The sequence below is a fragment of the Alphaproteobacteria bacterium genome, assembly GCA_018662925.1.
GTDB lineage: Bacteria > Pseudomonadota > Alphaproteobacteria > 16-39-46 > JABJFC01 > JABJFC01.
In genome coordinates, this window is sequence record JABJFC010000057.1 from 57,672 (window position 1) to 102,813 (window position 45,142).

Below are 45,142 nucleotides of genomic sequence, written 5' to 3' on the forward strand. Positions count from 1 at the left end.
TCGGACCACTTAACGGTCACTGTAGATTCTGATGAGTAAGCTTGTAGTAATTCATAGACACATCTTTACTTGCGTAATGATGTGTCAGATAGCAACTTCTAGCGGTGCTTTACTTACATATTTATCCCATTTATCGCCATGCAACCCCACAAACCCCATTCCATGGACAATGATAGCCTGATATAGTGTTTTGGAGCTTATAGGGGGAGATATGGTGAAAACACGGCTATTTTATGAAATTATGTTGCTGGTTTTAGTGCTGGTGTGGCCTGTGGCAGGATTTGGAGCCGATTTTGGCCCTGTTTCTGGGGAAATTTGCCAGAATCTATATAATCAGCCCCCAGCGGATCCAAAGCTGGCTAATTTGGTTGAATATCGCGCCTCTTCTCAGAATCCAGTCTATGTTCTTGAACAAAATCAATATCTTATTATGTCATTCGGGGCTGTGCATGACCTTCAATCCATGTATAATCCCAAAGATGAATTGGAGGTTCCTCTTGTTTATCAAAGGATTATGAGCATTGGGGCTGCCTATCCAAAAAATTTGAAGAAGGTGCTTATGCTGGGCTTGGGGGGAGGCCGTCTGACCCAGTATCTGCGTCAGTATCTGAAAAGAGCTGAATTTACAGTTGTGGAACTAGATCCAGCTGTTATTAGCGTGGCCAAGGCGCATTTTGGGGTTCAGGAAAAGGATAAGCATCTTAAAATTGTCCAGGCTGATGCATGGGAGTATCTTAAAGATTCTAAAGACAAATTTGATCTCATTCTCGTGGATGTTTGTGTGAGTGACACAGTTCCTCCACAGGTCAAGTCGGCAGATTTCTATAAAGAGGTAAAAGCCCATTTGGCAAAAGGCGGGACCGCTGTTCAAAATGTTTCCCTAAAGCACTATTATTTGGGGGAAGCTGAGGCGGCTATGAGAGAAGCTTTTGGCGGCTTTGATTCCTTTGAAACCGATATGAACTTTATCCTTGTGGCTCCAGAAATGATCACGAAACATTCAGGTGTTCTTTCCTATCGTGCCAAGAGTCGTCAAAAGAAGTATTCTTTTCGATATCCTTTGGGCGAATTACTAGGGTGCTTTCATCGGAAAGAACCCATTTCCGACTAATGTAAAGTCTGACTTTACATTAGTCGGATTTCCATAAAGATTGACTGTGGAAATGGGCTCGGGGAGGGAGCCTGTTTTGCCAAAGTCTCCCCACCCCGTTACACCATTAAATTAAAAAACAAAATGAACAAATAATATTGTATAATAGAATTAAATATAAAATTTTACTGTGGTGGTCATGTTGAATAAATATTTAAGTATTATTACTTTATCTATTGTTTTATGTGCATTTTCTGAGGCGCAGGCGTCGGGGGTGAATGGCTCTTTTCAAGTATCTGCGACTGTTTCGGCTTCTTGTTCTGTATCAACTAATGATCTAAATTTTGGAAATTATAATAGCGGTCAAAATGGCGATTTGGATGCGACGGGACAGCTGGGAGTAGCCTGTACCAACGATACTTCCTATACAATTGATGTGGGAACGGGATTATATGGGAACGGATCTAGCAGGAAATTGAAGAGTGGCAATTCGGCGACGGCATCACTGAACTACCAAATTTATAAAGACGCAGGCAGAAATAGTGTCTGGGGCGAAGGATCAGGCGGAGCCAGTAAAGTAGCAACCGGAACGGGCGGACAACAAAGCCACGCTATGTATGGTCGGATTCCCGCGGGACAATCGGGAATGCCCACTGGTGCGTATTCAGATCATGTAATCGTCGAGGTAACATTTTGATTTATAATAGTTTTTTCAGAATGTTCTCAAATTATCTAAAATTTTAAAAAAATTTTGGTTTGTTAACCTTTTGTTAACCTTTTCACTCTAACATTAAAGATAGAGGCAAATTCTCTGACGAGAATATTGACGCATCTTACTGTTAACAAAGGAAATACAGGAGGACATTGGCAATGAAACTAAAAATGACAAGCATAGCCTTGATTCTTGTGGGAGCGCTCGTCATGGGGACTGCAAAGGCTGATTCTTCAAATGATTCTTTTCAGGTACTCGCAACTGTTGTGGCAAGCTGCACGGTGACGAGCAATGATTTGAACTTTGGCACCTATGAGGTATCGGGGATTCATGCCTCCAGTAACTTAAATGCAACCGGCAGCCTGGATGTGAATTGTACGCAAAATATTGCCTATGACATCGGTATGGATAATGGTTTGTATTATGGGGCTGGGGGTCGTCAGATGGAGAGTTTGACTGGAACAGATAAACTTTCTTATCAGATTTATAGAGATTCTTCTCGGTCTAGCCAGTGGGGGGCCGTTATTGGATCAAATACAGAGTCCGATATTGGTACGGGCATTATTCAGTCTCATACTCTATATGGTACTATTCCAGGTGGTCAAAGTGCTGCTGTTGATGATTATTCGGATACGATTGTGGTTTCTGTGACTTTTTAACTTTTTAACCGGCATACCTTCCAATTCCGCCTTCTTCCCCTGTGGACGAAGGCGGTTTTTTATACGATAATGCAAAAATAATGCTATAAAAACAGGGATGTTTGTCGTTGCCAGCCACTACACCAAAAATCTTTTTTAGACTCATTTTTGTTGTAAGTTTGCTTGTGCTTTGGGCAAAACCATCTTTTTCAAATCCCTCTCCAGCCGAAATGCAGGAGTTTTTACTTGAGACATCGGTTAACCACTCTAAACAGCCTGGTGTTGCTCTCTTTCTGATGGATAGCGAACAGCATCTCTGGGCGGATAAGGACGAGATACTGAAATGGCGACTAAAATTGCCAGAAGGCGTCTCCCCAGTTCAGTATCAGGGGAAAGAGTACTATGCCTTAGATTGGTATGAAGGCAGCAAATATGAGCTGGACTACGGTGCCATGCATGTATTTATTACGTTGCCGCCAAGGCATTTTCCTGAAACAGTTCTAAGCGATCTTCCCGAAAAGGTATTTGCCAAACTACCCGAAGATGTGGGTGGCTTTTTGAATTATGATTTTACAGGGACGCGCACGGGGACGCAGGCAAAAACCCGGGGTACGGGTGTAACAGAGCTGGGTGTCTTTCTTCCCTATGGCGTGGTGACCAATGATATTCTTTATAAAAATATTGGAGGCAATTTTAAACCCATAAGATTAGAGAGCACCTGGACCGTTGATAATCCAGAAACGCCCAGTCGGTGGCAATTTGGAGATGCGACTGCTCGGCCCTCACCGTGGGGGGGCTCAGTCCTTTTTGGCGGTGTTAAATGGGGGACGGAATATGACATTCGGCCGGATATTGTAAAATTTCCTGTCCCAAGCTATCGAGGAAAAGCAGCTCTTCCCAGCAATGTGGAAGTGTTCATAAACGAATCAACTCGATTACGAAAGGAAGTGGAAAGCGGCCCCTTTTTGATCGAAGATTTGCCCGTTATATCTGGGGAAGGGGACATAAAAATCGTAACGACGGATCTATTAGGGCGGCGGCAAGAGGTAATTATGCCCTACTATACATCCCAGGAACTTTTGAAGCCTGGTTTGGAAGATATGTCCGTCTCGGTGGGTGTGATCCGCAGTGATTTCGGCATTGCGAGCAACCAATATACAGAGCCCATGGCCTCAGGAGATTACAGGCTTGGGATTACGGATGATTTTACCTATGGTCTGCATACGGATATTTTAAAGAAGAGTCAGTCAGGGGGGCTTACCCTTGAGTATCTTCTCTTAAATTACGCTATTTTGTCCAGTTCCTATGCCGTTAGCCGAGATACACGAGGGCCAGGGAGGCTGCTTTCCTTTGAGTTTTTGAGGCAGGGTAAATTCACCTACGGTGGGAGAGGAACCTTTACGTCGCGTGATTTTTCCAGTGCAAGCACTCTTTTGACTTCTGTTGCCCCTAGTTTTACGGGGCAGGTTTCCACAGGCTATACATTCGAAGATTTTGGGTCGTTAAACTTATCCTATACGTTGCAAAACCGGCGCTTGGAAGACTCAACAAAGTTTTTGACGCTAAGCTATACGAAAAATATTACGAATGGTCTTAACTTTAGAACCAGTACGCTTATGAATCTTGTGGACAAAAAGCAAAATCAGATAACCTTTTCTCTCGTTTGGACACTGGACTCCGATCATGTCTTGGCATCAAGTTATATCCATCGTAAGAATCAAGAAGATCAAAAAGTGACTCGATTCCGGAAGCGTCTCCCCACAGGCACTGGCTTTGGATACAATATTTTGGCCCGGAAAGATGATAATAACTTTTATGAAGCAGGGCTAGATTACCAAAACAATTATGGGAAATATCGTTTTATTGGATCTCGCTTTAAGGCCAATGATAGTTATCAATTAGAGGCTTCTGGTGGGATAATCCATTATGGTGGAACAACGATTATGGCACGGCACGTGGATCAAGGATTTGCGCTTGTCGAAGTGCCAGACATGAAAGATGTGCGTGTCTATAGTAATAATCAGCTTGTTGGAACCACAAACTCTGATGGGAAGCTATTAATCCCCAATTTACGAGCCCATCAGAAAAACAAAGTATATTTAGAAACAAAAGACTTGCCTCTGGATGCTCAACTGCTAGATGAGCCAGAGCTTATCTTTGTTCCTTATTTCCGCAGTGGTGTTCGCGCTCGATTCGATGTGAAACGATCAAAGAGTGCAACGGCTCAGATCATGATGGATTCTGGCGAACCTGTTCCGACAGGGGCATCTGTTAAATTAGAGGATCATGCACAGTCGTACCCCGTGGCATATGACGGAGAAGTTTTCTTGACGGATCTGAAAGTGGGGACTTGGAAAGGTGAGGCACAGTGGAAAGGCAACCGTTGTTCGTTCACGATCCAACTGGATAAGACCGATGATCCCATGCCTTATTTGGGGGCAATAGGGTGTAAGCATCGCCTTACGAAGGAACAGAAAGCTATTCCAGTTTTAAAGAAAGACGATGAAGCCGAAGCTGAAAAAGCTTCCAAAGATGATTCTGTAGATGGATCTAAGGGAGCTCAATCCCAGTCAGGTGAGAGTAAATTGCCAGCAGTTCAAGAACAAAAGTTGACGGACGAAACGGGGCCTCAAGATGAGTAACTTTGTTTTTAGGTTGAAGAGGATGTTCAACTGGAGTGATTTCTATTATTATGGGTACAATGGGGGATGTGAGTGTGTTCATGAAGAATATAAATGAAAAAAAGAATCTGCATAAAACCTACATATGGTTGATCTGTATTTGTGCCATGTTTTTTGTCAGTCAAAATGCGCAGGCGAAATGTAATGGGGAGACTTGTACATGTGACGTGACAGCAGACTCCTTTTCTTTCGGAGAATATACCCCATTTGAAAATCATTCCGTGGATTCGACCAGCACCATAAAAGTGACTTGTAGTGCCTCTGACTCTTTTAGGGCTCGGTATGTTATTTCTCTTATGACGGGCAATTCTGGCTCCTATCGGGTTCGAAAAATGAGCAGTGGCAGATCCTTTCTCCAATACAACCTCTACACAGGGCCTTCTCATCGCGTTGTGTGGGGAAATGGGAGTCAGGGCTCCAAAAGGGTTACGGGCAGAAGTTCCGGGTCTCGGGCAGTGACCAAGGAATTTACCTTGTATGGTCGAATCCCTTCGAACCAGAATGTGCCGGTTGGGTTTTACTCTGATACCATCGTCGTGGGGATAGATTTCTAGTTTCTAGAGAGCGGGAAAGGCCAAATCTATTATCTTATGTTTGGCCTCTTGTTTTGCCTCTGGGCCCTTTGATCGCTAAAAACTCTATACTGTCATCTCACGTTCCGACATTCGATAAATCCGATGCAAAAAGTTCCCACTCCGGCATCAGTTATCCGTTCCTACGAAACCTTTCTCAAAGCCCGCTTCTCAAACACATGTACGATTTTTTCGCCATTCCAGTGATAAGACAGGTGGCGTTCTTGGCGGCAATTGCTTAGGACAGCAGCTTTAAAGGTTGCGGTACACAGGCCATCAGGTTGGCGAACGCTTTTGTACGTTAGGCCATTGGAATCTTCAGACTTTAGACGAAGGGCGAGTGCTTGGGAATTTCCATAGTTGGTAGGGTGGTAAACATCAGATACATCCTCATTCAGGGTCCTGAGATCATGAAAGTCCCCCACTAGGTCTGCAACCAAGACGCGCATATCAATGAACATGGCCCCTTCCCCGGTTGCTCGGAGAAAGTTTTCCCGATGATAAGTGGTCTCGGCAATGGCGGTTTGCAGGTCGAAGGCCGCATAATACACGCCCCAAGAGCCATCACTAAAGCGGCTGCCACGCCTATTCTTGTGGGTAAAAGCTGCGGAGATATAGTTTGACGCAGGCTTTGTTCCGGCCGCATCTTTCCAGGCGGGGGCGCCACTGCGCAGCCGATCGTTGGTCATGCTTTCAATTTCGGCGAGGGCTCGGTGATTTTGTGGCCCGGCAATGCGTTCGAAAGGATTTACCGGGGGATACCGGCTGGGAATAATGCGCCAACAGGGAAGCCAGCGTATGGCACTTTTGGGTATCTTCATGACCAGCCTCCGCGCTGGGCATCCAAATACTGGCGTACTTCAAATAGATCAACCACATTACCAGATAGCATCCGATCTAGGGCAGACTTCTCGTCAAAAGCCGTATTGCTTTTATGGATCCATTCATCGGCAATGCTAGGGTTGGGGAATAGAATCTGGAGGGCTTTGTAAATGCCTAAGATATAGGAAATCCGCTCTAGTGTATCTTTGGACAAAAGGCCATTTTTCTCTTTTTTCCATTTGAAAAAGGTGGAGCGGGATTCTAGGCCCAACAAATTCATTTGTTGCTCAGTATCAAGGTGCCAAAGATTTGCAATGTTGAAAAATGCATCCAAGGCAGGGCGCGCCAAATCGCGACGATTAATCTCTTGTGAGGTACTTGTATCAACCATTTCCCTGATCCCTTTGCGGTTGTTTATGGATAGTCTATATATAAAATTTATCTAAAATTTTATCCATATTTGGACTTTTGTCAAGGGGGAGGATAGAAGACGGTTGACGTCCTAATTTTTACATAATAAATCTATCCATAGAGTTAAACGGAAATATTATATATATGGAGAGTTTCCAGATGAGCAGAATATCCAGTTTTTTCAGCAAGCCTTTGTTGGTTTTGGCGTTTATATTTGTTGGTACGACAGTTACTGAGGCATCTAGTAAAGTATTTGGGATGGAGGGGGCTACCTATTCTATGGTAGATAATTCAGAGTTTGAAGAAGACGGGAAAATGTATGCAGTGGTGCGGGCAACAGTTCAGAGTCAGTCGGAAGAGGAAGATTTCACTCAAGAGAAAGAGTTTGAGGTACGAGGATCCCACTCAAAGTATGCGTATCATGATGGTGAATTATATGCGACTGATGTTTTCAGTGTGAGTAGATTTATGCTCAACGAGGAAAGAACTCCTTTAGCTTCCCATATATTTAACCGTACGGAACAATATGGCTATGAGGCTTTAGGAGAAACCACTCTTAGAACAGCCTTGGAAGATGGTTGGGAGGCCGTTTTTAAAGGAACGCGCTTCCAAAGGCCTTTTGAGGGTGGTGAGTTTGTTCTTGAAGATGAGCAGCAGAATGATGAGCGTGTGAGAGAACAAAGGACAAAGGAAGCGAGTCTGAATTTTTCAATTTGTGTGCGGGAGTGGGATGAATTTTCAGGTTTTAAGAAAAAAAAGCGCCATTCCCTGAAGCAGTATGATGGTTACAAAGTTTCAAAAGTGACGGAGCATCGGATCCCTGGAGAAACAGAAATTAGTCGGACTGAAACTAAGGAATTAGAGCCAGGGGGAATATATACCACGACGACAGAGGCCCCTGAGTGTGCATCGGGACAAAAATTACGAGAGCTTAATCCTCTGTAAGTCTTAAGCCGGTGGGATCTAGAGGCACTTGGTATATCCTTCAGGCTTCCGGAAACAAGTTCAAGAAACGGAGGGCAGCAATGGTCAAAGCCATTAATCTGACCTCCGATTTGAGGCTGTTCTCTGCCCCTTGAGATATCTTACTCAACCGTGATCGTTGTTGTGTATTCGTCCTCTTTAAGGAGCCCGGTCAGCTTGATTTCATTGCCTGTAAGGTCTTTATCTAGGCTTATTTTCCAGGTGTGACGTTGTTCTGGAAGCACGTAGCTGAACGTAGATTCCTTTTTGCTAATTGGCTTATCAGCGGTATCTTTTAGCTGTAAGTCTGCGACACGGATATGGTTTTCTCCTGCGTTGTGGAGATCCACTTGCACCGTTTTGCTATCTAGGCGCTTTGCTTTCCAAATAGGTTTCATCTCCGTTTCATTTTTCGGATGTACGAATACGGGAATACTCATAACCAATTGGACCTGGAGCTTTCCCTGTCGAGCCTTCGCCTGAGCCGCTGTTGTGACTTCGGGGATGATTTCCGTGATAAACAGGCGATATGCTTTTTCCCGTTTTTCATCGGGGGCATTTCTAAGGGCGACCCGAATGGTCTGGCTCTTTTTTCCTTTTACGGGAAAGATAGGAGGGCTTACGACCATGTCTCGGCTCAATTCATATAAATCTTCACCGTCCTTTTGGTCCCAAGATTTTAGTTGGACCTGAAGCTGTCCACTTTCATCATTTAAGTTCCTGAGAAGGAGCTTTGTCACCGTGTCTTGAGGGGACAAATGGAGGCGGATAGGATTTAAATGATAGCTTCCTGTCGCAAATACCTTTGATGGATTGGACAGAAGTAAGCAGCTAAAGAAAGCGAGTAGGATTTTGTTTTTATGTTTCATTTTAGTATGTCACCGTAACTGTTATTACATCACTATACGTATCGTTATCAATCACTTGCCCTGACAGGACGGCACCGTAGACTGTAATAGTCTCGTTGGTGCCCGAAGAGGTCCCTGATTTCGTATCGGAGCCGGGAGAATTTCCCCAGTTGATGCTTCGAGACGAATTTTGGAATAACTTATAATTTAAGGTATCCGACCCGTTGGCGGCTTTCATCTTTCGCGTCGTCGTTGTTCCACCAGAAGTCGTTCCTTGGTTCAAACCGACGTCATACGTTGTCCCAACGGTACAAGTGAGTTGAATATTTGAGCTAGAGTTCAGATTATTGGTAGCGTTGACGCCAATTGGGTCGTAACTGCCAAAGCTCAAATCGTTGGCGGTGACCTGACAGGACTCCGCAACAGAGGCTGAAACTTGGAATGTGGTTCTATCTGATTCTCCCGAGTCGCCGGCGTCTTCTCCCCCTGAAGAACCAGCGAATGCTCCTGTTGCATAAAAAAGGCCAAATGCTACAGCAGTCGCTTTAGAAATTGCTATTTTCATTGTTGATACTTTCTCATTTTTTTCTTTTCAGTATGTCATGATATAAAAATTAGGTATAGCAATTTTGAAATAAATACATTTTTTACTTTTAAATCAATGATAAAAGTTAATTTGGTCCCTGTATTTTTTTTAATAGCCAAAATGTCCTTGGCGGAGGACGTATTTAATAACTCGGACGGTATGGTCGTCTAACCCACTGTTAAAATCTAGATTAAGGTGTTGTAAGCTCCGATTAAAAACTATCCCATTTGTGTTTAGTTTTGTACTGGGGCCTTCCTCATCTGTTCTCGATTCATTTTTGCCCTCTTCTTTTTTACCCTCTTCGTTTTCGTCCTTAAAAGCTGAAACATCAACAAGTCCTAAGGTAAGCATGGTAAACCACCCCTGATTATTAATAGAATTATGAGAGAGGTCAACGTCCTTCAAAACAGAATTCTTTCTAAATAATCTGGCTAGGCAAGAACAATCTCGAACATCAATTCGATTATCTTTCAAATTCAAAATGGAGACAGTTTCATGATTTTCGAGTGAGTCGACAAGCGTTGTCAACAGTTGGCCATTAACGCTATTTGAGGAGAGGTCGAGTAGGCTAAGTTTACTACGTTTAACGGCGGGACTAAGTTTTTCAATGGCAGGTTGATTAAGTCTCGAGCTAGCAAGATAAAGCTTAGTCAAATTTCCATCACCCAAAACGAGCAATCTGGCTATGCTTTTTATACCTGCTTCTCCAAAAACGTTATCACTGGCGTCCAATGAAATAAGGTTATTGGCATCGTATAGAATAGTTTCAATTCTATCGTCGGAAATACCGCAGCGTGAAATACTCAAATGGGTTAAGTGAGAGTGTTTTCTAAGTTGTTGTCCAAGTGTTTCAGCCTCTGTATCTGATAATTGTCGTCCAGAAAGATTTAATTCAGTGATGAATTTGCTGCTTAAGACTCTTTCAAGTTGAACAGAAAAATCCCCATCGATTTCATAACTTGGATCGGCAAATTCGACGGGGAATCCATTCTCAAATGCGAACTTTCTGGCCAGGGCAAGAAGCTTATCCTGAGGAGTAGAGTCATCGGTAAGCCTAAGTTCCTTGGGGAGGTATATATGATTTTTTCCATCTAATTTTGGGTATTTTCTTTTTGTTTGTGGTTTTGAAGCCATTTCCCTCAGTTGTTCTAGTTCTTGGGCCTCATGAACAACTTGCACCAGATCTAAATCCTGGTCTGTAGGAGTGGCTCGTGAATTGGAGGTCGAGCTTTTTACTGGAGCTAAGGCACCTGGAAAACCAAGAATATAGTCTTTGAGGACTGGATCGAGAGTTTGAATGCCGGGTTCGGTAGCAAAGCGGGTTAAAAGTTTTTCAAGAATCAAAATTCCTAAACTAGCAGCATACGTGCCCTTCAATGCAGCAGCAAAAAAAACGTCGTTTGCCTCCTTAAAAGCGGAGATCAAGGCAATCGGACTACGCTTTCGGAGAGAAAGTTCTGTACTCAAAGTACACCTTACACGCATCTCAGGAACTTCTATTTCAATGCCTGGATATAAACCCTGTACATGATCTACTGTTTTTTGTGACCTTGTATCAAGTTCGTCCTTTGATGGTGTCATAAGAGCTGCAATGTTTCCTAGTAGATTGCTTCGGAAACAGGAGACTGTGTCAGAATCTAATCGGCACCCCTCATCTGTTGGACTGTAGATGGCTGCGAACTTCTCATTGACTGGGCACAACATAGCACCACCGCGTTCAGGTTGTCCGAAAAGCCCAGACCTATGTCCCTTGAAAATAGGGATTTGATTTTGATTTATTTTAGCAAGAACGATCCCGCGAACATAAATGTGTAATTCAGGATGTTTTACGAATCTACTGAGGTCTTTATAGGAATAGGGTGAATCAGGGGCGATAGAAAAAGAGCTACCTCGGCTGGTTGATGGAGTGTTGTCTCTTGTGACGTGCTGGGGTATGGCGTTTGCATCGGTAGGTGATGCACTGTTGGATTTTACTTTCTCTTCTTCTTTGGGCGGAGGGGGGGGCACTACGAAGGAAGAAACATTAGATAGCGATTCTTTGAGTGCCGATTCATCTGCAGCTTCATTCAGTTTATTTCGAAGATTCTGTGCGATAGTTAGCATTTCCTCGTCAGAGTGCTTAACAAAAATACTGCTATCTGTTGGACTACCTGTTGAATTAATCAGCTTATTTATGAGGGGGTAGGATCCCTCTGAACCTGCAATTACGACAAAATCAGCGTGAATTCTTTTGGTGGGCTCTCCTGCTAAGACCATGTATCCAGTTGGTGTTTCTCCATCAGGATAAGTAGCATATTTGATTATTCCAGTTACTTCATGATTGGTGTACGTCTCAATATTCTTTCTTTTCAGAAGGTTAAGTAGATATGACCCTACTAACATAGGGTTCATCCCCTTTTCCTTTGTCAAGATCCCTCCCAGGAATTGAGGAAATCTTTCGTCTTCTTCTAATTCTTCAAAAAGGGCACTAGGAAGTCCCAGGAATTGATTGCCTGTTTCTTCATCGCTGTCAAAATGTTTTCGAAGTTCAGCAAAAAGTTCTGAATACTGTTCTTGACGTCTCTCATAATTTTCTCTGACTTGTTCTAATGTTAGTTCTTCTTCTGACTCCAACTTTTCTTGTTTTAACTTTGAAACAAGAAAGGCTAGACGTGGTAAGTTTGCGAAAATGTATTCTGGAAGCATTTGTAAAAATAGCAAGCTTGAGTACATACAGGACTCGGAAGTGTGCTCATGGGTAGAGTATTCTCCTCCAGAGTGAAGTCTGATAGCGAGGATACTAGCACCAGAAAATAACCGCTCATTTTTCTCTACTATGATGACATTAAGTCCAAAACTACGGCACAATATTGCTGCGGGGAGAGACGAATATCCTGATCCAACAAACACAATAGTTGGCATGTTTTTGGCAAGAGAAGGAGTGACAGCTCTTGAGGCGGGATTTTCTAATTTAGTTTTACACGTGACGTACATCCCCTCCAAAAAGAGAGGGGCTCTTGTGTGGTTTTCGTTAGTGGCTTGAGTAAACCACTCCACTGCTTCCAAGTTATTGCCAGCATTCAGGGCTTTCACGCCGTTAAGGAAAAATTGATTTGCATTCCATTTTCTATCTTCAATACTACTAGTTGATGAGGGAGGTAGGGGGTGACCATGTGAATCAGTTTTGAAGCTCACCTCCCCCAGGCTACTGGTAGACACTCCTCTTTCTCTAGTAGTATTCCACTGATCCTCGTTTACAGGTTCGTCCGTTGTTGGATAGATCGAAATTTTTTTGGATGTGAATCGTTTAATACTAATAATAGGTGATCCGGGGGAAGTGTCTTCATCTCCCTCTACTGCCCACACAAGGCTAGGGGCGCTTACAAAACAAGCTATACAGAATATGGTTGCGAACTTTTTATAACTTAAGAAAATCGATTTCATTAAAGCACCAAGCTTCACATAAATACATTTTATTTGTATAATGATGATGTATATATGAAATTCAATGAAAAGAAAATGCATAAAATTCAATTGGTTTTTTGAATGTTGCTACAATATAATGTGAGTCTGGGCTTGGTTGTGCATAAATAAATTTAATGCATTGTTAAGTGTATGTCCAAGTGGCTAAAAAACTCACTTCCAACTTTCTGAAGCTTTAAATACATTCTTTCGAGGATTCGCGGCGATACTGCGATTCTTGTCTTTGTTCAGACTTTTCTGCGCGAGGATGTGAAGAATTTAGACGTTAAAGCGGAAGTGGAAGACATCGCCGTCTTGGACGAGATAGTCTTTTCCCTCTAGGCGGAGCTTGCCCGCTTCTTTGGCACCTTGCTCTCCTTTGAGAGATAAGAAATCGTTATAGGCGATGGTTTCTGCGCGAATAAACCCTTTTTCAAAGTCCGTGTGAATACAGCCAGCGGCTCCGGGTGCCTTTGAACCCTTTTGGACAGTCCAAGCCCTAGCTTCCTTGGGACCTATGGTAAAGAAGGTAATGAGACTTAGCAGAGAATAGCCCTCTCGGATGACTTGGGAAAGCCCTGTTTCTTTGAGATCAAGGGATTCAAGATATTCTTGTCGATCTTCCGTTGAAAGCTCAGCCGCTTCTGCCTCAATGGCGGCAGAGATAATGGCTGTTCTGGCTCCTACTTTTTTGGCATGTTCCGCAACCTTTTGGCTGTGTTCATTTCCAGTACTGGCTTCCTCTTCGTTCACATTACAAACGTAGAGAATGGGTTTTAATGTCAGCAAATTTAATTGATTCAAAAAGGGCTCTTCATCGGGTGATACATCCAATAGGCGAGCAGGTTTTCCATCCTTCAAAAGTTCGAGGGCTCTTAAAATTAGGGCATGGAGCGCTTTTGCTTCAATAGCTTCCTTTCCCTGGGAGCGGGTTTTCTTTAAAACAGAAGCTTCTTGGCGCTCTAGGCTTTCCATATCGGATAGCATAAGTTCCGTTTCTATAATTTCAATATCACGAACGGGGTCGAGGGATCCTTCCACGTGGGAGATATCATTGTTCTCAAAACATCTGACAATTTCAATCAGGGCGTCCACTTCTCGAATGTTAGCCAAAAACTGGTTGCCGAGACCTTCTCCTTTGCTGGCGCCCCGCACAAGGCCGGCAATATCCACAAATTCCAGTTGGGTTGGGATGGTTTTCGCTGATTTAGCTATGTCTGACAATGTGTTTAATCGAAGGTCGGGGACCCCGACGCGGCCCACATTAGGCTCAATGGTACAAAAAGGATAGTTCGCGGCTTCCGCTGATGCCGTGGATGTTAGAGCATTAAAGAGGGTCGATTTCCCAACATTAGGGAGCCCAACGATGCCACAATTAAATCCCATGTGAGTCTCCTATAGGGGAAGGGGTTGAGGACGGTTCTTTTGTTTTTTCTTTTGGGGGCGACATTTTAAGGGCTACATGGGTGCTCAGCCGGTCAGAATCTCCCTCCAGCCAGAATTTAATGCCCTCTGAAATGGCCAAACATAGGGTCCCAATCCAAGTGTTATCAGCTTTTGCAAAGTCTTTTAGGACGTATGAGTGGACAAGGGCTCGATCTCCGGGGTGCCCGATCCCCATTCGAAGTCGCCAATAATCGGGACCAAGATGAGCGGAAACGCTTTTAAGGCCGTTATGGCCGGCAGAGCCACCACCCTTTTTGAGGCGGATTTTACCGGGATCAAGATCCAACTCGTCGTGAATGACAAGGATGCGTTCGGGAGGAATTTTATAAAAGCTTGCCAAGGGCAGAACAGAGTCCCCAGATAGGTTCATAAATGTTTCTGGTTTAAGGAGGAGAACGTGCTTTCCATGGATGATTCCTTCCGAATAGAGGCCGTTAAACTTCTTTCGGAAAGGCGGAAAGTGATGAGCCTCTGCAATATGATCTACGCAAATAAATCCAATATTGTGCCTGTTGGCTACATACTTTGGCCCCGGATTCCCGAGGCCAACAATTAGAAAGATGGTTGCGGCTGTCAAAGCGGGGCCCACTGAGAAGGCTATTCGCCTTCTTTTTCTTTCTTGTCCTCAGCGTCTTTCTCGTCCTTACCTTCAGCAGCCTCAACACCTTCAGCGCCTTCTTCTGCAGCAGCTTCAGCGGCAGCTGCTTCTTCAGCTTCTTCTTCGGCGGTTGCAATGGTTGGAGCAACGATGGTGGCAAGGGTATTATCCCTTTCTGCATGGGTTGCTTTAACTTTAGGAGGCAGTTCAATGGCATCCAAATGGAAAGCATGTCCAATATCAAAGCCTTCCAGATCGATGGTGATGCCTTCTGGAATGGTATCGGCAGGACATGTAATTTCTAGCTCATGAAGGACGATATTAAGAACACCACCTCTTTTGAGGCCAGGGGACTTATCTTCATTCGTGAAATGCACAGGGATAAAGAGGCTAATTTCTTTATCTTTACTGACTTGGAGGAGATCCAAGTGAACAGGTTGATCCGTTACGGGATGTAACTGGAGTTCCTTAACAAGAGCACGGTGCTTTTTGTCGCCAACCGTGACTTCAAACAATCTAGAAAAGAAAGCAGGATCATGCATCTCTATTGATAGCTTTTTCTTGTCTAAACAAAAACTGATTGGGGTAATATCAGAACCGTACAAGACTCCGGGGATGAGCCCTTCTCGCCTTAAAGCACGGGCAGATCCTGTGCCACTCTCTGAACGCTCTTTTAATTTTAGAGCTGCCATTGCCGTCATTTGTCTATCTCCTCATCCACTAAATATCATTCAAACAAACAGGAAACCGATCGTTCCTCACTAATCCGTCCAATAGCATCTGCCATCAAAGGCGCAACTGTGAGCTGTCTCACCTTCGTTTCGGCGGTTACAGCTTCCGTTGCACGTATGCTGTCCGTAATGACCAATGACTCTAGAGGGGACTTGCGAACTTTCTCTAGAGCTCCGTCTGACAGCACTCCGTGTGTGGAGTAGGCAGAGACGCTACGCGCTCCTGAATCCGTCAACGCTTGTGCAGCTTTACACAAGGTTCCGGCAGAATCTACAATGTCATCAACAAGAATACAACGTTTATCTTTAATATTTCCGATAATATTCATAACGTCGGAAGTGCCCGGCTGCTCTCGCCTTTTATCAATAATGGCCAGATTGCAGTTTAGTCGTGTGGCAATCTCTCGAGCACGGGCAATACCGCCAATGTCAGGAGATACAATTGTGATGTCGTTGTCTGGGTATTGTTCTACTATATCGCGGTAGAAAACGGGGGCGGCATGTAAGTTGTCCACCTGAATGTCAAAAAAGCCTTGAATTTGATCCGTGTGAAGATCCAGAGTTAGAACACGGTTTGCTCCAGCCGTTGTGATGAGATTAGCGACAAGTTTTGCTGAAATGGGTGTTCGGGGGCCCGATTTTCGTCTTGGCGTGCGTATCCGAAATAGGGCATCACAGCGGTAATGCGGCGGGCAGAACCTCTTTTGAGAGCATCGATGATAATCAAAAGCTCCATCAAGTGATCGTTGGTGGGGTAGGAGGTAGATTGAATCAAGAAAACATCATCTCCTCGGACGCTTTCTTGTATTTCGACAAAAATTTCCTTATCGGCAAAACGTCGAATGATGGCCTTTGAAATTGGGACTGACAAATGGGTCGCGATGTCATTCGCGAGGGGGATATTACTATTTCCGGCAAGGAGCTTCATGGCATTTTTCTTGATCGTTACAACTTGCCTTCTTTAGCACTTCTGATGGAATTTGTAAAATAGTAACCATATTTATTAACTTTTTGTAAAATTGGGGAAGTTTCCTATTTTCAATTTTGTAAAAAGGGTGTATAAAGGAAATAATAAGTAATAAAAAAAACAACACGGGGTTGGTTATGGTTAACAAAATCGTAAAGCGATTTGTACCTGCGAAAGATGTTTTCAAAGCTTTTGGCTTTGTTAGTTTTTTCTTTGTGCTAGGTTTCTCTCCTTTGGTTATGTTGAATGCAGCACAGACTGGAGAAGTCGTGCCTGAATCTACAAGTATGATGATTTTTGATATGGCCAAGGCGAATGCGTTGGACTCATCGGGTGAAGGCAAAAATTCATTTCAGTTTTTTCTATTTCCTTAAACGGTCGTAGTTTCAAGTTACATGGGGAGTAAAGGGGGCAGTGTGCCCCCTTTTTTAGATTTCTGCTCCATGGATCCCACGATACCAACTCACTCTAAGTCTCACCGGCTTAAGACGCCGGTTCGCCTAGAGTTCATAGGTTCTGGGAAGACGGGAATTGAGAGGATGCTAGAATACATGCCCCAAGCCGTCTTCCCGGCCATTAGGAATTATGGGCAAGCCGGAGGCGCGCCCATAATTCCTTATGAGCGCGGGATCCATCTTTCATAAATCAGAGAAGGTTCAAAATCACGTCGTAGCGACCTGTCACGTCGTAGCGTAGCGCAGACGGATCACCTCTGACTTCCGTCAATCCTGCACCATTTCCTGCAGAGCTTTATTATTAATCGTTACAGGGAAATGCTGTTGCAGAGCGCCGAGGAACTGTATGAAAATTTCCTGATTCATCTCTTTTCCCAGATTTTGCCGGTAGGCTGTAAATTTAAAATGATCTTTTGCCAGCTTAGTTGGCGTGATTTTTGTAACCATAGCCACCAGATATCCCTTTGCGTTAGGAACAGCCGTTGCTTTTTTCACCGGAAGAGAAAATACCTGGGGTAAAAGGTTTTCAGGCAGGTCTTTAGGGGGAGATTGCATGGAGACACCTGAAACTTGCCTAGTTTTATAAAGGATTTTCCCCAGTTTTCCTGTGCCATTGATATTCTTGACCAAGGCAATAGCCTCTTTCTTCGCAAGATCAAATTTGTTTGCCGCCATATATTTCTCTGAAACTTTCTTTTGGATGGTATTAAGGGGCGGCACGCTTTTGGAAACACTTTCCTCGGGCATGACAATATAAAATTTACCATCCTCTGTTTCCTTGAGATCGCTCTCAAAGTTTTGAGAGAGTTCAAAGCCTGTTTTGAGGATCTCCTTCGTAAAGGCAGAGTCTTTAAGGGCGTTTCGTCCCGAAGCTGTTTTACCCCTGACATCTACTTTTTCAAGCAGATGGAAAGAGAGCTTTAGGGCATTCGCAGACTCTTTAAGGGTCGCGCCTGAGGCGAGGGAATCCTCCAGTTCGTTGGCTTGCTTATAAATACGACTGAGAGCTTCCTGGCGATGTTCGTCATCTGAAAGTTCTGGGTGCTCTTTTTTTATGGCGGGGATTAATTTTTTTGGATCTAAAATGACAGAAGAAAGTGTTCTGCGCTCAGGCTCTACAAAGAGGTTCTTGTTTTCCTCATAGAACTTTTTAAGGGTCTCTTCGGAGGGCTTTTTAGAATACTTAACGCTCGAAAGAGGGATCTCTACGATCGTTAGGTTTCGTGTTTCCTGTGATTGCTTGAAAAGAGGGGCGGCGATTGGAGAGGGCGCATCTCCACCGACGGCAATCGCTTTCGTCAAAAATTCTTTCTTGAGGGCATCTCGGAGAAGATAAAGGTACCCTGATTCCGTTAGACCGCTATTGTACATGGCTGCATTGAATTTTTCCCGGTCAAACGTACCTGATTTAGTGCGAAACTGTGCGTGGACAATTTCGCGAATAGTATCATCACTAATGACAAGTTTTAGCTTTTTGGCTTCTAAATCGAGGAGCTGGCCTTGGATTAGGTTCAGGAGAACCAATTGGGCAACTTCCATCTGAAGCATGGGGTCTGTGTCAATTCTGCTGCCAAGTTTTTTACGAAGTCTATTAATTTCTTCGCGCATGGCACGACTGACTTGCGCCTTGGAAATGACATTATCGCCTACTTGAGCCACATCGTCTCCCCCAAAGCGGCTCCGAAGTGAATCACCGACGCCCCACACTCCAAAACTGAGGATCAGGACGAAGAACAAGATTTTGGCAACCCATGAAGATGTATGTTTGCGAATATATTGGAGCATTTTTTTCCTTATCTCTATAGCGAATACGTTCCGGATGATAATAGCCTCTTACGGGAACGGCAAACAGAAAATTTGCAGAAAGGTGATTTTGTTGTGATTGAGGATTGGATATGGATCAGAAAATCATGCTTTTCAGGAAGGCTAGAGAATTCAATTGAGGTTTTCTCCACTGTTATCTCTGCACTTTGATATTGTTACATCACTGTTTTAACGCTTCATAGTATGGTCATTATAGTGACCATATAATAGCGTTACGGTCACTATAATGACCATTTACTCTTTGACAATCGGTATTCATTGGAAAAAAGTTTGTGATGAAGGAGATCTTAGCGAAATTGATAGATGGGGCCGGCAGTTCTTAAACCCGTTTGTATTTGACGACTTAAAGGGTAAGAGGGCATTTCTAAAAGAATTGGCACGGCAGTTAAGGAAGAGAATATCCTGATGTCAGGCTTCGGGAATCTGACATAATACCTCTGCCAACCCTACCGTTTTTTCAAAGGCACGTAGTCTCTTTGTGTCGGTCCGACATATAATTGGCGTGGCCGGCCGATGCGTTGATCGGGATCGGAAATCATTTCATTCCAATGGGCAACCCACCCCACGGTACGGGCAACGGCAAAAAGAACTGTGAACATGGATTTTGGGATTCCCATGGCGCGGAGAATAATGCCCGAATAAAAATCCACATTGGGGTAAAGCTTTTTCTCAATAAAGTAGGGATCCTCGAGGGCAATGCGCTCTAATTCAAGCGCTAGCTCCATAAGTGGGTCGTTTTCTTTTCCGAGTTCTTTGAGGACTTCATGGCATGTTTTTTGGAGGACTTTTGCGCGTGGATCATAATTTTTATAGACACGGTGTCCAAAACCCATAAGGCGAATGCCGCTTTTTTTGTCTTTTGCCTTTTCTATATAGGCGGGAATGTGTTTTTTTGTTCCAATTTCCTCTAGCATGTTGAGGACTGCTTCATTGGCACCGCCGTGGGCTGGTCCCCAAAGTGCTGTGATGCCAGAGGCAATGCAAGCAAAGGGATTGGCGCCACTGGATCCAGCCAGACGAACTGTGGAGGTTGAGGCATTTTGTTCGTGATCCGCATGAAGAATCAGGATGCGATCAAGTGCCCTTGCTAGAATAGGATTGACCTCGTATGGAGCGCTGGGCACTGCAAACATCATATGTAAAAGATTGGCAGCATATGAAAGATGATTTTGGGGAAAGACAAAGGGCTGTCCTTCTGAATATTTGTAAGCCATGGCTGCAATGGTAGGCATTTTGGCTATAAGCCGGTATGAGGCAATCATTCGTTGATGAGGGTCATGAATATCCAGGCTGTCGTGATAGAAGGCTGAGAGGGCTCCTACGACTCCTACCATAATAGCCATGGGATGGGCATCTCTCCGAAATCCTCTGTAGAGATAGGTCATTTGATCGTGGAGCATTGTATGGAGCGTGATATCTTTCTCAAAGGCAGCCAACGTCTTTTCATTGGGGAGCTCTTTATTAAGGAGGAGACAGGCTATCTCCATGAAAGAACTTTTCTCGGCCAATTGATCGATGGGATATCCTCTGTAAAGAAGGGTGCCCTTTTCTCCATCAATATAGGTGATGGCAGACCGACAGCTCGCCGTGGACATAAATCCTGGATCAAAGGTAAATTTGCCCGTTTCGCTGAATAACTTTCGAACATCCATGACTTGCGGACCGACAGTTCCGTCTAACACGGAAAATTCTGCGAGAATATCTCCACTTTCATTTACAAGTTTTAGAGAAGATTTTTTGTCCGAAGACCCCATTTTTTTGCTTTCTTAGTTATGCAGTAATATCACGGCTACCCTATCATCCCCAGTTTGCCTGATTTCCTTAGGAGACGCAAGAGATGCACAGGCTTTTTCTGAAAGATTAGACTAGCATCCGAGAGCAGGATCTCGTATAAGGAGATATCAATTCACGATAGGAGCGCAATTTGCTATGTCCGGAAGCATAAATAAGGTAATTCTTGTCGGCAATTTAGGCCGAGATCCTGAAACTAGAATGACACAAGATGGTGGAAAAATTGTTAATCTTTCCATTGCCACATCTGAAAATTGGAAAGATCGCACGACGGGCGAACGTCGAGATCGCACTGAATGGCATCGCGTCGTTATTTTCAATGAACGGTTGTCGGAAGTTGCAGAGCGGTATTTAAAGAAGGGGTCCAAAGTTTACTTGGAAGGACAACTTCAAACACGCAAGTGGACGGATCAGAGCGGTGTTGAAAAATATACCACCGAAGTCGTTCTATCTAAATTTAGAGGCGAACTCACAATGTTAGATAGTCGTGGGGGTGGCGAAGGTTTTGCTCCGGGTCCTGATAGTGGTTCTTTTGCTGGTTCGGGTAAAGCTGCGACTGATGTTTCAGGGTCTCCTGCAAACTTTGGTGGATCGGGTAGTTCAGGCCCTGTGGCGGCAGCTGCGAGCCAGAGCAGTGGAACATCTGCACCCAGTTCGACCAACGATTTTGACGACGACATTCCCTTTTGATTCATAAAACTAAGAGACAATAGTGACAACAGATTCATCAACGGCACTCGATATTGAACCCATTACCATAGAAGAGGAAATGAAGAAGTCCTACTTGGATTACGCCATGAGCGTGATCGTCAGTAGGGCTATTCCCGATGTACGAGACGGATTAAAACCCGTGCATCGTCGGATTCTCTTTGCCATGGGTGAAGTGGGGCTGGATTACAATAGGCCCTATAAAAAATCAGCCAGAACGGTTGGTGATGTGATGGCCAAATACCATCCTCATGGGGAAATGGCCATCTATGATGCTTTGGTTCGAATGGCCCAGGATTTCTCTATGGGACTTATGTTGGTTGATGGACAAGGGAACTTTGGGTCCGTGGATGGTGATCCCGCCGCGGCCATGCGCTATACGGAATCCCGCTTAAGTCGTCCTTCTCATTATTTGTTGGAAGACATCGATAAGGATACCATCGATTTCAAAGCCAACTACGATGAGTCCATGAAGGAACCCACGCTTTTGCCAGCTCGTTTCCCAAATGTTTTGGTAAATGGAGCCAGCGGTATTGCAGTGGGTATGGCGACTAATATTCCTCCCCATAATTTGGGTGAATTGTTGGATGCGTGTTGTGCTTATGTGGACAATCCTGATGTAACGTTGGAAGAACTCATGGAACTCGTTCCGGGTCCTGACTTTCCCACGGGTGGAAGCATTTTAGGAAGAGCGGGAATTTTGTCTGCTTTCCAGACAGGGCGTGGTTCGGTTTTGATGCGCGCCAAGACACATATAGAAGAGATTCGCAAGGATCGTGAAGCGATCATTGTAACGCAAATTCCATATCAGGTGAACAAGGCCAAATTGGTTGCTCGAATAGCTGAACTCGTCCATGGGAAGATCATAGAAGGTATTTCCGATCTGAGAGATGAGTCTGATCGTCAGGGGATGCGGGTCGTCATTGAGTTGAAGCGGGATGCTGTTTCAGATGTGGTCTTGAGTTTGCTTCATCGGCACACATCCTTACAGACTTCTTTTGGGGTGAACATGTTAGCTCTGAACAAAGGGCAGCCGATTTTGATGGGCCTCAAGGATGTGCTCGTTGCCTTTGTGGAATTCCGGGAAGAGGTGATTACTCGTCGCACTCGATTTGAGCTGGATAAAGCCCGAAATAAGGCTCATGTTCTTGCTGGTTTAGCAATTGCAGTTGCCAATATTGATCCTGTTATAGCGCTAATTCGCAATGCTGCTGATCCCGAAGTGGCGCGTCAACAGCTCATGGAAAAGCCTTGGCCAGCAGAATCAGTGGCGCCTCTCATCGCGCTTATTGACGATCCTGAGTATCAAGTGGTTGATGGGAAATACAAGCTTTCCGAAGTTCAAGCGCGGGCCATTTTGGAGTTGCGACTCCATAGACTGACTGGCCTCGAACGGGATAAGATCGGATCTGACTTGGAAGCTCTTGCTGCCGTTATAAAGGACTATTTGGAGATTTTAGCATCCCGTCCTCGCCGTCTTGCGATCATGAAGGAAGAGTTCCTAGAAGTTAAAGAAAAATTTGCCGTGCCACGTCGGACTCAAATCGAAGATGGTGAATTTACCCATGACATGGAATCATTGATTCAGCGCGAAGAGATGGTGGTGACCGTGAGCCATGAGGGTTATATTAAGCGAGTGCCTCTATCTACTTACCGTTCTCAAAAGCGTGGAGGGCGGGGCCGAACAGGCATGTCCACACGTGATGAAGATTTTGTGGATGATCTTTTTGTGGCCAACACGCATACGCCCGTGCTGTTTTTCTCTAAGAAGGGGAAAGTGTACCAACTGAAGGTATATCGGTTACCCATGGGGTCGGCCCAAGCCAGAGGAAAGGCTATGGTCAATATCTTCCCAGTGGACGGGGACGAAAATATTTCAACTGTATTGCCGTTGCCCGAAGATAGAGAAGAGAGCGAGGGCAAATTCATTTTCTTTGCCACATCTTCTGGAAATGTCAGAAGGAACTCCATTGATGATTTTTCCAATATTCGCGCCAACGGAAAAATAGCTATGAAGCTGGACGATGGGGAAAAGCTGATCGGCGTTTCCCTCTGTTCAGAAGGGGACACAGTTCTGCTGTCTACTAAGTTGGGCAAGTGCATTCGATTCCCAATGGATAAGGTTCGTGTTTTTGCGGGTCGTGCCTCTAACGGTGTTAGGGGAATTAAATTGGCCAAGGACGATGAGGTTATTTCCATGTGTATCCTCAAGACGGGAGGATTTTCTTCGGAAGAAAGGGAAATGTACCTGAAGCAAGCCAATCGTGAGAGGCGTGGTGATGATGCTGAACTTGATACTGAAAATGCTACCCCGACTTTGCCGACGGAGAAATACCAAGAGATGGCAGAAATCGAGCAATTTATCCTGACGGTTTCGGAGAAGGGATTTGGGAAGCGCACTTCCAGCTATGCCTATCGTCAAACCAATCGCGGTGGTTCGGGAATTGTGAGCATGTCGTTGACCGAAAAGACCGGCGAAGTGGTTTCTTCTTTCCCGGTTTTGGAGGGAGACCAAGTGATGCTGGTGACCAATGGTGGTCAGCTAATTCGTTGTCCTATTCATGATATTCGACTTTGTGGCCGTCAGTCCCAAGGGGTGATTCTCTTCAGGGTAGGAAAGGGCGAAAAGGTGGTGTCTGTAACCGGTTTGACCGAAGAGAATCTTGCCCGTGCCAATGTGAACGGGGATGATGAAGAAGAATCTTCTGAGTCCATGGAAGGCGCTGAGGCGACGGAAGCCACCGAATCTATGGGGGGCGCAACAGAAGCTACTGAATCTGTCACGGCTAACGAAGGGGATTCTTCAGAGGCGACGTCGATTGTTGATTCTACAGAAGCTCCTGAATCGTCCGAAACGGAGACCTCATCCGAAGCAATTGGTGAAGATGAAGGTGATCCACAAGCGGAGTAAAGCTTATTGGTGCTGACAGAGTAGCTATCTATCCTGGAACATTTGATCCCATAACTAAGGGCCACATAGATATTATCCAAAGGGCAGTTCCTCTTATGGATAGACTTGTTGTTGCCATTGCCAAGGATACAACGAAAGATTCGCTTTTTTCCCTTAACGAACGATTGAGTCTTGTGCGTCAAGAGTTAGAATCTGTGGATGGTAAAGGATGTAAAATAGAGGTCCGTTCCTTTGAAGGCCTTTTGATTGATTTTTCAAAGGAAATCAAAAAAGAATTCAAGGCAGCTTCGTGTGTCATTGTGCGGGGCCTGCGGGTTGCTTCTGACTTTGAGTATGAATTCCAAATGGCGGGGATGAATAATAAGCTGAGTCCTGATTTTGAGACGCTCTTTCTCATGGCCTCCGATTGCTATCAATTTATTTCCTCCCGCTTTGTTCGTGAAATTGCCCGCTTGGGAGGAGACGTGACGCCCTTCGTTTCTGCTGCTGTAGTAAAGGCCTTGAAGCGCTAGATTTTCTTATGAGCTCGTGATCCAAGAAAACAAGCGTCCCCGTTTCAGGACAGCCTCTTTAAATATGGCAGGTTATCCTTAAAATAAATACTTCTCTAGTTTTTCCATTGTAAATTCTTGCAATCCAAAAGCGTTTACCTCATCGCTAAGCGGATAGTCAATTTTTCCCGGATAGATAATGCTTACTTTCTCTAGGTCTAGTTCTTTGAGAGCCGAGCGAATTGAGGGGGTGATTTTGGGGGCATCTTGATATTTAAATTCAAATCCAAAGCGTTTCCCCTTTTTTAAGATGATGAGATCGAGTTCTGCTTGATTGTGGGTAGCCCAGAAATAGCAGTTATCAGTTTCTGCTCCCATTAGTTGAATGATTTGCTCCATAGCAAACCCTTCCCATGAAGCTCCCAAACCAGGATATGTTTGCAAATCATCCCAGGTTTCAAGATTCCAAAAATAGTGTAGGAGTCCGCTATCACGAAAGAATAATTTAGGGCTCTTTACAAGGCGTTTTGATAAGTTGTTATGCCATGGTTTTAGAATACGAATCATAAATGTATCTGCCAGCAATTCTAGATAATTCTTAATGGTAGGATTTGATAGGTTCAGGCTCGATGATATTTGTGAGGCATTAAATATTTGTCCATGAAAGTGTGATATCATTTTCCAGAAACGTCGGATATTTTCAGAAGAAGGTCGAAGACCCAGTGCAGGAAGGTCTTGTTCTATGTATGTGCGTGTATAGTTAGCTCTCCAATTGAAGCTTCCTTCATCAGTATTGTTAAGAAAGCTCGGGGGGAAGCCGCCGCGTAGCCACAGCTTGTTTAGTTCTGGTACTTCTCCTAGATTGAAGGGCGTTACTTCAATATACCCAATTCTTCCAGCTAAACTTTCAGAACTTTGTTGGATAAGATCTCTTGAAGCACTCCCCAGAATCAGAAATCTTTTTTCTGGATATTCATCATGAATGTATCGTAAAATTTGGAAGAGTTCAGGTCTTCTTTGAACCTCATCGATAATGATTAGTCCTGACAATGCCTCAAAGGCTGTTTTCGGATTATCCAGTCGTTCGAGGTCAATTGGATTTTCCAAATCAAAATAGTTTGCTTTGTTAAAGTCTGTAGCAAGGTCTCTGTACTGTTTTGCAATTGTCGTTTTGCCACATTGCCTTGGACCTAACAGTGAAACAATCCGGTGCACATCAAATTGAGCTGCTATTTTTCTAAGATAAAACTCTCTTTCTAAAATTTGCATCACTGCATCCAATAAGTTTGAAGAGGCCAAGTATTAAGCTACTCCTATGATATACCATGAAATATTAAAGGCAAGGTTTAAATTTTCATGGTAATTTTACTTTTTTCGCCATTTTAAAGGTTATTTATAGTTAATTTTCTATAGCCAATGTTTCGGATAATAAACTAAAAAACCTAAAACATGGACATTAAAACAAATAAAAATGAATATTGTTATTTCGAAATAATGAATATTTAATTCATTTGAAGTAAAAAAAATCCGTTTAAAAATAATTAATAGTAAAATAGGGGTTGCATTTAGCCTTTCAAATAGATTACAAGGAGGACAGATCTAGTGTGATTAACATTTGATGAGTTTGGGAAAACAGATGGACAGCCAAATCAATCAGAGTCCCGCTTTCGGAAAGTTGCGGAACTTTTTGATGCCCATCCATAACCATGAGTTCAAGAAGTTCTTACCTCTGACGCTCATGATGTTTTGTGTGTTATTCAACTATACTCTCCTACGAAATGCAAAAGATACTCTGGTCATTACTGCTTCAGGGCCAGAGACAATCCCTTTCTTGAAGGGAGTGGTCATTTTGCCAGTTTCTATATTGTTTTTGACTCTCTATTCTAAGCTTTCAAACCTATTTGAACGATCCACAATATTTTACCTAGGGATCGGTTTCTTTATTGGTTTTTTCGCGATATTTGCCTTGTTTCTTTATCCTTATAGGGAGTTTCTAGAGCCAGCGCCTGAATATATAGCCCATCTAAAGAAGACTTATCCTTACATACAGCATATTTTTCCCGTGATTGGAAACTGGACTTTCTCACTGTTTTACTTGTTTGCCGAACTGTGGGGGGCCATTGCCTTAGGGTTGTTGTTTTGGCAATTCTCCAATGAGATCGTCAAGACAAGTGAAGCAAAGCGATTCTATACCATGTTTGGGTTTTTATCCCATTTTGCTTTAATTGCAGCGGGACTCTTGGGGAATTACCTTTGTGCCCATGAGAGATCTATATCAGGACATGAAAGTCAGGATTGTTCCCAGTACTTGAATTTGATGATTCTGTCGGTCACCCTTTCGGGGTTCTTGATAATGTACCTGCAGTATTGGCTAAGAACGCGAGTAGTGGGCAGAAAGCGAAGCACCCATGGTTTAGAAACGCCTTCGGGTGAGGCGAAGACGAAGCTTTCTCTGTGGGAGAGTTTGAAGCATATTTTAAGGTCCAAGTATTTGGGCCTTATTGCTATTTTGGTCTTAGGGTACGGGATGTCCAATAATATCTTGGGACTTTTGTGGAAACGGGAACTTCAGCTTATGTATCCAACTCCATTGGAATATGGGGAGTTTATGGGCATATTCTCCATCATTACAGGTGTTGCGACTATTTTGCTAACATTCTTCTCTAAGGGTATTATTTCCAGGTTCGGATGGTTCGCGGGAGCTATTATTACGCCGCTTGTCCTGCTTGTCATGGGAGCACTCTTCTTTAACTTTATTCTCTTTGAAAGTTGGTATTCAACCATAATGGCTTCCGTAAGTTTGACACCCTTGATGCTAGCCATATGGCTTGGAACGAGCCAACAAGTGTTGAGTAAGGGGTCTAAATATTCGCTCTTTGATCCAACCAAGGAAATGGCTTACATACCCTTAGATCTTGAGCTTCGCTCTAAAGGAAAAGCGGCTGTAGACGTTGTGGCACACAGCTTTAGTAAAGCTAGCGGTGGTTACGTTATTGGTGGACTCCTCATGGTAACGGCTGCTGCGGATATCTTAACGATGGCGCCGTATTTGGTGGGCGTTGTCTTCATCACCGTAAGTGTATGGCTCTATGCAGTGGTTACTCTGAGTAAGCTATACAAATCCAGAGTTAAGGCACCGGCTCCAAAGGCTGCTAAAGCGAAGCCTCCTGCTTCTGATGATGAGAAAATTGCAGCAGGGGCATCTCCTGAAGCCGTTGCTTCCTAGATTTCAATTCCAGTTCCACGCTTCTTTGCATCATAGCTGAGCAATAGAATACTCAGTAAAATCACACCCATTCCAATCCAGATGCTGAGCGTTTGGGGCAACTCTCCAAAAGCAATATAGCCGACCAAGCCGCTGAGCATGAGTCGGGCAAAGCCAAAGGGAGTCAAAAAGCTGATGTCTGCAAGGGCAAAGGATCGTGCAAGAGCAAGATGTGCGGCTGTAGAAAATGCTCCCATCATGGCAAGCCAGCCTAGCTGTTCTAAGCTGGGGGTTGCCCATACAAAGAAAGCAGGAATGAAAGATATGGGCGCCATAAATACAAGCAAATAAAAGGTCATCACTGTGGCAGATTCCCCTTTTCGTGCTAGTGCCCGCCCTGAAATCTTTGCGCCTGAAAAGGCAGCAGCTGAAAGAAGGGGAAGAAATATCAAGAGCCCTAGCTGAGCCATCAGGCCTTCTTGACTGAAGAGGGCCCTATCGGGACGCATGATCATGAAGGCTCCAATAAAGCTTATACAAATGGCCATGAGTCTTAAGGGCGAGAGGGATTCTTTTAGACAGAATCTAGAGGCGATAATGGTTATGATGGGTCCTGTAAAGGCGAGGGCAACTGCCTCGGCAATCTGCATGTGCGCCAGGGAGGCATACCAAAGAATGAGCCCAAAAACGGAAAACAAAACACGTATGGACTCTAAGCCTGGGAAGGAAGTCTTAATGGAATGGATGCCCTTTTTGATCACAAAGGGGAGCAAGAAAAGAGTCCCAAAGATATTTTGGAGAAAGACGACCACGTATGAGGGCAGCTGAAAACCAGGATCTCCGGAAATATCACTTGTTAGATATCGTACCATGCCGTTAATGGCTGCAAAGCATGCGCAGGCCAGGACTTTCCACAATCCACCACGCCAATGGTTAGAAAGAGTGAAGGTTGACTCATGTTGAGGTTGAACCACTGGAGGCTTCAACGAAGGAGTTATAGATTCTGTCTGTTTTATAGGGCGCATGATATTTCGTCTCAGTTAAAATGTGTTCTCTTTATATAAGGAGTCTGTGCCAAAATTCAATATAATTAACGACAGCTCCTTGCATTGGGCAGAGCTTTCCAGTAATGATTACGCATAAGTTTTTCCATTTGGAGATGCGCATGCTTGAGTATTGGCCTGAATTTTTAGCCCTTTATACAATCAATCTGATCAATCTTATGAGTCCTGGGGCTGGGTGTGCTCTTGTGGCTCGTAACAGCATGGCCTACTCAAGGAAGAGTGGGCTCTTTACAGCCTTTGGAATCGTAAGCAGTTCCTTCATTCATAAGGCCTATGCCCTATTGGGGTTTGGCCTTATTATCTCCCAAACGCCCGTTTTGCTCATGACCATAAAGTATATAGGATGTGCTTATCTTCTCTATTTGGGTGTGATGTGTTTTATCAATAGTATGAAAAAGAATGGCCAGTCAGCTTTCTCAGTCGGCGATATTCAGAATTCTGGAAAAGATATTCCCCGGAAGCAATCTTTCCGCATGGGCTTTTTTACAGATTTGCTGAATCCCATGGCGTCTGTGGCTTTTCTTAGCATTGTTTCGGCGACTGTAAACCCGGCGACACCTTTAAAGGTTCAAGCTTTTTACGGGCTTTGCCTCATCTCCACGTCGCTTATTTGGTACTCTCTATTGGCCTATTTTTTCTCCAATGAATGTTTCCAGGTTTTTTTCGAGAAATCCTCTCGTTGGGTAGAAGGTTTTAGTGGCAGTGTTTTCATCTGGTTTGGCATAAAGATGGCAACCTAGACTTTCAGATCTTTCAATTCTGTATTACCATGATGATTGTGAATGGTTTGGTGGTATAGGAGTCTGTAATGTCCTCCAGTTTAAAACATGTTTTTGATCTTGCCGATAAGTTATCCCATATGCTTTTGATCGATGGCAAGTTGTCCCGTTCAAAAGGTAAAAAATCTTTCCCCATTATAAATCCGGCGACGGGTCAGCAAATTGCCGAGGCTTCCGAAGCAAGCACTGAAGATGTTGATCAGGCTGTGTCGGTGGCAGCGAGGGCTCAAAAAGAATGGTCCAAGGTAAAGGCTCGTGAGCGAGGCAAGCTTTTGATGGCTTGCGCTAATTTGTTGCAGGAACATACAGACGAATTGGCTCTTTTGATGACTCTGGAAACGGGGAAGGCAATTCGGACAGAAAGCCGCTTAGAAGCCGGTGTATTCACGGATATGTTGACATTCTATGGAGGACTCGCCTCAGAGCTCAAGGGAGAGACTGTCCCCTATGATTCGAATATGTTGGTTTATACCACTCGAGAGCCTCTTGGGGTGGTTGGGGCCATTATTCCCTGGAATGTGCCGCTTTTACTCATGGCAATGAAGATTGCTCCAGCTATTGTTGCCGGAAATACGGTTGTTCTTAAGTCCGCAGAAGAAGCCCCGTTGTCTGTCCTTCGGGCAGCAGAAATTATGAACACAATCCTACCACCAGGGGTTTTGAATGTTCTTTCAGGTTTTGGAGAGCCTACAGGCGCGGCTCTCGTATCCCATCCTGACGTCAAGAAGGTATCGTTTACGGGATCAGTAGAAGTTGGCAGAATTGTCTATAAATCGGCCGCTGAAAAGCTTGTGCCTGTAACTTTGGAACTGGGTGGCAAGAGTCCCATGATTGTGTGTGCAGATGCCGACCTGGATAAAGCCGTAGAAGGGGCCGTGATTGGAATGCGGTTTACGCGTCAAGGACAGAGTTGTAGTGCGGCTAGCCGTATGTTCATCCATGAATCACTCCATGATCAGTTTGTGGAGCGCTTAAAAGAGAAAGTGGATGCCATGATCATGGGAAATCCTTTCGATGAAAGAACAGACATTGGGTCAATCATCTCTCCAGGGCAATATGAAAAGGTGAAAGCCTATATTGAGAAGGGCTTAAACTTAGAGGGTGTTACGGCCCATGAATGCTCACAAATGCCAGAGGATCCTGCCGTTAAGGACGGGCTATTTATTCGGCCCGTTTTGTTTACGGGCATCCAGAACGATTCGCCCCTAGCCCAGGAAGAAATCTTTGGCCCTGTTGCGTGTATCATCAAGTGGACAGACCTTGATCAAGTTATGTCGGATGCCAATGGTACGGACTATGGGCTTGCGGGGACCATATGGACCCAGGATTTGAAAACAGCCCTGCGAGGAGTTGAGCAATTGGAAGCTGGTTTTGTTCAAGTGAACCAAAATCTTGTGGTCCAGCCCAACCTGTCTTACGGAGGTGTTAAAAATTCTGGCCTCGGCAGGGAAGCTTCCCTTGAGGCCATGTTAGAACATTTCACACAAAAAAAGACCGTTCTGATTAATTTGGAATAACTCTTCCAAGGGGGTATCGAGAAGAAACCACACCTCAGCGCGCAGTATTTGCATAGATATCCCGTGCAATTGTATCCAAGTATATTTCGATGGGAAGGGAAGGGACAGCATCTTCTCCGACCGTTTCAATGGCATACATTGGTTTCTTATCTTTTTGCAAGATGTCAAATTTGCTTTTGAAGACCTTTCCTTGATACGTTGCATAGGGCCAGTTGGAAATGACCAAGTACCGCCCTTTTTTCATGGGCTGGGTTTTTCTGAGTTCTTCGATGGTATCATCGGTGATGGGCCGTACAAACACGCCATCTGCATTCATTTTCATGGAGCTATCAATAATAATAGGCTGTGCGTCCCCTAAGTAAGGAGCAAAGTCCATTTGGTTGTAGACCCATACCATCATTTCTACTTCAGTTTGATGGGACGATGTGTCATGCGCTACAAGTGTACCGGGGGGTAATATATCAACCTTAGGATCTAGAGGGCGTTGTCCTGAGAGAAAATATATTTTTTCTATGCGAATGCCCTGTTTTAAGAGTTTCAGAAGGTAGTTTAATCTTTTGAGGACGCGAGGCAGAGTTGCTCCCATGACAACAGCACCGGTATAACTCTTGTATTTAGGATCGTGCCCTTTGACGTATCCTAATGCCTCAAAGGCCCGCATAAATGCTTCTCTTTCGGACTCGTATTGTCCCACTTTCATTTCCCAGCGCTCTTCCATGGGTTTTCTAAGCCATTCTTTTTGGGTTTCTTTTAAGATGGTTTTCTTAGTCCTATCGTGGGGTATGTTTGTTTTCTTCAGAAGGAATAAAAGCATTTGATGTGGTGCATTAGCCTTATTAAACAGAGATGCCCCAAAGGCATTTGCACTCAAAATGCTAACGTGAAGAAGGAGTAAAATAACTGAAAGAGTAAATCTCTTGCGCACAATAAGTGCCTTTTTGTTAAAAAATGCTAAATTTAAACAGTCTTACCAGGTAGCATACGTTTTAAGACTGTATTTTTCAAAACAAAATGATGTCGCAGTGCCCCCAGAACATGCAGAGCTATGATGCCCAATAGGGTATAGGCAATGATCGCGTGGAGCTCATGGGTAATCTTGGCCAGTTCTGGAATCTTGGGAGAAATTGCTGGCACCGTAAAGAGGCCAAAGAAGGTAACGGGATGCCCCCCTGAGCTGGACATGAGCCATCCTTCCAGGGGCGTCAGGATCACAAAGGCATACAAAAGATACTGTACCGAATTAGCCAAAAAATGTTCTAGGGGGAACTGTTCTTTCGGGAGATCAGGCTTCTTCACGAAAAACCGCCAACCAAGGCGCAATATACCTAGAAAGACGATGCAAATCCCTGTGGATTTATGGATTTTGTAGTAAAAGAATTTGTCCGGTGGGGGGACATCTACCATGTACCATCCAACGCCAATCATTCCCAAAATGAGTAGGGCTAAGGTCCAATGAAAAGCCTTTGAAATGGCTCCATAGGAGGACTTTGAATCTTTAAAGGGCATGCTTCCCTCCTTGCTATTACAATAAAGGATCCCGGAATCGATCTTTAAAAGATAATAGAGCTATGAAAGAAATCAACCCCGCTGCCATCAAATAATAAGCAGGAATGTGATTCCATCCTGTATCTGCCATCAAAGAAGTGACGATGAATGGCGCTGTTCCGCCAAAAAGTGTTGCACTAATATTGATGGTTAGAGATAGGGCCGAATACCGACCTTTTGTGGGGAATTTTTCCACGAGCATGGCGGCCATGGCACCAAAGAAGCCCACAATGGAGAATCCAAGGAGCATTTGTCCAAAGAGAGGCGGCCAAAATCCCCCTTGGTCAATTAGATTAAAGACAGGGATAGCCAGGACAAAAAACATAACCGACGAGAGCATCATCATTGGTTTTCTGCCTACGTGATCTGATACCCAACCCATAACGGGGACAAGGCTCATCAAAATGACCATATTAATGGTATTTATGGTTAGGGCTGTATCCATGGGAATTTTGACGATGGTGGTCATATAGGTCGTAAGAAAGATAAAGGATACATAGAATCCGACATCGTTCAAAAGCAACACAAAGATAGATCTAATGACTTTAACAGGGTGCTCTTTTATGATCTTTTTAAGAGGAAATCCTTCGGCTTGCTCAGATTCCATCTCTTTTACGTATTGAGGCGTTTCGGGAATATGGATGCGCATGTAAAAGCCAACCCCGCCAATAAGAACGCCAATCAGGAACGGAATCCGCCATCCCCAAGTTTCGAGGGCGCCTGTGTCTAACATTGCTGTAGCAAATGCGGCCATGGCAGAACCTATGAGGATTCCTCCTAGGGCACTGAATAGGGTAAGGCTTCCGACAAGGCCTCTTCTATGACCCGGGGCATACTCGATCATGAAGGTAAAAGACCCACTTAAGTTTCCACCAATGGAAAGCCCTTGGCAAAGGCGAATCACTGTTAGCAATATGGGAGCAAGAATTCCAATATGGTCGTATGTGGGCAAGAGGCCAAGACAGACTGTGGGAAAGGTCATAAGGAATATGGTTGCAACGAGAGCCTTTTTACGACCGTATTTATCACCAACATGACCAAAGATAACGGCACCAACGGGGCGCATAGCAAATCCAGCAGCAAAAACACCATAAGTGGCTAAAAGGGAAACGAGAGGGTCCGCGGAAGGGAAAAAGAGTTTGCCCAAAACGGCTGCAAAATAGCCATATAGAGCAAAATCATACCATTCGAAGGCGCTGCCTATCATACATGCCGTTACTGCCCGAAACATTATACTTACATCCTTATTTCATAATTTAAAATCAGTGCACTGTAGATATTTTTTGTACATTATACTAGTAATTTTTTCCATTCTTGTGGTTTTTTATAACCAAAAGGGGTTTTTACTTACAAGGATTTTTGAGATTGGAAGTATTGACTGCCTGAAACGATGGAAGCAAGCAAACGTCAAAGAGTCTTGCACAAACGTAGTCTTCACTGGACTACGGCTCAGTAAAGCAGAGTCCTAAGCGGGGGAGCTGATGTGCGAGTCCGTAGCGTGGAATCCACGAGGGCCCTGTATTTTACGCCAGAAGATCTCCACGTACCAACACGAAGATGGACTGGCATTCAATTACAGATTATCCAGCGTGTTTCAAATGCCAGGTGATGGGAGTTGCCCAAGTCAGCTCTGTGTCTTCTATGATATGATCCTTTTCAGGAGTATCTTTAGAAGGAATCAGCGTGTACTGGTCTTGTCGGGATCCCTTTTTCAGAAAGCCTATGCAAATCAAGCCAGTTTTCGTTTCAACAATACAGTTATTATTGACCGCTTGGGGGATGGTTTGGTCGTAACACCGTCGTCCTCCTACATAGTCACCGGGTTCGTATGTGGGACATAAAATGTCATCAACAACGACCCGTACCGTATTGTCTTTATGTATCTCTCGGAAATTGAGAATTTCTCTGAGAGCATCCAACTCATTTTGCAGTTTAATAAAAGTTTCATCGAGTCTGGGCCCTGAGACAGGGTCACCCGTTGATTGCGAAGTTTTAATATCTTTGGTCATTTTTTTAATTCTATTTTAAGTTATTGTTAATTAAGTAAAAGCTTCTTATTGAATATATAAAAGCACCTTGAATAGATGGTTCCAAATAGGATTTCTTTCTGGATTGAAATCTCCTTATTGTGCCGCGCAACCGCGAAATTATGAAAGAAATTTATTCTAAATTTATTCACTAAAGTCACCTGTTCCAAAAGTACTATGTCTAAACATATGTTACAAAATTCAAATTGTTGTCAAGAATAAAATTTATAATTTTAGAAAAATTTTAGATAAATTTTAGATAAATGTGATGAATCAAGCAGTTGTCAGAGGATGATTCATATTTATCTTTGTTTTCAAAGAGTTGTAGAAGCATGAGGGCATTATTTAGGTTGAGAGGGAAGACATTTCAGGAGGTCTTATAATAAATCCTACTCTATGCATTTTTTGCCGTGCTACTTGTTCCGCAGTACTCCCAGAGCTTTTTCCACCTGAGGAACGCTATAGCGGATCTGCATTCAGCTATTCACTAGGGGTTGCTGTATTAGGAGGGACGGCTCCTCTTATAGTATCTTCATTGGTGAATCAAGGAATCCAAATGGGCCCAGCCATATATCTGATGTTTTCTAGTATTGCTGGGTTTATAGCCGTTTATAAGGTTAAGAGTCGGAGAAAAGAGACGATCCAATCTGAGATCGCTTATAAGAAAGCGGCCTAGGGGGAGAAATTTGATATCCTCTACTCTTCGCATTTTGGGGCAGATTATGATTCTGCCGTGAATGATGAATTCTCTGATGAAGTAAAATGCTAGAATTTCCACTTATTTTTTAACAGATCTCCTAACTCAGAGAGTTATATAATATTTATGTATAAATTGGAGGATTGCATAAAGTTGTTGTATTTCTGAAAACTTTACTTTATTTTATAATCTTCATGATGGTTAGTGTAATACAATTTTGGCTAAAACTCTTAAAATATGTTAGAATACTTAGAGTTTATTGTTGTTGAAATAAAATGGAGACAAAAAATGAAAAATAAGACATTAAATATTTTTACAGTTTTCTTCTTTGTGTTATCTTTCGTGTCATGGAATAAGGCCACTTTTGCCAAAGAGGATACACCTGCATTAGAGTCTCCTAAAAAATCTGAATTGTATACTGGAATGTACGACACATTTTTGGGAAAGTCCTACACTTTAAAAGATATTAAAAAAACGGATGATGGCACTTATCGTGGGAGCTTAGAAGTTTCCTTAGACGCCAAGGAACTAGATTTTGCTGATCGTCCTTTCAGAAGTGCGAGATTTATGTCTGAAGGGAAATTAGCCGCGTACTTAAGTGCCAATCCAAAATACACCATTGTCTTGTTGCCCCAGGCAACTGAGTCATGGGAATACCTGACTTTTGTCTCAACCAAGGCCACTGAGAAAAATGGAAGATTGAGCCTAGATATTGAAATTTATCCCTCAAAAATGAACAAAGGCTTTTTGAAAAGTCTTGTAAAAGGAGCAAATACTTATAAAGGAGGTAAGGCTTTCTTCGCTCTCGGGGGGTCTAAAGGGGGAGACAATTATTTAGTGATGGGGAAAGACCTAAAGTTTGGCAACGATATTAGTGCCGCGGCACGAGAGCAGCTCATGAAAGAAACAGGCGTAGCGCCCTCGAGCATCATAAACGAGTTAAAGCTGGGTCACTATAGCATCACAGCCTTGGAAGTTGTTGGAGGAGAATCGTCATCTGAATCCCGCAATGGGTATAAGAAGGTTGAGATGACCGGAGGGAATTCTTTCAATGCAGATCCCCCCAACAGCATTTTATTTGTCCATGAGAAAAAGACAGGTGCTCCCATAGTTGCAGAAGTGGTTTTAGGGTCGAATGGAGATCGCACCCAGAAAACAGGGGACTTTCCCATAGCGTTTCTGAAAGAGAAGGATGGAACGCCTAGGATTTATCGGAATATGACGGAGCCCATGTCAGAGAAGGCGTTGAAAGAAAAAGCCGATCTCGGCCATGTGTTCCTGTTTGTGGATAGTGCTAGTGGTTGTATTAGTGGTGGTCATTGCAGTCAATAGACCAGTATAATTGTTTGTATTTTAATATTTTAAGGTAATTTAATTCTTGAAGACTATATATGGCAATTTTTTAATTGTAGTTTTTCTTATTTTTTCAGTGCACTTTTGTTTCTTAAGTCAAGAGGCTTTTGCAAATGAAGAAGATGTACAGCCTGAAAGAGAACTTTCAATTTTACCGCCTCGCCCTTCTAGTGTTTCAATAGGACGAAATACAATTATTGATGAGTCTGAGCAGCTTAGTGATCATGCCCGTCCTCCGAACAATGTTTTAGGGTATATATATGACACAACTCCTGGAAATGAGTCGCTGGCGTTAACTATTACGAGAAGAATCTTGGGGTTGGGACCGTGGGGGCTTTTTCCTGGGTTAATTTCTGTTGGCTATGGAACGATGTTCAATAGGGTTATGTCAAAATTTCTTTTTCATGATCCATTTGCAAGTAGAAATTTTCCACTTCAATTAGCCACATTTTCTGAGATTGTTCTCTTAGTGACAGTTCCCCATATGGGAGCTACTTCGGAGCATTTAACCTCTTTAGTTCCAAAATCTAAATATAACCTAAAAATGCAGAGGTGGAAGCACCCCTTGCCGTGGATTGAGGTGGTCGGGACGGCTGTAGCTCATTCTGCGGCAGCCTTTACAGCACTTATTGAGCCAATCATTTTGGTTAAAACGAATGAAGGTGTTAATCCAGTGATTATATTCTTTGCTGGTAACATGTGGTTGACCAACTGGGCAGAGGGTAGAGCTTCAGCGAGTGATGTTGTGCGAGCGTGGTCACTAGGGCTTTCCAAGTGGGATTACTCAGGGCTGTTGAAAAAGCTCTTCTTTATTGACAGATCCGAAGTCATGAGAAATCGTTTCGGAGCAACTCTCGAAGAACTTCATAGGAGAAAGCAACTACGGAAAAAAGTTCATAAAAGACTAGTACGCAGAATGTTGGAACTTCGTCGCGTTAGCCCCGAGTTACTAGAAATTATTTGGAAAAAGAGCAAAGGTTCTTGCACCCATGGCAGGGATGCTATGGAAAAGATAGACAAGGGTTATGAAACTCTCCTGCGTTTAGGCCTTGAAATGAGAGAAGAAAACTATCCTTCTATGGCAGAAGAGGCAGATGAAGAAAAGGAAGGAAGTGTTCATTCTACTGAATCGGATAGTGGTGGTGAGTTGGATGAAGAAGACAAAGGGGAAGGCAGCAGTGAAGAAGATGTGAACATAGAAAGCTTCGACCAAATTCTGTTTGAGCATCAGCAGAGCATGACAGATGATGAATATTTGGAGGACATTTCTAAAGCGACGGGTTATGCCAGGGCGGGAATAGTAGGCTCCTTAAATCTTTGGGCATTCCCCATAACGTGGTTTGTGGCCTATTATGTATTCCATGAAGTTTTTGATCCGCTATTTGCGTTGATAGGAGGGAGTGAAGGAGGTGATAATGACAGTGAGTTGTTCGCCCTGAATTTTGCAAACGCTGTAAGTGCATTTTTGGCGACTGGCACCTCGACATTTTCAACAATCATTCGCAGTAATGCTGGAGCAAGAGAAATAGAACGCTATGAAGAGTATCTAAATGAAGGCCGCAATGGGCACGCAAAGACAGCAAAACAAAAGGCAGAAGCGCGGATATTAAGGGTAGTAATCGATATTCTATCCAGTGGCCAAGGTCGCTTTATGGCATTGCCAGTTTTTGTAAAGGGATTGCAAGGATTAGGATTTGAGACGGTTTATGATTTGGGTGTAAATTGGCAAAGTTTTGGAGCAATAGGTATGTCGCTCCCATTGATTTATACGGCGGGTAGCGGTCACGCGAGCCGTTTGCAGAGAGGAGCAAAGATAGCACTGGATGCTATACTTTCAGGGGCGCATATGGCCTCAAAGCATTGCAGCTGTGGCTATTGTGAAGCAAGAGCCAAAGCCCATAGGGACGCGATGATCAGTCAAATCGAGGGCTTATTGTACAGTATGAGGTTTTTATCGGACGAGGCGGTATTTGAAGTAGCTAAAGCTCTCGGGTTGCTAGACGCCGAAGAAGATGAAGATCGGGAAGACTTCTCAGGGATCGTTGAAGTTGAAGAAGATGGTTCCGACGCCTCTGAAGAAGATGAAGATCCGGATAAAGTGCCCAGTGATGATGAGGATAAGATAAATACACCACTATTAACAACTAGTGAAGGAAGTGGTGGCGCAAAAAAACCAAAAGTCGGTGACAAAGAAAGGGATAGGAAGAAAGCAGCAGCATTGGTGGATGAAGACGATCAAAAATAACTTGAAATTTTGTATAAAAGTAGTAATGTACAAATATAATACGAGGGTAGTGTAATGGTCAAATGCCCAAAGTTTAGAGCATTTCTTGTTATTTTTTCTGCGTTTGCCATGGTGAATTGTGTAGGTGTGGCCCAAGCGATTCCTAATGTTGATTCTAGTAATGGTCTGGATGACGGTTTAAAGGATGTGCGTTCAGGAACTCGCTCTAAAAAAGTTGATTTTGGTGTGAGCGAGATTGCCTATATAGTGTCTGATCCTGCTGAGGAAGACGCCCTTGCCAACCAAGGGCGCAAGCAAGCCACAATTGACAATAAGCTGGATGCTCTTGAAATTAACATGGGTGCTGTGTGGAATAGATTGAGCGAACTTGTGAATTCAGGTTGGGCAGCAGATGATTTTTACCTTGCAAAAGCCAGAGTTGAATTTGGAACGCAATGCTCTCAGTTGGAAAAGTTGCGTCGTCTGTATCCAAAGTCTGCGAAAAAAAGGGCTATTCTTTCCCTTGAGCAGGAGGTGCGAATGCTTGTTGAGCATAGAGAAGCATCGGCACTAGGAGCGATTGGTCGCTTTATTGAACGTAAGCACTATGAGGGATTTGAGCGCCATAATGGCCATAAAGTGACTCACGATTATATTTTTGGCTATGTAAACGGCAAGTTCTACCCTTCTAATCCGATGTCGCTTGAGACCTTTGACGACTTGTATGTAAGGGCCCTTGCTGGGGTGCTCGAGGAAAAGGGTCCGCCCCTCAATGGAAAAAGGGCCAATCCTCAAGTGATAAACGTTTTTTAACGTTTAACGTGAGGCGTAGAATTGACCCGATATTCACTAATAGATTTTTGTATTTGATATGACTAGATTATTTAGAATTTTTTTACTTTTAATATTTTGGGGAGTTGCACCCACCAGCGTGTATGCTTTTCCTACGATGAACCCTATTAACGACACTGCAATCCTTGAATCAGAAGCTTTTCGTTTGACAACACAATTGCAAAGCAAGCTTTCTACAATGGGATTTGGGTCGCTGGAGTCAGGGGCTGAGCAGGTGTTAAAATCGGGTGTTGAGCGGGTGAAGGCTATTAGGCAAGCCCGCGCAGAGCTTTTAGAATTACAAGCAGAACCGAATATATGGGAAGCACTGTACGCCCAATTGCAGCCTCTTAAGATGCCAGGGACCGAAGATCGTCTTGTGTGGCCCAATCAAACTTTTGAGATGGCCTGTAAAGGGAATCTGTTGGCAAGGGCTGTTTTTAGAAATGATACATTGTTTGCTGACTTAGAGCACATCGTAGCTAACAGATTTTCCGATAAAGAATATGTAGAACAGGTTCTTTTCAACCTGTTTTGGTGGAATCCCGTCTTATTGGAGCGCATGCACCTGGAAACACTTTTGGTTGCAGGAAGCATAAATATGAAAATGGATAATGTGGATAGCACTCTTTCCGCCGCTGTATATGGGAATTCACTGGCCATGTGGACCTTTTTAAAGGGGATGATGAATGATGAAGATGCAGATCGATCGCTTTTTATGCTACTATGTAAGAAAAGAGGCTGTGTACTGGGGAATTTATCGACTCACATGCCGGAAAGTGGTGTTGCAGCGACATTATCGCGCCCATTTGCGTTTTTAGAACAGTCGGATTATAGAAAGGCGCAAAAGAAACTTTGGAGGCAAAAATCAGAGCAAGACTTGAGAATAAGTCTTGAGAATGGCGATGGGCATGCAGGAGAGTTTTTGGGAGAGAAATTAGCTCCACAGAACAAAGGGGCGGCTCGTTGGAAAAAGGAGGAATTTCTTGGAGCCATTGCAAGCTTTGTAAAGGCTGCTAAAACCGGAGAAACGAACGGCTGGCACTTGGCCTATTACTATTATAATGCAACCTTTGATCGTAAAGTTATTAATTCAGGGGAAGAAGATTTTGAGTGGCGGAATTTTTACTGGCGGATGACCTTTTTGGTAAAGGGAAAAACGACTCGAATTGAAAAGGGGACAGAAGAACAGTCCATTTTTACAAGAGATAATATAGGTCTTCTTGTAAAAGAAAAGATAAGGTGAGGTGTTTTTTTTGAATATTTTTAAATATAAATTTATTTCTTTATTGTTGATTTTCGTGTTCCTTGTAACTGATGGTGCCCTTGGAGCCCCGGTTGACGTGACAATTATGGATGTTGGCCAAGGAAATTGTAATATTATTCGTCATCATGATAGAGCACTGATATACGACGCTGGTTCTAGCGAGAGAAGGACTTCATCAGCATCGGAAAAATATTTTGAAGAAAAAGGCATACTTGAAACTGGTCGCTCATACATCTTGAAAATCTCGTCAGAAAAGAAAGTTAAGGAGGTTGCTGAAGAAGAGAGCGACTCCCGCGAAGGTAAGAAGGATAGAAGTGGGAGCGATGGAAGTAAAAGCTCTTTTGGAAGTGTAGGGAAGGGAGATATAGACTTAGGTACGGATGAAGTGACAAGGGCAATTGTGAAAAGAATTCATGATAAGCTGGATGGGGTTGATGACATTACGGTTGTTGTTTCACATGCCGATTCGGACCATTATAAGCTACTTAACAGGATATTTCATGATAAGTCAGAGTTAAAGGATAAGATAAATCACATTGTTTTGGGTGGATTTCGAGATTCGTATATGAACCCCGCAACACGAGAGTCAAAGTTTGAAACTTGGCTCAAGGAAATGGAACATCAGAAAAAAGTTCTCTTTACGGGCTATAAGGACGACCATGTGCCTAATGATGCTAGCCCAAATGATAGACATAACCCAGACATAATTGCGCCACCCTATATGGGTGGGGACTCCAAACCAAAAGCCGTTCAAATAATTGAAGACTCATTGTTGGTAGGAGAGGACGTCGAACCCGCTGTCTCTGTTCTTTCAATGAATGCTGGGCACGCTTTCAGGGGAGACCGTGCCATTGTGCTTAATCCGTCTGACAATATGAACAGCATTGTTGTAAGAGTGTCTCATGGAGCAGACTCAGTCCTATTGACAGGAGATGTAAACGCTGCGAGTTGGGATCATATGAAGGAGCTGTGGAAAGAGGGGGAGTTAAAAAGTAGCATTATGGTTTTAAGTCACCACGGTGGCGTTTCTTTGGACTATGGCAATGATAGCTATGGGACCACATCTGAAATATCGTTAAGTGAGGTTAATCCAAGTGTGGTTTTAGTAAGTTCAGGGCATGTTCCGAAATACGGGCACCCCACAATGGATGCGCAATCTTTAGTTGTGGATTATTTACGGGCAAAGAAAAATCGCACAGACAAGCATTATGTTCATTATTTTGATGGTTCGGTATTCAAAAGAAGGTTATTAGATATACCTTACTTCAGTACCTTTAGTTCCGGTGATACTTCTTTCAAATTAGAGCCAGAACGAGCCTTAGAATTTCAAGTTGCACGTGGTCGTTCAGCTTTGCTAGCACATGAAAATGGTGGTGAGCAGTTTGAAAAGACTTCTAAGGGATATGATAGTGAGGCAGCTCTCAAGGGCAAATTTCAAGATCATGAAATCCACATATGGGAATATGATGGAGAAAAAAGAAGCACAATTATTCCTGAAACGGCTTCACCAACACAGACCGGAAATGGGTCCGATCGTGTGGATTTTCTCCATATTACACCTAAAGAAGGTCCCGCATTCTACAGGGAAATAATCAAAACTGCTGAAGATGAACAAGATTCCTAAGATCAAAAACCAACGTTGCATAACGGTTTTTCTATTTATGTAAAGCTATTGCTCTAAGGAGCTTAATTTCTTTAAAAACAGTTCAAGACTTATTACTTCTATGCCCTCTTGGATTGGGTATTGTTCCTTTCCGCTGTAAATCACAAATTTTTGTGTCGGTTTAATGTCTTCGTTGGCAAAATAGAAGCCTTTGGTTACTTTTGGTGATGTTGATTTTTTAACTTCTATTGTCCAGACATCTCCATTGGGAAGCACTAAAATAAGGTCAATTTCTGCGCCGGCGGATGTTTTATAAAAATAGGGCGTCGTGGATTCTGGGGCACAGTTTATAATATTTTCGATAACATACCCTTCCCAGCTTGCCCCTGAAATTGGGTGACCGAGAAGTTCGTTCATACTACTTATGCCCAGCAAGGCATGGACTAGACCACTATCTCGAATATATATTTTGGGAGATCTGACTAATCGCTTTTTCATATTTCCATGATACGGCTGCAGCCTCTTTAAAAGAAGTAAATCAACAAGCAGATCTATGTAGCGTGTTACTGTTTGGCCGCTTATTCCTAAACTAGTTCCAATAGTTGAAACATTTAAGGTTGTGCCTTGCACATGTGCTAGCATTGTCCAAAGTCGCCTCAAAGTTTCTGCTGGTATACGGGGGCCTAATTGTGGAATATCTCTTTCTAAATATGTACTTATAAAATCCAACCGCCATTTATAACTTTCTGAATCATTTCTTGCTAAAAAGCTTTCTGGAAATCCTCCACGCAACCATAATTGATCATTGGTACCAGATATCTCTAGTGCAGTGAAAGGCGTTAACTCAAGTTGAGAGATTCTACCTGCCAACGATTCTGAAGATTGTTTAATAAGATCTAGTGAAGCGGAGCCAAGAAGAAGAAAGTGTCCATATTTTTTTCCTTCTCTTCTTCCTGCGTCAATGATCCCTCTTAATGTCATGAAAAGTTCAGGTGTTCTTTGTATTTCATCCAAAATAACAAGGTTATCCTTATTAGCATTGAGAAACAGAAGAGGATCATCCAACTTTTGGAGATCTTCGAAAGACTCAAGATCTACATATATTGAGCTGAGGCCTTTGCAAACTTCCAATGCCAATGTTGTTTTACCAACTTGTCTTGGCCCTACAAGAACAACTGCAGGCTGTCTTTGCAATGCGCCTTTTAAATTATCAAATAAGTGTCGCTTAATCATAACCTTGTTATTATCACATTGCATGGAGAATTTACAAGGTTAAAAGGAGGGATTTCAGTTAGAAAAAATAAATATTTGGCATTTTGTGTCCTAATCTATGCGTATTATTACCAAATTGGTGTAAAGGTTCGAATGTAAATTTAACGCTGACCTTGATACTATGGAAATAGTTTCTGAAGCGATATAAAAAGTTGTTGCATAGCCAAAAACAGTTCAATCTTACTCTTCTCCTAAAAGATCCTCTCGTAGGGAGGTATAGCGGGCCTGGGGATGGAGCCAGATATCCACATACTTACGAGCAAATTCCATGTCGGTGCATGTTTTTGTAAGCCTGTCGTTATGATAGAACCTTATAGAATTGTTGGGGGTATAGACGGCTGTTAGGGAGTCTCCTTCGGTGACATTATGATAGGCGGCTTTCAATATTTTCCTGTACTGTCTTTCCTCGGTCCGGGACATTTTGTAATAGTTCTTGATCTCATCAATGGAGGTGTCAGCAATCTCGTCGGCTGTGAAGGACATATTGTATTTAATCCTGAGGGCAAATTTGCTGTCATAAGACCAGTTTTCTTCTTCACTCCAAAGGGCAATATCAAAGACCGAAAACCATAAGAAGCCCAGATCAGAGCTGCCATATGCAGGAGCATTCCCAAAATGTTGGTAAATTGTTCTTGGATTAGGGGGCTTGGATAGGGCGTAGGAAGGTTCAGTGACTGCAAATATGAAAAGTCCCAAGAATAGTATGAAATAATATTTTATGATCCCCATTGCCTCTTCCCCTGCGAAGAATCATCCACATATACCCGTATTCTAACATATTTCCAGAAAAACCCCTAAAAATCCCTATAACTGGTTGAATTCGAAGTTTTTTTGTTCTGAATATGGAGGCAAAAGAAATGTTGTCTATTCAGGCGAGGGAGCCAAAAGAAATGCCGCTGATTCAACTTTTATGCTAAGCTTTGCATAAAATTTGTTATGCGAAGAAAGTAATTATGCGAAGTAGCGCATAAAATTCTTTTCATTTTCTCAAATTCATTGGATTTTGCTTTGCATAATATCCAAAAATGTTAACAGGGCATTCCGCTCTAATTAACATCTTAGGAGATAAAAT

General features: G+C 43.4%; 38 protein-coding genes and 1 pseudogene (1 of these 39 running past the window's edge). 20 read left to right on the plus strand and 19 right to left on the minus strand.

The genetic code is table 11. From position 1 onward, the window contains the following. The 6 genes from HOL16_04835 to HOL16_04860 all read left to right on the plus strand — a co-directional run. On the plus strand, positions 1 to 39 hold the end of the coding sequence (locus HOL16_04835; protein ID MBT5390018.1) for a hypothetical protein. Its footprint begins 465 nt before the window's first position; only the last 39 of its 504 coding nucleotides appear in the window; its start codon lies beyond the left edge, outside the window; the stop codon is at positions 37 to 39. A gap of 172 nt (positions 40 to 211) precedes the next feature. Then, the gene (locus HOL16_04840; protein ID MBT5390019.1) at positions 212 to 1,111 is read left to right on the plus strand and encodes a fused MFS/spermidine synthase; all 900 of its coding nucleotides are present in this window, start codon (positions 212 to 214) and stop codon (positions 1,109 to 1,111) included. Between the two features lie 178 nt (positions 1,112 to 1,289). Further along, a complete protein-coding gene (locus HOL16_04845; GenBank protein MBT5390020.1) occupies positions 1,290 to 1,787 on the plus strand; it encodes a spore coat protein U domain-containing protein in 498 nt (165 codons plus the stop codon). A gap of 185 nt (positions 1,788 to 1,972) precedes the next feature. Further along, on the plus strand, positions 1,973 to 2,461 hold the full coding sequence (locus tag HOL16_04850) for a spore coat protein U domain-containing protein (GenBank protein MBT5390021.1): 489 nt from the start codon (positions 1,973 to 1,975) through the stop codon (positions 2,459 to 2,461). A gap of 107 nt (positions 2,462 to 2,568) precedes the next feature. Next, complete coding sequence (locus HOL16_04855) at positions 2,569 to 5,082, plus strand: fimbrial biogenesis outer membrane usher protein (protein MBT5390022.1); 2,514 nt, start codon at positions 2,569 to 2,571, stop codon at positions 5,080 to 5,082. Positions 5,083 to 5,162: 80 nt separating this feature from the next. Continuing rightward, positions 5,163 to 5,675, plus strand: a complete 513-nt coding sequence (locus tag HOL16_04860) for a spore coat protein U domain-containing protein (protein MBT5390023.1) — start codon at positions 5,163 to 5,165, stop codon at positions 5,673 to 5,675. A 161-nt stretch (positions 5,676 to 5,836) separates the two neighbouring features. On the opposite strand, the gene HOL16_04865 is transcribed toward HOL16_04860, so the two are convergent. Together HOL16_04865 and HOL16_04870 are read right to left on the minus strand one after the other, a co-directional pair. Then, positions 5,837 to 6,514, minus strand: coding sequence for an RES family NAD+ phosphorylase (locus HOL16_04865; GenBank protein ID MBT5390024.1), 678 nt, complete (start codon positions 6,512 to 6,514; stop codon positions 5,837 to 5,839). Next, positions 6,511 to 6,906 carry a DUF2384 domain-containing protein gene (locus HOL16_04870; GenBank protein ID MBT5390025.1) on the minus strand — a complete coding sequence of 132 codons (396 nt, stop codon included), beginning with the start codon at positions 6,904 to 6,906 and terminating at the stop codon, positions 6,511 to 6,513. The genes HOL16_04865 and HOL16_04870 overlap by 4 nt, the downstream gene beginning before the upstream one ends. 179 nt (positions 6,907 to 7,085) lie before the next feature. Between HOL16_04870 and HOL16_04875 the strand changes: the two genes are divergently transcribed. After that, positions 7,086 to 7,871 (plus strand): hypothetical protein, encoded by a 786-nt coding sequence (locus tag HOL16_04875; protein MBT5390026.1) that lies wholly within the window; start codon positions 7,086 to 7,088, stop codon positions 7,869 to 7,871. Between the two features lie 140 nt (positions 7,872 to 8,011). Here HOL16_04875 and HOL16_04880 read toward each other — a convergent pair whose 3' ends face one another. The 7 genes and pseudogenes from HOL16_04880 to HOL16_04910 all read right to left on the minus strand — a co-directional run bounded on the left by HOL16_04880 (position 8,012) and on the right by HOL16_04910 (position 16,467). After that, positions 8,012 to 8,758 (minus strand): molecular chaperone, encoded by a 747-nt coding sequence (locus HOL16_04880; GenBank protein MBT5390027.1) that lies wholly within the window; start codon positions 8,756 to 8,758, stop codon positions 8,012 to 8,014. 1 nt (position 8,759) lies between these two features. Further along, on the minus strand, positions 8,760 to 9,302 hold the full coding sequence (locus tag HOL16_04885) for a spore coat protein U domain-containing protein (protein MBT5390028.1): 543 nt from the start codon (positions 9,300 to 9,302) through the stop codon (positions 8,760 to 8,762). 129 nt (positions 9,303 to 9,431) lie between these two features. Beyond that, positions 9,432 to 12,746, minus strand: coding sequence for a hypothetical protein (locus HOL16_04890; protein MBT5390029.1), 3,315 nt, complete (start codon positions 12,744 to 12,746; stop codon positions 9,432 to 9,434). Between the two features lie 297 nt (positions 12,747 to 13,043). Beyond that, positions 13,044 to 14,150, minus strand: a complete 1,107-nt coding sequence (gene ychF, locus HOL16_04895) for a redox-regulated ATPase YchF (protein ID MBT5390030.1) — start codon at positions 14,148 to 14,150, stop codon at positions 13,044 to 13,046. Further along, positions 14,140 to 14,772 (minus strand): aminoacyl-tRNA hydrolase, encoded by a 633-nt coding sequence (locus HOL16_04900; GenBank protein MBT5390031.1) that lies wholly within the window; start codon positions 14,770 to 14,772, stop codon positions 14,140 to 14,142. The genes ychF and HOL16_04900 overlap by 11 nt, the downstream gene beginning before the upstream one ends. 35 nt (positions 14,773 to 14,807) lie before the next feature. Beyond that, the gene (locus tag HOL16_04905; protein MBT5390032.1) at positions 14,808 to 15,509 is read right to left on the minus strand and encodes a 50S ribosomal protein L25/general stress protein Ctc; all 702 of its coding nucleotides are present in this window, start codon (positions 15,507 to 15,509) and stop codon (positions 14,808 to 14,810) included. 26 nt (positions 15,510 to 15,535) lie between these two features. Beyond that, positions 15,536 to 16,467 (minus strand): annotated as a pseudogene (locus HOL16_04910) (ribose-phosphate pyrophosphokinase). Positions 16,468 to 16,643: 176 nt separating this feature from the next. Between HOL16_04910 and HOL16_04915 the strand changes: the two are divergent. Both HOL16_04915 and HOL16_04920 read left to right on the plus strand, forming a co-directional pair. Further along, on the plus strand, positions 16,644 to 16,880 hold the full coding sequence (locus tag HOL16_04915; GenBank protein ID MBT5390033.1) for a hypothetical protein: 237 nt from the start codon (positions 16,644 to 16,646) through the stop codon (positions 16,878 to 16,880). A 69-nt stretch (positions 16,881 to 16,949) separates the two neighbouring features. Continuing rightward, complete coding sequence (locus HOL16_04920) at positions 16,950 to 17,150, plus strand: hypothetical protein (GenBank protein ID MBT5390034.1); 201 nt, start codon at positions 16,950 to 16,952, stop codon at positions 17,148 to 17,150. A 78-nt stretch (positions 17,151 to 17,228) separates the two neighbouring features. Here HOL16_04920 and HOL16_04925 read toward each other — a convergent pair whose 3' ends face one another. Next, positions 17,229 to 18,746 (minus strand): hypothetical protein, encoded by a 1,518-nt coding sequence (locus tag HOL16_04925; GenBank protein ID MBT5390035.1) that lies wholly within the window; start codon positions 18,744 to 18,746, stop codon positions 17,229 to 17,231. 485 nt (positions 18,747 to 19,231) lie between these two features. After that, entirely contained in the window at positions 19,232 to 20,539 is a 1,308-nt protein-coding gene (gene gltA, locus HOL16_04930) for a citrate (Si)-synthase (protein MBT5390036.1), read from the minus strand. Positions 20,540 to 20,714: 175 nt separating this feature from the next. Between gltA and ssb the strand changes: the two genes are divergently transcribed. From ssb to coaD, 3 genes are read left to right on the plus strand one after another with little or no spacing between them, the layout of a single operon-like run. Next, entirely contained in the window at positions 20,715 to 21,266 is a 552-nt protein-coding gene (gene ssb, locus HOL16_04935) for a single-stranded DNA-binding protein (protein ID MBT5390037.1), read from the plus strand. A 19-nt stretch (positions 21,267 to 21,285) separates the two neighbouring features. Then, positions 21,286 to 24,195, plus strand: coding sequence for a DNA gyrase subunit A (gene gyrA / locus HOL16_04940; protein ID MBT5390038.1), 2,910 nt, complete (start codon positions 21,286 to 21,288; stop codon positions 24,193 to 24,195). 5 nt (positions 24,196 to 24,200) lie between these two features. Beyond that, positions 24,201 to 24,707 (plus strand): pantetheine-phosphate adenylyltransferase, encoded by a 507-nt coding sequence (gene coaD, locus HOL16_04945; GenBank protein MBT5390039.1) that lies wholly within the window; start codon positions 24,201 to 24,203, stop codon positions 24,705 to 24,707. 78 nt (positions 24,708 to 24,785) lie between these two features. Here coaD and HOL16_04950 read toward each other — a convergent pair whose 3' ends face one another. Then, complete coding sequence (locus HOL16_04950; GenBank protein ID MBT5390040.1) at positions 24,786 to 25,955, minus strand: ATP-binding protein; 1,170 nt, start codon at positions 25,953 to 25,955, stop codon at positions 24,786 to 24,788. A gap of 421 nt (positions 25,956 to 26,376) precedes the next feature. Here HOL16_04950 and HOL16_04955 point away from each other — a divergent pair, with 421 nt between their 5' ends. Continuing rightward, positions 26,377 to 27,912, plus strand: a complete 1,536-nt coding sequence (locus HOL16_04955; protein MBT5390041.1) for an NTP/NDP exchange transporter — start codon at positions 26,377 to 26,379, stop codon at positions 27,910 to 27,912. On the opposite strand, the gene HOL16_04960 is transcribed toward HOL16_04955, so the two are convergent. Further along, the gene (locus HOL16_04960) at positions 27,909 to 28,916 is read right to left on the minus strand and encodes a DMT family transporter (GenBank protein ID MBT5390042.1); all 1,008 of its coding nucleotides are present in this window, start codon (positions 28,914 to 28,916) and stop codon (positions 27,909 to 27,911) included. The genes HOL16_04955 and HOL16_04960 overlap by 4 nt on opposite strands. Before the next feature lie 140 nt (positions 28,917 to 29,056). Between HOL16_04960 and HOL16_04965 the strand changes: the two genes are divergently transcribed. Both HOL16_04965 and HOL16_04970 read left to right on the plus strand, forming a co-directional pair. Then, the gene (locus HOL16_04965) at positions 29,057 to 29,695 is read left to right on the plus strand and encodes a LysE family transporter (GenBank protein MBT5390043.1); all 639 of its coding nucleotides are present in this window, start codon (positions 29,057 to 29,059) and stop codon (positions 29,693 to 29,695) included. Between the two features lie 68 nt (positions 29,696 to 29,763). Next, complete coding sequence (locus HOL16_04970; protein MBT5390044.1) at positions 29,764 to 31,251, plus strand: aldehyde dehydrogenase family protein; 1,488 nt, start codon at positions 29,764 to 29,766, stop codon at positions 31,249 to 31,251. Positions 31,252 to 31,285: 34 nt separating this feature from the next. Here the strand turns inward: HOL16_04970 and HOL16_04975 are convergent, their stop codons facing one another. The 4 genes from HOL16_04975 to HOL16_04990 all read right to left on the minus strand — a co-directional run bounded on the left by HOL16_04975 (position 31,286) and on the right by HOL16_04990 (position 34,805). Further along, positions 31,286 to 32,176, minus strand: a complete 891-nt coding sequence (locus HOL16_04975) for a hypothetical protein (GenBank protein ID MBT5390045.1) — start codon at positions 32,174 to 32,176, stop codon at positions 31,286 to 31,288. Positions 32,177 to 32,208: 32 nt separating this feature from the next. Next, positions 32,209 to 32,757: a cytochrome b gene (locus HOL16_04980; GenBank protein ID MBT5390046.1), complete on the minus strand. Its 549-nt coding sequence runs from the start codon at positions 32,755 to 32,757 to the stop codon at positions 32,209 to 32,211. A gap of 16 nt (positions 32,758 to 32,773) precedes the next feature. After that, positions 32,774 to 34,027, minus strand: coding sequence for an MFS transporter (locus HOL16_04985; protein ID MBT5390047.1), 1,254 nt, complete (start codon positions 34,025 to 34,027; stop codon positions 32,774 to 32,776). A gap of 349 nt (positions 34,028 to 34,376) precedes the next feature. Beyond that, positions 34,377 to 34,805: a hypothetical protein gene (locus tag HOL16_04990; protein ID MBT5390048.1), complete on the minus strand. Its 429-nt coding sequence runs from the start codon at positions 34,803 to 34,805 to the stop codon at positions 34,377 to 34,379. A 1,003-nt stretch (positions 34,806 to 35,808) separates the two neighbouring features. On the opposite strand from HOL16_04990, the gene HOL16_04995 reads away from it, so the two are divergent. The 5 genes from HOL16_04995 to HOL16_05015 all read left to right on the plus strand — a co-directional run bounded on the left by HOL16_04995 (position 35,809) and on the right by HOL16_05015 (position 42,819). Further along, positions 35,809 to 36,852: a hypothetical protein gene (locus HOL16_04995; GenBank protein MBT5390049.1), complete on the plus strand. Its 1,044-nt coding sequence runs from the start codon at positions 35,809 to 35,811 to the stop codon at positions 36,850 to 36,852. Between the two features lie 97 nt (positions 36,853 to 36,949). Then, on the plus strand, positions 36,950 to 39,118 hold the full coding sequence (locus tag HOL16_05000) for a hypothetical protein (GenBank protein ID MBT5390050.1): 2,169 nt from the start codon (positions 36,950 to 36,952) through the stop codon (positions 39,116 to 39,118). 108 nt (positions 39,119 to 39,226) lie between these two features. Beyond that, positions 39,227 to 39,910, plus strand: a complete 684-nt coding sequence (locus HOL16_05005) for a hypothetical protein (GenBank protein MBT5390051.1) — start codon at positions 39,227 to 39,229, stop codon at positions 39,908 to 39,910. Between the two features lie 136 nt (positions 39,911 to 40,046). After that, positions 40,047 to 41,174, plus strand: coding sequence for a hypothetical protein (locus tag HOL16_05010; protein MBT5390052.1), 1,128 nt, complete (start codon positions 40,047 to 40,049; stop codon positions 41,172 to 41,174). A gap of 10 nt (positions 41,175 to 41,184) precedes the next feature. Next, positions 41,185 to 42,819 carry a hypothetical protein gene (locus HOL16_05015; protein MBT5390053.1) on the plus strand — a complete coding sequence of 545 codons (1,635 nt, stop codon included), beginning with the start codon at positions 41,185 to 41,187 and terminating at the stop codon, positions 42,817 to 42,819. Positions 42,820 to 42,864: 45 nt separating this feature from the next. On the opposite strand, the gene HOL16_05020 is transcribed toward HOL16_05015, so the two are convergent. Together HOL16_05020 and HOL16_05025 are read right to left on the minus strand one after the other, a co-directional pair. Continuing rightward, positions 42,865 to 44,031 carry an ATP-binding protein gene (locus HOL16_05020; GenBank protein MBT5390054.1) on the minus strand — a complete coding sequence of 389 codons (1,167 nt, stop codon included), beginning with the start codon at positions 44,029 to 44,031 and terminating at the stop codon, positions 42,865 to 42,867. Between the two features lie 219 nt (positions 44,032 to 44,250). Beyond that, complete coding sequence (locus HOL16_05025; protein MBT5390055.1) at positions 44,251 to 44,799, minus strand: hypothetical protein; 549 nt, start codon at positions 44,797 to 44,799, stop codon at positions 44,251 to 44,253. Positions 44,800 to 45,142 lie beyond the last annotated feature (343 nt).

What these genes read in the sequence shown, in the direction of transcription:
- HOL16_04965 (MBT5390043.1), top strand. Translation starts at nt 29,057, where the DNA reads ATGCTTGAGTATTGGCCTGAATTTTTAGCCCTTTATACAATCAATCTG.
- HOL16_04905 (MBT5390032.1), bottom strand. Translation starts at nt 15,509, where the DNA reads ATGACGGCAATGGCAGCTCTAAAATTAAAAGAGCGTTCAGAGAGTGGC.
- HOL16_04980 (MBT5390046.1), bottom strand. Translation starts at nt 32,757, where the DNA reads ATGCCCTTTAAAGATTCAAAGTCCTCCTATGGAGCCATTTCAAAGGCT.
- ssb (MBT5390037.1), top strand. Translation starts at nt 20,715, where the DNA reads ATGTCCGGAAGCATAAATAAGGTAATTCTTGTCGGCAATTTAGGCCGA.
- HOL16_04950 (MBT5390040.1), bottom strand. Translation starts at nt 25,955, where the DNA reads ATGCAAATTTTAGAAAGAGAGTTTTATCTTAGAAAAATAGCAGCTCAA.
- HOL16_04860 (MBT5390023.1), top strand. Translation starts at nt 5,163, where the DNA reads ATGAAGAATATAAATGAAAAAAAGAATCTGCATAAAACCTACATATGG.
- HOL16_05010 (MBT5390052.1), top strand. Translation starts at nt 40,047, where the DNA reads ATGAACCCTATTAACGACACTGCAATCCTTGAATCAGAAGCTTTTCGT.
- HOL16_04885 (MBT5390028.1), bottom strand. Translation starts at nt 9,302, where the DNA reads ATGAAAATAGCAATTTCTAAAGCGACTGCTGTAGCATTTGGCCTTTTT.
- HOL16_04960 (MBT5390042.1), bottom strand. Translation starts at nt 28,916, where the DNA reads ATGCGCCCTATAAAACAGACAGAATCTATAACTCCTTCGTTGAAGCCT.
- HOL16_04865 (MBT5390024.1), bottom strand. Translation starts at nt 6,514, where the DNA reads ATGAAGATACCCAAAAGTGCCATACGCTGGCTTCCCTGTTGGCGCATT.
- HOL16_04915 (MBT5390033.1), top strand. Translation starts at nt 16,644, where the DNA reads ATGGTTAACAAAATCGTAAAGCGATTTGTACCTGCGAAAGATGTTTTC.
- ychF (MBT5390030.1), bottom strand. Translation starts at nt 14,150, where the DNA reads ATGGGATTTAATTGTGGCATCGTTGGGCTCCCTAATGTTGGGAAATCG.
- HOL16_05025 (MBT5390055.1), bottom strand. Translation starts at nt 44,799, where the DNA reads ATGGGGATCATAAAATATTATTTCATACTATTCTTGGGACTTTTCATA.
- HOL16_04955 (MBT5390041.1), top strand. Translation starts at nt 26,377, where the DNA reads ATGCCCATCCATAACCATGAGTTCAAGAAGTTCTTACCTCTGACGCTC.
- HOL16_05020 (MBT5390054.1), bottom strand. Translation starts at nt 44,031, where the DNA reads ATGATTAAGCGACACTTATTTGATAATTTAAAAGGCGCATTGCAAAGA.
- gltA (MBT5390036.1), bottom strand. Translation starts at nt 20,539, where the DNA reads ATGGGGTCTTCGGACAAAAAATCTTCTCTAAAACTTGTAAATGAAAGT.
- HOL16_04920 (MBT5390034.1), top strand. Translation starts at nt 16,950, where the DNA reads ATGGATCCCACGATACCAACTCACTCTAAGTCTCACCGGCTTAAGACG.
- HOL16_04870 (MBT5390025.1), bottom strand. Translation starts at nt 6,906, where the DNA reads ATGGTTGATACAAGTACCTCACAAGAGATTAATCGTCGCGATTTGGCG.
- HOL16_04845 (MBT5390020.1), top strand. Translation starts at nt 1,290, where the DNA reads ATGTTGAATAAATATTTAAGTATTATTACTTTATCTATTGTTTTATGT.
- HOL16_04995 (MBT5390049.1), top strand. Translation starts at nt 35,809, where the DNA reads ATGAAAAATAAGACATTAAATATTTTTACAGTTTTCTTCTTTGTGTTA.
- HOL16_04875 (MBT5390026.1), top strand. Translation starts at nt 7,086, where the DNA reads ATGAGCAGAATATCCAGTTTTTTCAGCAAGCCTTTGTTGGTTTTGGCG.
- HOL16_05005 (MBT5390051.1), top strand. Translation starts at nt 39,227, where the DNA reads ATGGTGAATTGTGTAGGTGTGGCCCAAGCGATTCCTAATGTTGATTCT.
- HOL16_04985 (MBT5390047.1), bottom strand. Translation starts at nt 34,027, where the DNA reads ATGTTTCGGGCAGTAACGGCATGTATGATAGGCAGCGCCTTCGAATGG.
- HOL16_04890 (MBT5390029.1), bottom strand. Translation starts at nt 12,746, where the DNA reads ATGAAATCGATTTTCTTAAGTTATAAAAAGTTCGCAACCATATTCTGT.
- HOL16_04925 (MBT5390035.1), bottom strand. Translation starts at nt 18,746, where the DNA reads ATGCTCCAATATATTCGCAAACATACATCTTCATGGGTTGCCAAAATC.
- HOL16_04840 (MBT5390019.1), top strand. Translation starts at nt 212, where the DNA reads ATGGTGAAAACACGGCTATTTTATGAAATTATGTTGCTGGTTTTAGTG.
- HOL16_04970 (MBT5390044.1), top strand. Translation starts at nt 29,764, where the DNA reads ATGTCCTCCAGTTTAAAACATGTTTTTGATCTTGCCGATAAGTTATCC.
- HOL16_04880 (MBT5390027.1), bottom strand. Translation starts at nt 8,758, where the DNA reads ATGAAACATAAAAACAAAATCCTACTCGCTTTCTTTAGCTGCTTACTT.
- HOL16_04850 (MBT5390021.1), top strand. Translation starts at nt 1,973, where the DNA reads ATGACAAGCATAGCCTTGATTCTTGTGGGAGCGCTCGTCATGGGGACT.
- HOL16_04990 (MBT5390048.1), bottom strand. Translation starts at nt 34,805, where the DNA reads ATGACCAAAGATATTAAAACTTCGCAATCAACGGGTGACCCTGTCTCA.